The sequence below is a fragment of the Kitasatospora sp. NPDC029312 genome, assembly GCF_055569215.1.
This window is the reverse complement of sequence record NZ_JBVHXY010000007.1, coordinates 169,506-221,938: the sequence shown is the minus strand read 5'-3', so window position 1 is coordinate 221,938 and position 52,433 is coordinate 169,506. Positions and strand designations below refer to the sequence as shown.

The following is a 52,433-nucleotide window of genomic DNA, read 5'->3' as shown; positions in this document are numbered from 1 at the left end:
CCCTCCGGGCGCTTCGTTCTTTCGTGTTCCCAGCTTATCAGATGTTTTCCGCTCCGTTTCCGGCGCTTCGTTCATCCAACTCGCTGGCGTCTTCCGGGGTTTGATGCCCCGTCCGACGTTTCAAACTCTAGCCGATCCCCGCTCCGAAAAGCCAATCGGCCGCAATCCGATAAAACGAACACGCCGAATAAGCACCGAGCCGCACCGCGCAAAGCGAAACGACCGGCACGAACCGGAAGTGGTGTTTCAGAGGATTGGCCGCCCCGGGACCGTCCGCGCGGACGCGTGTCCGGTGCTCCCTGCCGAGCGACTAGGAAACACTACCCCTCTGGGGCGCTTCGCGCAAACCGCTCCCGGGGACCGTCCGGGTGCAGACCGCCCGGCCTGCCTTCACGTACTCACCGTTCGGGTGGTCGTTCCCGTCGACCCATCGGCGTGCGGTGGCCTCGTCACGGCCGCCGTCGAGGTGGCGGCGCAACAACCGTTCCTCGCGGACGGCGTCATCGGCATGGACGTACCAGAGTTCGCGCAGCAGTCGGCGGGCGTCCGGCCAGGGGGTGTCGGCGGAGGCGAGGTAGTTGCCCTCGGTGATGACCAGGCGGGTGTGCGGACGGACGACGTGGCGGGCGGCGACCGGCTCGTCCAGGGTGCGGTCGAAGTCGGGGACGTAGATGTCCTGGAAGCGGTCGGCGGCGATCCGGCGCAGCAGGGCGACGTAGCCGTGGGCGTCGAAGGTGGCCGGAGCACCCTTGCGGTGGGCCAGGCCGACGCGGTCGAGCTGGGCGGCGGAGAGGTGGAAGCCGTCCAACGGGACGTAGGCGGCGGTGCCGGGACCTTCGACGCGTTCGACCTCGGTGACCAGGTGGCGGGCCAGGGTGGACTTGCCGGCGCCGGGCGGGCCGGCAAGTCCGAGGATCGTACGGGCGTTGCTGCCCGGGCCCCGGAGGAATCCGAGGGCGAGAGCGGTGAGGCGGTCCTCGTTCATGGCCGCACCCTACTCACTCGTCACTCGCTCGTTCCGGGCTTCGGAGAACCGCTGAGGACCGGGCCCTGCGGAGGGAGCCGACGAGTCGGAGCCAGCGAGGACGGGCGGCTCAGGTGAGGGCGGGGGATTCCAAGGTGAGGGTGCCGGCATCGGCATCGAGCAGGGCCGGGACGCCGAGCGGCACGGTGAGAGAGGACGGGCAGTGCCCGAAGCCGAGTTCCCAGAGGACGGGAACGCCGAGGCCGCCGAGGCGGTCGAGCATGACGTCCCGGACGCGTTCGGGCCGTCCGCAGCCCTCCCAGGAGCCGAGGGCTATCCCGGCCACGCCGTCGAGGGCGCCCGAGCGCAGGAACTGGGTGAGCAGCCGGTCGAGCTGGTACGGGTGCTCGTTCACGTCCTCGAGGATCAGGATGCCGCCCGTGTACGAGGGGCGGGCGGCGGGTGTGCCGCGCTCGGCGGCGAGCACGTGGACGCACCCGCCGGCGGTGACGCCGCGGGCGCGGCCGGGGACGAGCGCGGTGGCGGTGGGTGAGGTGAGGACGGTGGCGGCGGCGGGATCGAAGAGGGTCCGGCGGAGGTGTTCGGCGGTGGGGCCGTCGTTCACGAAGGAGGCGCTGGAGGCCAGCGGTCCGTAGAGGGTAGCGAGGCCGAGACGCTGGGCGAAGGCCTCGTGCAAGGAGCTGACGTCGCTGAAGCCGATGAAGGGCTTGGGCCGGGCCGCGCGCATCGCGGTCCAGTCGAGCAGTTCGACGATGCGGTGGACGCCGTAGCCGCCGCGGGCGCAGATGACGGCGTCGACGGTGGGGTCCAGCCAGGCGTTCCGGAGGTCGGCGGCGCGGTCGGCGTCGGTGCCGGCGAGGTACCCGAGGGTGGGGTGAGTGTCCAGGACGTGCGGACCGACGGTGACGCGCAGGCCCCAGGAGCGGAGGATCGCGCAGCCTGCGGTGAGGCGCTGGGGGTCGATCGGGCCGCTGGGGGCGACGACGGCGATGTGGTCGCCGGGGCGCAGATGAGGCGGGCGGGTCAGTCCCTGGCCGGGCGAGGTCGGGTTCTGGTCCATGGGCCGGGCCTTTCGGGCGAGGAGGGGCGGTGGGCGGCCTCGAGGCGTGGCCGGGGCCGCCCGGTGACGATATGCCCCTGCGTCAACCGGCCGATGTCCGTGGCGTGGGCGGCCTGATGGCGCTTCAGGCAGCCTGGGCGGTGCTTCGGCTCGGCCGGAGACTCTTCAGACCGCTCCCATCACCTCCCGTACCTCGGCGAGGGTGGCGTCGGCGACGGTGTTGGCCCGCTCGGCGCCGTCGCGCAGGACCTGCCGCAGGTGGCCCCGGTCGGCGGCGAGTTCGGCGCGTCGGGCGCGCAAGGGGCGGAAGTGCTCGTTGACGGACTCGGTGACCGCGCGCTTGAGCGCGGCGGCGCCGCCGTCGCCGATCTCCTCGGCGATCGTTTCGGGGGTGCGGTCCTGGCAGAGCGCGGCGAGCAGGAGCAGGCCGGACACGGCGGGACGGTTCACCGGGTCGTAGCCGATGCGGCGATCGGCGTCGGTCCTGGCGCCGCGGACGATCCGGGCGGTCTCGTCCTCGGTGGCGCCGAGCGGGATGGCGTTGCCTCGGCTCTTGCTCATCTTGCCGCCGTCGGTGCCGAGCAGCATCGGGGCTTCGGAGAGGAGAGCCTCTGGGCGGGGGAAGACGGCGCTGCCGTCGGCGTGCGGGTAGCGCTCGTTGAAACGGCGGGCGACGGTGCGGGCGACCTCGAGGTGGGGCAGCTGGTCCTGGCCGACCGGTACGAGGTCGGCCTTGCAGAACAGGATGTCGGCGGCCTGGTGCACGGGGTAGGTGAACATCAGTCCATTGACGGCGGCCTGGCTGGAGTGGGCGATCTCGTCCTTGACGGTGGGGTTGCGGCTGAGTTCGGCGACGCTGACCAGGCTGAGGAAGGGCAGCAGCAGCTGGTTGAGGGCGGGGACCGCGCTGTGCGCGAAGATCGTGGCGCGCTCGGGGTCGAGGCCCGCCGCGAGGTAGTCGAGGACGAGGTTCTCGGTGTGCTCGGCGAGCCGGTCGGCGAGGTCCCGGTCGGTGATGACCTGGTAGTCGGCGACCAGGATGAACATCTCGACGCCCTGGTTCTGGAGGCGGACGCGGTTCCGCAGGGTGCCGAAGTAGTGGCCGAGGTGGAGCGGGCCGGTGGGGCGGTCACCGGTGAGCACGCGGTGGGCGGTCGGGTCGGACATGACGGCGCGGGCGGGGGCGACGGTCATCGGGGTTCTCCCTCGGTAGGGCGGTGGTGGCGGCCGTCCGGGGCGAGGGGCCCGTCCTGCGGAAGAAACGCAGCAGGGCCGTCCATCCCGGACGGCCCTGGTCAAGCGAGTGGGATGGCCGTCCTAGGACGGCCACCAGCACAGGCCCGAGAAGCGCTTCATGGGCCCAACGATAGCGGGCACTGCCCCCGCTGGTACCGGCTTTTGCCGGTGAGCGCAGGCGACGGCCGCGAGTCGGCTCGGCCGGAATCCCGGTACTGAACTCAAGGGCTCCGCCGCCAGGGGCAGTTGAGCCGACACGAGCGGTAGGAAGCGGAGACGGCCCCGCTGTGGTCGCGCGTACACGCCCGGGAACGACGCTTGGAGCTGGTCGCGCGGTGCGGGAGGATCGTCGGGACCGTCCGCCGAAGGGCCCGCCGATGACCTCGCTCCATCCCGCCGCCACCGACCCGTCCCTGCCCGGCCCGCCCTCGGACGGCGCCGACTCCTCACCGACGGCCGCCGCACCGCCCGCCGTGAACGTCGCGGCCGTCGCAGCCGTTGGGGAAGCCACGGATGTCACCGACATCCCGGCCTCAACCTGCGGACCGGGCGCGGTTTCCGTGCCGGGCTGCTCGATCGCCACGGCGGCCGAAGGCGGCGCGACCGCGTCCGGCGGGGCCCGGCAGGGCCGCCCCTGCCGCCACGACTCGGTGCCGCAACCACGGACCAAGGAGGACTCGGAGGCCTGCCTCGTCGCGGCCGCCGGTCCGGCCCCGGCCCCGGTCGTGAGTCCGGAGCGGGATCCGGCGGTGAGTCCGGAACGGAATCCGGCTGCGGCGGAGGGCGATCCGACGGCGGCGCGACTGCGGGCCGCGTTCGCTGACCGGCTTCGGGCCGCGCGCGCCGAGGGACGCTCGCTGGCCGAACTGGCGGCCGCTTGTCGACGGCCGGTCGAGGAGGTGCGGACGCTGCTCGGCGAACAGCCCGGGCACGACCGCGATGGGGAGGACGTTCCGGTCATCGAGACCGATCCGGGATTCGTCCGGCTGTCGCAGCCCACCGTGCCCGACGCCAACTGGAGTGCTCCGGCGCCGCGTTCAGCGCGGGCCGAGTTGCGGAGCTTCGGCTTCCGGCGGCCGGCTCCCTCGCGCCGGCTGCGCCGGATGCACCCGCAGGCCGGCCGGACCGGGCAGGAGGCGGCCGCACGGGAGACGGCCGCGACCGGCCTGGTGGGAGTCGAGCCGCAGGAGTCGGGACGGTCAGGTGCGGCGACCGGCGTAGCGGGACCGGCGGCTGACCACACCGCCCCGGCCGAGCGAGCGGCACCCGTCTTCGTGGCCTCGTCGGAGGCGGCCTGGTCGGGGGCTTCGACGGGCGCTTCAGCCGTACTCCGCGGTGGGCCGGAGGCGGGGGCCGAAGTGGCCCGGGCCGAACCGCCGCTCGGCGTCCTGATCGGCGGCAGCCCGAGCGAGCCCGAAGCCGTCGGCCGCTCGGAGGAGCGGACGCCGGTCCGGACGACCGCGGAGCCGATCCGGGTCGGACGGGGCACCAGCCTGGTGGTGCTGCCCTCCTGGCGTCCCGCCATCGCCGTCTCGGTGTCGACCGAGCAACTGCTCACCGAGACCGGGCTCACCGTCGAGCAACTGCCCCACGCCCGGCTGACGGTGATGATGAACCCCTGGGCACTCCACGACCGGGAGCTGGACCTGCACGGCTGGACGGCCGGTCCGGCCGGCGGGCGGGGGCGGCGGCGCGGCGGGCACGGGTAGCAGCGTCGGTCCGGTGGGTCGGGTCAGCGCGTCGGGTCAGCGGGCAGTCGGGGCGTTCGGGATGTAGCCGAGGTCGACGGGCACCGGAGGACGCCCGTCGACCGACCAGCCGGCCCGGACCGCCTCCAGCAAGTCCGGGAGCCGGGGCGGCCAGAGCGCGTCGGCGTTCTCGTCGGCGAGGTCGGCCGGAGTCCACCAGCGCCAGTCGAGGATCCGGTCCTCGGCGTGCACCGCGCTCACGTCACCGACCGGACCGCGGTGCGGTCCGTTGGTGAGGTAGATGTGCTCGTGCTGGCGAACCGGGGTGCCGTGCCAGGTGAAGTCGTGCTCCCAGGTGCAGAGCAGCGGGCCGGGTTCGAGGTCGGTCCAACCGGTCTCCTCCCACAGCTCGCGCCGGGCGCCGGCCAACGGACTCTCGCCCTGCTCCACCCCTCCCCCGGGCATGGTCCAGTGCACACCGACCTCGTCGTTGTCCGAGCGGAGCAGGAACACCGAGCCGTTCCCGTCCAGGACCACCGTCCGGGCGGCCTGCCGGGGAACGCGCTTGCGGGATCTCAGCAGATTTCGCACCGGGACACTCTGGCAGCGCCCGGCCGGGGCGTCGAGCGGATTCACGATCCGGCCACTTGCTCGAACCGGTGATCAGCCGAATTGTGAACCACTGAACGGCTGAACGGCTGAACGGCTGAACCGCGCCGAGGGTGCGTGTCTTGGCCCTGCCCGACTCGCTTCTTCGCGCGAGGGGCACGCGGCCGGTTCTCGGCCGTACTCTGGCCGCCATGCCCGTACCCTCGATCATCTTCCCCTCCGATCCGCTCCACCCGGGCCGGCCGGACCCGCACTTCGCCTGGGAGGCCAGGGTGTTGCAGGAGTTGGGCGGCGAACACCACCTGGTGGACCACGACGCGCTGCTCGCGGGGCACGCCGAGGAGGCGGTCCGCCGGGTGCCCCGCGGCAGCGGCCCGCTCTGGTACCGGGGTTGGATGCTCCCCTCCGCCCGTTACGCCGAGTTCGCCGCGGCGCTCACCGCCCGCGGCGGCAATCCGCTGACCAGCGCGCCCGGTTACGCGGCCGCGCACGAACTGCCCGGCTGGTACGCCGCGTTCGAGGGGGCCACGCCGTCCAGCGTGTGGATCCCGTCCGCCGGGGCGGCGGCACCCGGGCCGGCGGAACTGGCGGCGGCCGTGGCCCGGCTCGGCGGGAGCGGGCCCGCGATCGTCAAGGACTACGTGAAGTCGCGCAAGCACGAATGGCTCGAGGCCTGCTACGTACCGGAATTGGCCGACCTGGCGGCGGTCGGGCGGGTGGTCGGGCGGTTCGTCGAGCTGCAGGGCGAGTTCCTGGCCGGCGGGGTGGTGCTGCGGCGGTACGAGGAGTTCGAGCGCGCGGACGGCGAGTCGGACGGTGCGGACCGGCGAGCTGTGGAGGCCCGGGTGTGGTGGCTGGACGGGCGACCGATCCTGGTCGGGCCGCACCCGGACAACCCGCGCCTGCGGGTCGAGCCGGACCTGACCGGTGTCCCCGCGTTGGTGCGCCGGCTCGGCTGCCGCTTCGTCACCACCGACCTCGCCAGCCGGGCCGACGGCTCCGGCTGGCGGGTGGTCGAGGTCGGGGACGGGCAGGTCAGCGACCTGCCGCGCGGGATCGACGCCGCGGGGCTGCTGACTTCGCTGATCACTGCCTGAGGCCGCTGCGGCGGCGCGGACGTCTGACGGCCGTGGGCCTTCTCGGCCGGGTTGTGGGATTCCGGGGGCCCGGCAACGTCGGCCGGCCCCCGGAATCCTGACCGTCTACCCGGCGGTTACCGCCTCGGCCGCCGGGTGACCGTCCGCGATGAACGCCTGCCACAGTCGGGCGTACGCGCCGCCGCGGGCGAGCAGTTCGGTGTGGGTGCCGTCCTCGACCACCCGGCCGTGGTCCAGCACGACCACGCGGTCGGCACGCTCGGCGGTGGTCAGGCGGTGCGCGATGACCAGCGTGGTACGGCCGCCGCTGAGGCGGTCGGCGGCCTGGTTGACCGCCGCTTCGGTGGCCAGGTCGAGGGCCGCGGTGGCCTCGTCCAGCAGCAGGATGTCGGGGTCGACCAGTTCCGCCCGGGCCAGGGCGATCAGCTGGCGCTGGCCCGCTGACAGGTTGCGCCCCCGCCCTGCGACCTCGTGGTCGTAACCGCCGGGCAGCCGGACGATCATGTCGTGTGCGCCGACCGCCCGGGCCGCCGCCTCGACCTCGGCCGCCGAGGCGTCCGGCCGGCCGTACGCGATCGCCTCGCGGACCGTGCCCGCGAACAGGTACGCCTCCTGCGGCACCACGCCCAAGCGGTGACGGTACTGGGCCAGGTCGTACCGGGTAAGGTCCACGCCGTCGACCCGGACGGTGCCGGCCGTCGCGTCGTAGAACCGGGCGACCAGCTTCACCAGCGTCGACTTCCCCGCGCCGGTCTCGCCGACCAGCGCCACCGTCTGACCGGCGGGAATGTGCAGGTCGACGCCGCTCAGCACCTCCGGGGCACCGTCCGCGCCGCCGTTGTAGGCGAAGCCGACGCCCTCGAAGTCGATCTCGCCCCGCAGCCCCTTCGGCACCGGGACCGGATCGGCCTGCTCGGCGGTGGTGGTCGGGGTGCGCAGCAGCTCGCGGATCCGGCCGAGGCCCACCGAGGCCTGCTGGTAGCCGTCGAACACCTGCGACAACTGGTTGACCGGGGCGAAGAACAGGTCGATGTAGAGCAGGTACGCGACCAGCGCGCCGACCGTCAGCGTCCCGGCGTCGACCCGGGCGGCGCCGACGATCAGCACCAGGGCGGCGGCCACGCTGGAGAGGAACTGGACGAAGGGGAAGTAGAGCGAGATGTAGAGCTGCGCGCGGACCCGCGCCTCCCGGTAGGCGATGCCGCGGGCCACGAAGCGGTCGGTGTTGGTGTCCAGGCGGCGGAACGCCTGGACGATCCGCATGCCGGCCACGTTCTCCTGCAGGTCGGCGTTGACCGTGCTGATCAGGTCGCGGGAGCGCTCGTACTGGTCCCGGGACTTCTTGCGGAACACCAGCGTCGCGATCACCAGCAGCGGCAGCACGGCGAAGACCACCAGGGCCAGGCCGGCGTCGATGATCAGCAGGGCGGCGAAGATCCCGGCGAAGGTCAGCAGGCTGACCACGGCGGTGACCATGCCGGTCTGCAGGAAGGACGTCAGCGAGTCCAGGTCGGTGGTCATCCGGGTCATGATCCGGCCGGTCAGCTCGCGCTCGTAGTAGTCCAGGCCGAGCCGGTTGAGGTGGGCGAAGATCTTGAGCCGGAGTGCGTAGAGCACACGCTCGCCGGTGCGGCCGCTGACCCGGTTCTCGGCACCCTGCACCAGCCAGTCCAACAGGACCACGACCAGCGCGGTGATCGAGGCCACGGCTACTCCGGCCATCATGCCCTTGCGGACGCCCTCGTCTATGCCGTGCCGGATCAGCACCGGGAGCACCAGGCCGGCGCCCGCGTCCAGGGCGACCAACAGGAAGGCCAGGGCCAGCGGGGCGCGGAAGGGGCGCAGCATGCGGCCGAGGGTGAAGTCGGGATCGCCGGCCTCGGCCTCGGCGCGGGGGATGCCGGGGGCGTCGGAGGCCGGCGGGAGGGCGGCGACCCTGGCCATCAGGTCGGGGTCGGCGGTGCGGGCCGCCTTGGCGAGGGCGGGGGTGACGGCGGGGGTGACGGCGGGCGCGGGAACGGGGGGCTCTTCGGCCCGGCTGCTCTGGCCGGGCTGCTCGTTCCGGTTGTCCTGCCGGTCGTGGTCGGCGTCAGCGACCTGGGCGGACTGCTCGGCGCGGCCGGGCTGGTCGAGGTGACCCGACTGGTCGGGGTGACCGGACTGGCCGGTGCGGCCGGCGGCGGCGGGCTGGGGCCGGGAGGCCGGGTTGGGGATGCGACCGGCCTCCGGGTCGGTGATCAGCGCCCGGTACTGGGGACATCGGGCTTCGAGTTCCTCGTGGGTCCCGATGTCCAGCAGTCGGCCGCGGTCCAGGACGGCGATCCGGTCGGCGAGCTGGAGGGTCGAGCGGCGGTGGGCGATCAGCAGGGTGGTGCGGCCGGTCATCACCGAGCGCAGCGCGTCGTGGATCTCCGCCTCGACCTGCGGGTCCACCGCCGAGGTGGCGTCGTCCAGCAGCAGGATCCGCGGGTCGGTCAGGATGGCCCGGGCCAGGGCGATGCGCTGGCGCTGGCCGCCGGACAGGGTCAGGCCCTGCTCGCCGACCTTGGTCTCGTAGCCGTCCGGGAGCGCCCGGACGAACTCGTCGGCCTGGGCGGCGGCCGCGGCGGCGAAGACCTGCTCGTCGGTGGCGTCCGGCCGGCCGTAGGCGATGTTGGTGCGGACCGACTCGGAGAAGAGGAAGCTCTCCTCGGGGACGATGCCGATCGCCGCACGGACCGAGTCCAGGGTGAGGTCGCGCAGGTCATGGCCGTAGAGACGGACGGCGCCTGCGGCCGGGTCGTAGAAGCGCGGCACCAGCTGGGCCACCGTCGACTTGCCGGAGCCGGAAGCGCCGACCAGGGCGAGGGTCTCGCCGGGGGCCAGCGTCAGGCTGAGGCCGTGCAGGACGGGGGCCGGGTGTTCCGGGTCGTAGCGGAACTCGACCTGGTCGAACTCCAGGGCGACCTCGCGGGTCCGCGGGCCGACGGCGGTGCCCGTGGGGGTTCCGGCCGGGGTCACGTCCTGTGCGAGGTCGAGGGTGAGCGCGTCCGGGCGCTCCTGGACCAGCGGGCGCTCGTCGATCAACTGCAGGACGCGCTCGACGCCCGCCCGGGCCTGCTGGCCGACCGTGATGACCATGGTCAGCATCCGCACCGGGCCGGTCATCTGGGCGACGTACGTGGAGAAGGCGACGAAGGTGCCGAGCGAGACCTGTCCTTCGACGGCCAGCCAGCCGCCGAAGGCCAGCACGGCGACCTGGGCGAGGGCCGGGATCGCCTGCATCGCCGGGTTGTAGCGGGCGTTGAGGCGAATCGACCGCAGCCGGGCGGCGAACAGGTTGCGGGAGGCCCGCTCCAGCTTGTCCCGTTCCTGCGCCTCCTGGCCGAAGCCCTTGACCACCCGGACACCGCCGATCGCGCCGTCCACCACGCCCGCGACGGCGGCCGCCTCCTGCTGGGCGGCCCAGGTGGCGGGGAACAGGCGCTTGCGGCTGAGCACACTGATCCACCACAGCGCGGGGGCCATGACCAGGGCGATCAGGGTCAGCGGCGGGGACAGCCAGAGCATCACGGCCAGCGACATCACGAACATCAGCAGATAGCCGGTCATCATCGGCAGCATCGAGAGCAGGCCGTTGATCAGCTGGAGGTCCGAAGTCGCGCGCCCGACCACCTGCCCGGTGTCCAAGCGGTCCTGGCGGTGGCCGTCGAGCCGTCCGAGCGAGCGGAACAGGTCGCTGCGCATGTCGTGCTGGACGTCGAGGGCGAGCTGCCCCCCGTAGTAGCGGCGGACCTGGGTGCAACCGAACACGACGACGGCGGCGAGCAGCAGCACCACCGCCCACGGCACCAGCGAGCGGCTGTGGGCGACTATGACGTCATCGATGATCAGCTTGGTGACCAACGGCACCAGCGCGGTGACCGCCATGCCGACGAGCGAAGCGCCGAAGGCGAGCAGCAGGCTGCGCCGGGACCGCCAGCTGTAGCCGACCAGTCGGCGCAGCCAGCCGTCGGCAGCGGCCTGGGCGTCGGGGTGCGGTTCGGGCTGCTGCTCGACGAGCGTGTCCGTGAGCGGCTCGGGGGCCACCGGGCCGCTCGGGGATTGCTCCACCGTGGATCCGTGAGTCTCAGGCATATTTAGGGATGCTAACCATTTCGTCGGATGGTCGCCATGGCATTTCCGGCGGCCGGGGCGGTCGGCGCGGACGCCGAGGCGGCCCGGATCGTCCGGTCCGGCGGACTGGGCAACAGTCTGCGGCCTGCGCTGATTCCCACCCGGGGTGACCGCGCTCCGCGAGTCCGCCACACCTCCAGGGTCACCGACGGGCCGTCGGCCGCCCAGCGGCCTGCGGGCGAGTGGGCGCCGTTCTTTGGTCTTAGGCCCCACCGGCGGGCGCGTGGGCGGTGCGGCAGGGCTCGCGGGCGCGCGAGCGCTCGACCATTCGGGTGTCCGGGCCCGGGGCGCCCGGGCCCGCTCGGACGTCAGGCCCGCTCGGGCGCACTAAGCCCCCTCGGACGTCAGGCCCGCCCGGGCATGTCGGCGGCGACCACCGAATCGGCGGCCGCTGCGAAGGCGCCGTGGGCAAGGGTGTGCAGCAGTGCGGCCATGCCGTCGCGCTGGAGGCCGGTGCGATCGCCCTGGGCCGGGTGGGGGCCGAGGCTGTGCGGGGTCGAGTTGATCAGGCCGAAGACCGCGTGCACGGCGGCCCGGGCCACCGGCTCGGCGGCGGGGTCGGCGAGCGGCGGGTAGGCCTGCCGGACCACGTCCACCCACAGCTCGACGTAGCCGCGCTGCAGCCGCCGGACGGTGCGGCGGTCCTCCTCCTTGAGGTTGAGCAGCTCGCGGTCGTGCAGGGTGATCAGGTCACGGTCGTTCAGGGCGAAGTCGACGTGCCCGCTGATCAGGGCGTCCAGCGCGGTGGAAGCACCGTCGCCGCCACCCGCCCGGCGCCGCCCCTCCTCCAGCAAGCGCTCGCTGATGCCGATCAGCAGATCGGCGAGCATCGCGTCCTTGCCGGCGAAGTGCCGGTAGAGGCCGGGGCCGCTGATGCCGACGGCCTTGCCGATCTCGTCCACGCCCACTCCGAGGAAGCCCCGGGCGGCGAACAGTCGGGCGGCCTCCCGGCGGATCTGGTCGCGGCGTGGGAGCGCGGAGGCTGTGGGGACGTTCGGCATGCTGCCCATCGTAGACAGTCGGGTTATCGGCCGTTAACCTGGGCCCGTAAGTTAACGTTAATTAACACGGGCACGGTGCACCGCACCGGACCCGCTCACCTGCTGCCGAGGGCAAGGGAGCTCTTGGGAATGGTCATCTCAACCAGCGGCGCCCCCTCCGGCGTCCGGTTCAACGCGGCGAACGGCTCGGCGGCGGCACCGGCACCGGCTGCCGTACCGCCGGGAGCCGCCGCCCCGGCTCCCCGGCTCGGCACCTCCGTCGACCCGGGCTCCGCGGCCTACCGGGCCAACACCGAGGCGCACCAGGCGTTGGTCGCCGAACTGCGCGCCAAGCTCGACGCGGCGGCCCTCGGCGGCGGCGCCAAGGCCCGCGCCCGGCACACGTCGCGGGGCAAACTCCTCCCCCGCGACCGGGTGGACACCCTGCTCGACCCGGCCTCGCCCTTCCTGGAGCTGGCCCCGCTGGCCGCCGACGGGATGTACGACGGGGCGGCGCCCGCCGCCGGGGTGATCGCCGGCATCGGCCGGGTTGCCGGCCGCGAGGTGGTGGTGGTCGCCAACGACGCCACCGTCAAGGGCGGCACCTACTACCCGATGACGGTCAAGAAGCACCTGCGCGCCCAGGAGGTCGCGCTGGAGAACCGGCTGCCCTGCGTCTACCTGGTCGATTCCGGCGGCGCCTTCCTCCCCATGCAGGACGAGGTGTTCCCGGACCGCGACCACTTCGGCCGGATCTTCTACAACCAGGCCCGGCTGTCCGCGGCGGGCATCCCGCAGATCGCGGCCGTGCTCGGCTCGTGCACCGCAGGCGGCGCGTACGTCCCGGCGATGAGCGACCAGGCCGTGATCGTCCGCAACCAGGGCACGATCTTCCTGGGCGGGCCGCCGCTGGTGAAGGCCGCCACCGGCGAGGTGGTCACGGCCGAGGAGCTGGGCGGCGGCGACCTCCACTCCCGCACCTCGGGCGTGACGGACCACCTGGCCGAGGACGACACCCACGCGCTCTCCATCGTCCGCACCATCGTGTCCGGGCTCGGGCCGCGCGCGGCGAAGCCGTGGCCGCTCGCCCCGGTCGAGCCGCCGGCCGTCGACCCGGCCGGCCTGTACGGGGCCGTCCCGGTCGACCCGCGCACGCCTTACGACGTGCGCGAGGTGATCGCTCGACTGGTCGACGGCAGCCGCTTCGCCGAGTTCAAGGCCGAGTACGGCGCGACCCTCGTCACCGGCTTCGCCCGGATCCACGGCCACCCCGTCGGCATCGTCGCCAACAACGGCGTGCTGTTCTCCGAGTCGGCCCTCAAGGGCGCCCACTTCATCGAGTTGTGCGACCAGCGCGGCATCCCCCTCCTCTTCCTGCAGAACATCACCGGGTTCATGGTCGGCCGGCAGTACGAGGCGGGCGGCATCGCCAAGCACGGCGCCAAGATGGTCAACGCCGTGGCCTGCACCCGCGTCCCGAAGCTGACCGTGGTGATCGGCGGCTCGTACGGGGCCGGCAACTATTCGATGTGCGGCAGGGCCTACTCACCTCGCTTCCTGTGGATGTGGCCGGGCGCCAAGATCTCCGTGATGGGCGGCGAGCAGGCGGCCTCCGTCCTCGCCACCGTCCGCCGCGACCAGCTGGAGGCGCACGGCGAGGAGTGGCCGGCCGAGACGGAGGAGGAGTTCAAGCGGCCTGTCCGCGAGCAGTACGAGCGGCAGGGCAACGCCTACTACGCCACCGCCCGGCTTTGGGACGACGGTGTGATCGACCCGATGGACACCCGCACCGTCGTCGGCCTCGCCCTCACCGCCTGCGCCAACGCCCCACTGGCGCCGCCCGCGCCGTACGGCGTCTTCCGCATGTGACGCCTCCTGTGCGGCCGTCGCGAGGCGGTGCCTCGCGCCGCGCTCTCCGTGGTGTGACCCTCATGATGGACCCCCTGATCTGTCCTCGCTTGATGTGACCCCGCTCTTTTGGGTGCGACTCCCGCGGCGCCGGCCCCCATTGCGGGTCGGCGCCCCGACCGCCCACCGCCACCTCCTTCGTACGGCTCCCCTCGACCCGGAGGAACGCCTCCCATGTTCGACACAGTTCTGGTCGCCAACCGCGGCGAGATCGCCCTGCGGGTGATCCGCACCCTGCGGCGGCTGGGCGTCCGCTCGGTCGCCGTGTTCAGCGACGCGGACGCGGACGCCCCGCACGTCCGCGAGGCCGACGTCGCGGTCCGCCTCGGGCCGGCCGACCGCAGCGACAGCTCGGCCGCCGAGACCTATCTGCGCACCGACCGGATCCTCGCCGCCGCCCGCCGCACCGGCGCCCAGGCCGTCCACCCCGGCTACGGCTTCCTCGCCGAGAACCCCGGCTTCGCCCGCGCCTGCGCCGACGCGGGCCTCGTCTTCATCGGACCACCTCCCGGTGCCGTCGAGCTGATGGGTGACAAGATCAACGCCAAGGAGGCCGTACGGGCCGCCGGCGTCCCGGTGGTCCCCGGCAGCCAGGCCACCGCGCCCACCGATGAGGACCTCGTCGCCGCCGCCGACGAGATCGGCTACCCGGTGCTGCTCAAGCCCTCGGCCGGCGGCGGCGGCAAGGGCATGCGCCTGGTGCGGGACCGCGCCGACCTGCCCACCGAGATCGCCGCAGCCCGCCGCGTCGCCCGCACCGCCTTCGGCGACGACACGCTGCTGCTGGAACGCTGGATCGACCGGCCGCGCCACATCGAGGTGCAGGTGCTGGCCGACGCCCACGGCACCACCGTCCACCTCGGCGAGCGCGAGTGCAGTCTGCAGCGCCGTCACCAGAAGTTGATCGAAGAGGCTCCCTCCGTTCTCCTCAATGCCGAGACCCGCGCCGCGATGGGCGCCGCGGCCGTCCGCGCCGCGGAGTCCTGCGGCTACACCGGGGCCGGCACCGTGGAGTTCATCGTTCCCGGCATCGACCCGGACGCCCCCGCCTCCGCCGCCGAGGGGGTGCGGGACTTCTTCTTCATGGAGATGAACACCCGTCTCCAGGTGGAACACCCCGTCACCGAACTCGCCGTCGCCGTCGGCCCGGACTCAGCCCGACTCGACCTGGTCGAGTGGCAGTTGCGCGTCGCCGCCGGCGAACCGCTCACCTTCTCCCAGTCCGACATCTCCTTCCTGGGCCACGCCATCGAGGCCCGCATCTGCGCCGAGGACCCGGAACGCGACTTCCTGCCCACCGGCGGCCGCATCCTCGCCCTGGACGAGCCCCGGGGCGAAGGCATCCGCGTCGACTCCGGTGTCGCCCCCGGAACCGTCGTCACCAGCGCCTACGACCCCATGCTCGCCAAGGTCATCGCGTACGGGCCCGACCGCCCGACCGCGCTGCGCCGGCTGCGCGCCGCGCTGGCCGACACCCGGATCCTGGGTGTCACCACCAACACCGGCTTCCTGCGCCGACTGCTCGCCCACCCCGAGGTCGTCGCCGGACGGCTGGACACCGGCCTGGTGGAGCAGACGGCCCAGCAGCAGCCGGCCCTGCTCGCGACGCCGTACTCCCCGTCGAACGCGGCTGCCACGGCCGGGACCCTGGACGCCGCCGGCTCTGCCGACTCCGCAGGCGCCGCCGACTCCGCGAGCCCTGCGGACACTGCGGACTCCGCGAACGGAACCGCAACCCCGGCGACCCAACCGCCGCCACCCGTTCACCTCCTCTACTACGCGGCCGCACTCGCCCGGCACCTGGCGCTCACCCCGGCCGCCGACCCCGGCGGCTGGACCGATCCGTTCTCCCTTCCCTCCGGCTGGCGCCTGGGCGGCACCCCCGCCTGGACCACCCACCGACTCCGAGCCCCCGGCCAGGACCCGGTGTCGGTGCGCGTCCGTCCGATCACTGCGGGCAACGTAACCGACGCCACTGACAATCCCGCCAGCCCCACCCGCGAGGTGGAGCTCCGGCTCGGCGCCGGACCCGTCCACCGCGCCCGCGCCACCCTGGCGGGCGACCGGCTGCACCTGACCGTCGACGGCCTGCAGACCGCCTTCGCGCTGGCCACCGAGACCTCTCCGGGCCTGGTGGCCGGGCCGGTGACCTGGCTCGGCATCGAGGGCGACGCCTGGCCGCTGCACTCCTACGACCCGGCCGTCGAGAGCGCCGCCGGGGCCGGCGCGCACCACGGCGCCCTGACCGCCCCGATGCCCGGCACCGTCACCGTCGTGAAGACCACGGCGGGCGAGACCGTCCGCAAGGGCCAGCCCCTGCTCGTGCTGGAGGCCATGAAGATGGAACACGTGATCGCCGCCCCGCACGACGGCGTGGTGGCCGACCTGCGGGCAGCCGCCGGCGCCACCGTCGCGATGGAGGACCTGCTGGTCGTGGTCACCCCGGCCGAGGAGGCCGCCGAGCCCGCGGAGGTGCGGTCGTGACCGCCCAGGAGCCCGTCCCCCACGACCCCGACGCCCTCGACCTGGGCCTGCCCGACCCGGTCCGCGCCCCGGGCCTGCCCGAGGAGGTGCGGATCCACGAGGTCGGTCCGCGCGACGGTCTGCAGAACGAGGGCTCGTTGGTGCCCGTCGAGGTCAAGGCGGAGTTCATCACCCGGCTCGCGGCCGCCGGGCTGCGGACCGTCGAGGCCACCAGCTTCGTTCACCCGAAATGGGTACCCCAGCTCGCCGACGCCGAGGAGCTGATGCCCCGGCTCGCCGGTCTTCCGGAGCGTCACCCCGGCCTCCGGCTGCCGGTGCTGGTGCCCAACGAGCGCGGCCTCGACCGCGCGCTCGCCCATCGCGCCACCGACATCGCGGTCTTCGCCAGCGCCACCGAGACCTTCGCCCGGCGCAACCTGAACCGCTCGGCGGACGAGGCCATGGCGATGTTCCGCCCGGTCGTGATCCGGGCCGCCGAGGCCGGAGTCACGGTCCGCGGCTACCTCTCGATGTGCTTCGGCGACCCCTGGGAGGGCCCCGTCCCGGTCGAGCAGGTGGTGCGGTACGGCGTGCAGCTGCTGGAGATGGGCTGCGCGGAGCTGAGCCTCGGCGACACCATCGGCGTGGCCACCCCCGGCCAGGTCGGCGCCCTGCTGACCGGTTTCGCGCAGGCCGGCGTGGCGGCCGACCGGCTCGCCGTGCACTTCCACGACACCTACGGCCAGGCGCTCAGCAACACCCTGGCGGCCCTGCACGAGGGCGTCACCACGGTGGACGCCTCGGCGGGCGGGCTGGGCGGCTGCCCGTACGCGAAGAGCGCCACCGGCAACCTGGCCACCGAGGACCTGGTGTGGATGCTGCACGGGCTCGGCATCCGGACCGGCGTCGACCTGCGCGCGCTGGTCGCGACCAGCGGCTGGATGGCCGAGCGCCTCGGCCGCCCGAGCCCGTCCCGCACCGTCCAGGCGCTGCTCGGCGCCGCCCGGGGCTGACCGGCCCCGGCCCGACTCCCCGGCGCCGGCCGCCCGTTCGCTCCGGCCGGCGCCCCCCGGCACCGCGTTCATCCCTCAATCACACCGTGCGACCGTCCCACCGTCAGACGGACGGCGGCCATCCCGTTGACGCCCGCGGCCACCCCGGCCGGGCACCAGGAGGATCAGATGCTCGACCACCGGCTCAGCAGCGAGTACGAGGAACTGCGGCGCACCGTCGCCGAGTTCGCCCAGGACGTGGTGGCGCCGAAGATCGGCGAGTTCTACGAGCGGGAGGAGTTCCCCTACGAGATCGTCCGGGAGATGGGGCGGATGGGCCTGTTCGGCCTGCCCTTCCCGGAGGAGTACGGCGGCATGGGCGGCGACTACTTCGCGCTCGGCCTCGTGCTGGAGGAACTCGCCCGTGTCGACTCCTCGGTCGCGATCACCCTGGAGGCCGCGGTCTCGCTCGGCGCGATGCCGATCCACCTGTTCGGCACCGAGGAGCAGAAGCGCGAGTGGCTGCCCCGGCTGACCTCCGGCGAACTCCTCGGCGCCTTCGGCCTCACCGAGCCGGAGGGCGGATCGGACGCCGGCGCCACCCGCACGACCGCCCGGTACGACGAGACCACCGACGAGTGGATCATCAACGGGACGAAGTGCTTCATCACCAACTCCGGCACCGACATCACGGGACTGGTCACCGTCACCGCGCTCACCGAGCCGATCGCTCGTTCGAGTGAAGAGGGCGAATTCCGCTCGCCTGTGCGGGAGATCTCCTCCATCATCGTGCCCACCGGGACCCCGGGGTTCCAGGTCTCGAAGAAGTACTCGAAGGTCGGGTGGAGCGCGTCCGACACCCGCGAATTGTCCTTTACCGACTGCCGCGTTCCCGCGGCCAACCTGCTGGGCGAGCGTGGCCGAGGCTACGCCCAGTTCCTGCGGATCCTCGACGAGGGCCGCATCGCGATCGCGGCCCTGGCCACCGGCCTGGCCCAGGGGTGCGTGGACGAATCCGTCAAGTACGCCGGCGAGCGCCGGGCCTTCGGCCGGCCGATCGGCGCCAACCAGGCCATCCAGTTCAAGCTTGCCGACATGGAGCTGCGCGCCCACACCTCCCGCCTGGCCTGGCGGGACGCCGCTTCCCGGCTGCTGCACGGCGAACCGTTCAAGAAGGAGGCCGCGATCGCGAAGCTGTACTCGTCCGAGGCCGCCGTCGACAACGCCCGCGAGGCGACCCAGATCCACGGCGGGTACGGCTTCATGAACGAGTTCCCGGTCGCCCGCTTCTGGCGCGACTGCAAGATCCTCGAGATCGGAGAGGGCACGTCTGAGGTTCAGCGCATGCTCATCGCCCGGGAGCTCGGCATCACGTCGTGACGATCATCCGCTGATGGTCACCCCCTGAGCCGAGTCCACCGGGCAACACACCACTCCACAACGGGTGTTGAGGAGCGACCGACGGTGGAGGAGGCATCAGGGGGTAGCAGGAGCAGCACCACGTCCAGGGGCGTCCAGGGGCCGCGAGGCTGTCCGCGGGGCGTTTGCGGAGTCCCAAGCCGACCCGAGGGGCTCCGCAGGTCCCGCGGAGCCCGGGAGGTCCTCAAGGGATCACGATCACCGGGCGGTTGGCCCGCCGCGCCAGTCGTCCGGAGACCGAGCCGAAGAGCTTGCCGAGTAGGCCGTGCGTCGTGCCCACCACGATCGCGTCGGCGGCGTACTCCCGGCCGACCTCCTCGATCTCGTGGCAGATGTCGCCGCCGCGTTCGATCAGGACCCACGGCACCCCGGCGAGGAAGTCCGCGCAGGCGAGTTCCAGACCGAGGACCTCGGTCCGGTGGTCGGGCAGGTCGACGAAGACGGGGGGCTCGCAGCCCGCCCAGACCGTGGCCGGCAGCCGGTTGGCGACGTGGACGATCACCAGACCGCACTGCGATCGGCGGGCCATGCCGACCGCGTAGGCGAGTGCTCGCTCGCTCGACAGCGAGCCGTCGAAGCCGACCACGACGCCGTGCTGGAACACCGGGTCGAGGGAGTGCCCGGGAGCATCCTGCGCCGACGGACCGGTCGAGCCGCCGAGGGCGCCGGGCACCACCTCGGGGCGCTCGGCGTCGGGACCAGGGCGGCCCGTCACCGGGGCCTCCGCAGGGCCTGACGGCGGCGCGCCGCGCCGCTGCCGGGGCCCTCCTGGGCGGTCGCGCCGGGCGAGGGCGCCACGGCGGGCGAGGCTGCGCAGCGCGCCGACGAGGTTCGCGCGGGCGCCGTCGTTCTCGGGCCCTGCCCCCGTGCTGCGGGGCGCGTCCGGGTCGACCGGTCGAGAAGGCTCAAACACAGCCATGGCTCACGGCTCTTCGAGGGAGAGGGGCCGACAGGAGAGGACAACGCTGCCCGGGCGGCAGGCCCGCCCACGGGATGACGTCGGTCTACACCGAGCAGCACCGTATGTGACCTGTTCCTTTCAGAGTACGACGGGCACGGGGACCAGCCCAGCGGCGAAGCCCCGGAGCGATGTTGTTCCCGCGAAAGAGGGATGCGCACGCCGAAACAGTGCGCCCTGCCCGCAGGCGATCGCGCCCCTACGAAAAGGGTTCCCTGGAGCTTGACTGAGCGGGCCGGAAGGCGCAACAGGCCCACCGGACACCGTGACCGGACTGTCATGGATCGGCGACGATCCGTTGCCGGATGTCGCGAACCGTTACGCCCCGCGAGCCCCGGCCCGCGCCGTCAGCCCCACCCGAACCCGCCGGACACCATCCGTCGAGTGCCGGCCCGGACCCGTTTCAGCCACTTCGTACGGCTTCACGACGCGCTCTGGCATTTGCCACGTGCATAGGCGCGAGCGCTGGCACCATGCTCGGCATGCCCCTGCTCCTGTTCGACCTCGACAACACGCTGCTGCCCCGGGACGCTGCCTTCCGGGCCTGGGCGCAGGACTTCCTGTCCGAACACCACCTCCCGCCGGGCGACCTCGACTGGTTCGTCACCCTCGACGGCGGCGGGTACGTGCCGCGCAGCACCGTACTGTCCGCCGTCCGGCGCCGCTACGGGCTGGACGCCTCCGTCGAGTTCCTGCTCGCGCACTTCCGACGCGGCATCAACTCGCACATCCACTGCCCGCCCCGCCACGTCGAGGCGCTGCGGGCCGCACGGGCAGCGGGGTGGACGCTCGGGATCGTCTCCAACGGCGGCACCAGACCGCAGTTGGACAAGATCAGGCGGACCGGACTGGGACCGCTGGTCGACGGCTGGGTGATCTCGGAGGAGGCCGACTGCGTCAAGCCGGACCCGCTGATCTTCGAGATAGCCGCCCAGCGGTGCGGCGTCCGGCCGACCGGGGACTGGACGGCGCACACCTGGATGGTCGGGGACCACGCGCCCGCCGACATCGCCGGAGCCGAACTGGCCGGGCTGCGCAGCGTCTGGTTGCACCACGGTCGGCCGTGGGCGGAGAGCGGGTACCGGCCGACGCTGAAGGCGGCCGGTCTGCCGGAGGCCGTCGGCTTGGTGCTGGCCGCCCGCAACGCGCCCTCGGCCCGGTCGGTTGTCCGGGCCGGCGTCCGGCTGGGCGTCCGGGCGAATGGGCCGGTGCGTCGGCAGGCGGCCGGGGCGGCCGCCTGGGGGCCGGTCCGCGCGACGGCGCCGCTCGGCGCACGGCCCGGCGCACGCCCGCCGGGTACCGCCCCGGAGGGCCCGAGTGCACCCGTTCCCGTGAGCGCCGGGACGGTCGGTGCCCCGGCCTCGGGGACGGGGCCCGATGTCCGAAACCGATCAGGCGAGTTTGCCGTGATCGCCGACGGCCGCCAGGGCGCTGGGGTGCCCATGGAACCGGGGCTGAGGGCCGATACCGGGGGCGGTCCCGGGGCGGTCCCCGGGGTGCAGCCGGGGGCGGGCGACGGCCGGGTGATCGCACTGGCGCGCCCAACCCCCGTACGCACCAAGGCGGATGGCGGCGAACCCGCCCATGCCGCGTTTGCCGCGCCGCATCTGGCGACGCCGATCACGACCACGACCACGGCGGCCACCCGGTAGCCCGGAGCCGGCTCCGGGCGCGCCGGGGGCCCCGCCCAGAACCGGACACCCGCCGTCGCCGCATGCGCCGCCGCCCCACCCGGCACCCGGACGCTCGTCACCCCATGCCCCTCTGGCCGGGCGCCCTGTGTCCGCGCCCTGCGTCCGGCCCACCGGAAACGGCTGGTCAGCCGCCCGCCGAGGTGCGGGTCCACCAGCGGGTGCGGGCCTGTTCGGCGAACCCGAGGGTGCGGTAGAGCGGTTCGCCGAGCGAGGTGGCGACCAGGGTGGCCGGGCGGTCCGGGTGGGCATGGGCCAGGGCGGTCCGCAGCAGGGCGCGGGCGGCTCCCCGGCCGCGCTGGTCGGGCAGGGTGGCGACCCAGTACACCCCGGTGGCCCGGCCGTCGTCGTAGGTGAGACAGGCGGCCGCCGGGGCGCCGTCGACCCGGCCCAGCCAGGCCCGGCAGTCGGGTCGGCCCAGCAGCTGCTCGGGGAGCGCTTCGTTGCGGGTCCAGGGCTGCCGGGCGGGCAGCGGGAATCCCTCCACGATGGTCCGCTCGACCTGGGCGAAGCCGTCGCCGTCCGTCGCCTCATCGACCGTCAGGACACCGCCGTCGCGCGCTCCGAAGTCGGCGGGGAGCTCAGTGGTACCGCCCTCGACCGGGCCCGGCTCCCGGGCCATCACCGGCATGACCGGCATCCGGGTGGCCCCGAAGCGGGACAGGTCGAGCCTGTCGTACGGGTCCTCCAGGGTGAAGCGGATGGTCTCCCAGTCCTCCAGGATCTCCGCCAACTCATTTTCCAGCGTGCCCGGTTCGCCCGGGGCGCGGGTGACCACGAAGCGGTGGGCGTCGTCCGGGGTGCGCGCGCAGCGGACCGCCGTCAGCCCCGGCTGGACCCGGGACTGCCAGCCGTGCGCATGGGCTTGGGCGAGCCAGAAGGCGGCGGCGTTGTCGTTGGCCAGTTCGAGCCGGCTGTTGCTGTTCACGGCAGGACCGTAGCCCGCCTCCCCGCGCCCCTGCTCAGCCGCCCCGACGCTGGCCGGATGAAGCCTGGGAGGCGCACGACCTGCGCCCGTGCGCCCTCACGTGCACCGCCGATTTTCAGTCAATTTCGCCGCGTGCTCTCCCCCTTGGGCAAACCCGCAGCCCAGACCCGACTCCCGGGCGCCCGGAAGCCGAACGCCCCAGGAACCGTCCCGCGACAACCAGCCACCGTGGCACCGGCCCTCTTCCCAGAAGGGTCGACGGGTGCCACGCTTCGTGATCGAATGCATCACGCCAAATTGCCATGTCGACATAGCGTCGGATGGTGAACTTGTCACAACGGCAATGGTCGACCCGATAGATTTCGATCTTGGCCAGCAGTGCCGCACCACCCACACCACACCACCGAGGGGGCTTGAGCGCCTTGAGCAGGGTGAGCAGGAGCGACGCGGGTCCTGACAGCGGCCAGGCGCCGGCCGGCACCGCGGGTCGGCCCGCGAGAAGCACCGGCACCTCCGGCAGCTCCGCGACCGCCGCCACCACCCGCACCTCCGGCACCCCGAGCACCTCGGGCTCCGCCCCGCACTCCTCCTATCCCCCGGTGCCGTCCGCGGCCGCCACCGGTCCCACCCCGGCCGAGCACGGCGCTCCGGCTTACGGCGCGCCGGGGCCCGGCGGTCCGGGGCACGGCAGGCCCGCACCGTACGGGACGCAACCGCCCCAGGGCGGGTTCCCGAACCAGGGCGGCCATCCGAACCAAGGCCATCCGAACCAAGGCGGCCACCCCACCCCGGGCGGCCACCCGAACTACGCCGGTCAGCCCGGCAGCCGAGGCCCCGTCAACCCGGCCCAGCCGTACGGCGCCGCAGCCCCCGCCTTCACCGGTGAGTACTCCGGCTACAACGGCCACCCGCCCTACCCCGGCGTCGGCGCGGCCCCGGGAGTGAACGGCACCGGCGGCTCGCTCGGCGGCCTCTCGCTGGGCACCGCCCCGGGCCACGGCCAGTTGGGCGCGGGCCAACCGGGCCAGGGCCAGCTGGGCCACGGCGGCGGGCCCGGCGCCAACGGCGCCCCGACGAGCCCCTCGCCGTCCGGTGCCCCGCGCAAGCTGTCCGGCCGGCGGCGCCGGGAGACCGTCGCGGTGCTGATCTTCGGCGGCGCCCCGATCTTCGAGAGCTCCATCCCGCTGTCCGTCTTCGGCGTGGACCGCCAGGACGCCGGGGTCCCCCGCTACCGGCTGCTGGTCTGTGCCGGGGAGGAGGGCCCGCTGGCCACCACCGGCGGCCTGACCCTCTCCGCGCCCTACGGCCTGGAGGCCCTGGCGCGGGCGGGCACCATCGTCGTCCCGGCCTGGCGCTCGATCTCCCAGCCTCCACCGGTCGAGGCGATCACCGCCCTGCGCAAGGCCCACCACGAGGGCGCCCGGATCATCGGGCTCTGCACCGGCGCCTTCGTGCTCGCCGCCGCCGGCCTGTTGGACGGGCGTCCGGCAACGACCCACTGGATGTACGCGCCGACCCTGGCCAAGCGCTACCCCCGGGTGCACGTCGACCCCCGCGAGCTCTTCGTGGACGACGGCGACGTGCTCACCTCGGCCGGCACCGCCGCCGGGATCGACCTGTGCCTGCACGTGGTCCGCAGCGACCACGGCGCCGAGGCGGCCAACGCGCTGGCCCGCCGACTGGTGGTGCCGAGCCGCCGCGGCGGCGGAGGACAGGCCCAGTACATCGACCAGTCTTTACCTGAGGAGATCGGTAACGACCCGTTGGCCGAGGTGGTCACCTGGGCCCTGGAGAACCTGAACCAGCAGTTCGACGTCGAGGTGCTGGCCGCCCGCGCCTACATGAGCCGCCGTACCTTCGACCGACGGTTCCGCACGCTCACCGGCAGTGCGCCGCTGCAGTGGCTGATCACCCAGCGGGTGCTGCAGGCGCAGCGGCTGCTGGAGACCTCGGAGCTGTCGGTGGACGACGTCGCGCGCCGGTGCGGCTTCCGCTCGCCGGTGGCGCTGCGCGGGCACTTCCGCCGTCAGCTCGGGGTCTCCCCGGCCGCGTACCGGACCAGTTACCGGGCCCGTCGGCCCGGACAGCAGCCGCCCGGCCCGGCCGGGACGCACGGCGGCGACCTGCGGCTGCCCGGCGCGCTGCCGCACCCGGCGTCCGCTGGCGCCACGGCCGCCTCGGCGGGTGGAGCGCCGTTCGGCGCGGCGGCGCACGCCGCGCAGCCGGCTCACCCGTTCCCGGCCGGGGGCGGGGCGCAGGCGCCGGGTGGCCAGGCGGGTCAGCAGGGCCAGCCGGTCGGACCCGGGCAGCCGGCGCCGCACGGCCAGGCCGGTCCGTACGGGCCGGGGCAGGCCGGGACGCCGGTCGCCCAGGGCTTCCACGCCCGCACGGGGCAGCCGTATCCGCACCAGCAGGCCTCGCAGCAGCCGCACCCCGGGCAGCAGGGTGCGGCGCGCGGTCCGGTGCGGCCGCCGCTGGTGCCGCCGCAGGTGGGGCCGGGAGCGGGGCGTCCGCCGCGGACCGCCGAGCACGCGGCGGCCGAGGACGGCCACTCGCAGCCGGGGGCGCGCGGTCAGGGCCAGGGCCACCGCACTGCGGTGGAGCGGCCCGGGGACGAACCGGGTGGGGCCGGGCGACCACACGCTGCGCCGGGCGGCCGGGTGCCGACCACCCCCGCCGGGCAGCCGGCGGCCGGGGCGGGCGAGCTCCGGGGCCGGCCGGCCCGGGCGCCGCAAGTGCGTCCCCAGGGCGGCCGGACCGCGGCGGCGGACGGCGGCCGGACACCCCGCGAGGGGCGTCCCGGGCGGGACGGTCATGCGGGCCGCAGCGCCCGGGAGGGCGAGCACCCGGACGGCCGCGGCCCGCACGGCGAGGCGGAGGAGCACCAGGCCGAGGGCCTCGCTCCGGCGCCCCGCTCGGCTCCACCGGTGCCCGCGGCGCGTGATCGCGCCGTAGGGTGAGTTGCGTGAATGACCGTTTGGTATGGATCGACTGTGAAATGACGGGCCTCGACCTCGACCGGGACGCCCTGGTCGAGGTCGCGGTGCTGGTGACGGACTCCGAGCTGAACATCCTCGGCGAGGGTGTGGACGTCATCATCCGCCCGCCGGCGGAGGCGCTGGCGAACATGCCCGAGGTGGTGCGCGAGATGCACACCTCCTCGGGTCTGCTGGAGGAGCTGGAGCAGGGCGTGACCCTGGCCGAGGCCGAGGAGCGCGTCCTCGCGTACGTGCGCGAGCACGTGCCGGAGGCCGGGAGGACGCCGCTGTGCGGCAACTCGGTGGCCACCGACCGCGGCTTCCTGGCCCGGGACATGCCGGCCCTGGAGAAGCACCTGCACTACCGGATCGTGGACGTCTCCTCGATCAAGGAGCTCGCCCGCCGCTGGTACCCGAAGGCGTACTACAACAGCCCGCGCAAGGGCGGGAACCACCGCGCGCTCGCCGACATCCGCGAGAGCATCGACGAACTGCGCTACTACCGCGAGGCGGTGTTCGTGCCGCAGCCCGGTCCGGACGCCGACACCGCGCGCGGCATCGCCGAGAAGTACCAGGCCCCGGCCGGCTGACCCGGCTGCCGCGGCCGGCCGCGCTCATGCGGCGAGGCCGACCCGCTGGCCCGGTCGACTGCCCAACGGTCGGGTCGGCGGGACTGGGGCGACCGCTGCGGTCGGGTCGTCCGGAGGGCCCTGGAGGGTCCTGGAGGGTCCTGGAGGGTCCTGGAGGGTTGAAGGGGGTGCCCGCGTCCGCCGGAGCGAAACCCTGGCGCGAGCACCCTCTCGGATCCTGTAGAGTTCTTCCTGTCGGAACGGGAACGCGAGAGCGGGAACGGACCGGACAGATGGTGGGTGTAGCTCAGTTGGTAGAGCACCTGGTTGTGGTCCAGGTGGCCGCGGGTTCGAGTCCCGTCACTCACCCCAGAGCCCGAGGGGCCGATCTCTTCAAGAGGTCGGCCCCTCGGGCGTTTTCGCATTGCCTCAGTTGTGCGCGGTGGTCCGGGATTTCCGGCCGCCCCCTGCCGCAAGAAGCTACCGGCTAGTAACATCGTCGCCATGACCACTCCTTCGATCGGCCAGATGCTCGACGCCACCGTGCCGATGGCGCACACCCTGAAGCTCGAGTACCTGGAGACCACCCCGGAGCGCGCCGTGCTCCGGCTGCCCGACCAGCCCGCTTACCACAACCACGTCGGCGGCCCGCACGCCGGCGCGATGTTCACGCTCGCCGAGTCCGCCAGCGGCTGCATCGTGCTCGCCGCCTTCGGGGACCAGCTGTCCCGGGCCGTTCCGCTCGCCGTGAACGCCGAGATCGCCTACAAGAAGCTGGCCATGGGCGAGGTCACCGCCACCGCCGTGCTCGGCCGTCCGGCCGCCGAGGTCGTCGCCGAGCTGGACGCCGGCGGCCGCCCCGAGTTCCCGGTCACTGTCGAGATCACCCGCGCCGACGGCGCCGTCACCGGTGTGATGACGGTCACCTGGACCCTGCGTCCCAACTCCTGACCACCACGCGGTCGGTGGAGGCCCCGGGCGGACCGGCCCGGGGCCACCCGCGCGATGACTGTCCGTGACGGCGGGCGTGACTTCGGCGCCCTCCCGCTCGTTCTCAACTCACATGCGAGCCAATCACGCGACGAAGCCCCTGGACCCCGCCCCCCGCGGCACCGCCGAAGCGCGGCGGGCGATCTCCCGGTGGCTGCCCCGCCCGCGCACCCTCGCCGCCGGAGGGGCCCTGCTCGCACAACTCTGGGGCGTGGGAACGCCGGGCGCGTACGCGGCCCCGACGGAACCGCCACGCGGACAGACCCCGCCCGCCGTCCGCCGCGCCCTGCACGGCGGCCCGGTGCCCGACGGCCGGTCAGCCGCCCGGCCCCCGGCACCGGCGCAGGCTCCGGCGCCCGGCTCCCCCGGGCTCGTCGGGGAACTGACCGGCGTGGCACCGGTCGACGGAGCCGCCGACGGGATCGGCGGCGTCCTCCAGCAGCGCATCCGGGCCGGCGGGCTCCCCCTGCCCGGACAGCGCGCCGCCGTGCCCGACGCCTTCGCGCTCGCCTCCGGGCTGCTCGGCAGCGCCCCCGCCCAGGACCGACCGGCCGAGAACCGAGCCTCCCGTGCGGGCGAGCCCGCCGAACCGCCCACCGCCGCGCAGCCGCACGACCGGCGGGCCGTGCCCCAGCCCCGGTCCGGGACGGCGGGCGCTCCGCCGGTCCAGGAGGCGGCGGTCCGCGAGGAGCAGGACGCGGTGGAACCCGCCGACGCGGCAGGCGCTTCAACCTCCACCGCCTCCTCCACCGAACCGGTCACCCCGGCTGACGGCGGGGCGCCCGAGGCGCTCGCCCTCGCCGACACGGCGACCGCCACGGCCGTCGGCGACGGCTCCGCGACGGCCACCGCGGTGCTCGCCCCCATCGCCGCCGGGCTGCTGCTCACCGGCGCCGCCATGTTCAAGCACCGCGGACTGCCGCGCGGGCACTGAACGACTGAGCAGCCCACGGCCCGGACGTCCTCAGGACCAGGTGCAGCAGGCGGAGTTCGCACCCGAGGATCGAGCCGGGCGGCGTGCACCCGCCGGGCCGATGCACGTCGCACCCATCACCGGGCGAGACGGCTCGGCGTGCCGGGGGCGGCGCCGGCGGCGGGGCGGCGGCCGGGAGGCCGGTGAGCGGTTCGGCCTCAGCCGGACGGGCGGGTCGGCTGTGCAACGAGCGCCCTCGGGTCTGCAGCCGGGCGGCAGGGCCGAGGTCCGGCGCGACTCGGTCGGCCGCCAACGGTCCGCGGTCCCGAGGCGGGCCCGGGAGCCGGCCCGAGGCCGTCAGCCACCGTCAGCGGCGCAGCGGCCCTCAGCGGCGCAACGGCCGTCAGCCGCCCTCAGCGGAAGACGCCCGGCGGTGGGGCCGGGGACGGCGCGGCGGTGGCGTCCGTGGCCGGAACGGCACCGGCGGTGAAGTCACTGAGCGCGCGCCCGTGTTCGACCCGCCCGTGGGAGGAGTCGGAGGCGACGCGACGGGTGAGGTCCGCGACGGGGAGCGGGGCGTGGGCCGCGGCGAGGATCAGGTTGCCGAAGCGCTTGCCGCGCAGCACGGCGGGGTCGGCGACCAGGCAGAGTTCGGGGAAGACCGCGGCGAGGGTGGCGACCTGGGAGCGGGCGAAGGCCAGGGCGGCCCCGTCGGCGATGTTGGCGGTGTACCAGCCGCCGGGAGCGAGGGCGCGGGCCGCCAGGGTGGTGAACTCGACGGTGGTGCAGTGCGCCGGGGTGCGGGCGCCGGAGAAGACGTCGGTGATGACCAGGTCGACGCCGGCCTCGGGGGTGCGTTCCAGCACGCTGCGGGCGTCGGCGCCGCGCACCTTGATCTGCCAGCCGCGCTCCAGGGGGAGTTCGGCGCGGACGAGTTCGGTGAGAGCGGTGTCGATCTCGGCGACCTGTTGGCGCGAGCGCGGCCGGGTGGCGGCCACGTAACGGGCCAGGGTGAGCGCGCCGCCGCCCAGGTGCAGGACGGTCAGCGGGCGGCCGGGCGGGGCGGCGAGGTCGATCAGGTGGCCGAGCCTGCGCTGGTACTCGAAGCCGAGGTGGGTCGGGTCGGCGAGGTCGACCATGGACTGCGGGGCGCCGTCGATGAGCAGCGTCCAGGCGGCGGAACGGTCGCGGTCGGGGCGCAGCTCGGCCGAGCCGGAGCCGACCGGACGGGAGAGCGGGCCCTGGGCGTGGGTGCGGCCGCCCGGCCCGGTGGTGGCCGCCGGTTCCGGGTCGCGCGCGGCCCTGCTGCTTCGTCCCATGACGGCCATTATCGCCGCCCCGCGGGCTCGCCCACAGGTCAGGGGCGTGCCGCAGGGGTCCGGCCGGGGAGGTACGGGCCCGGCGGGATCCTCGCGGCACGCCCGTCAGAACGGGCCGAGACCGCCCGCGGTGAGCGTGCAGGCGGCCTCGCAGAGGGCGGAGCGGAGCACCCAGGCGTCGGTGGGACGGACGGCGCGGCCGGCGCCCGTGGGCGGGATCACCCAGCAGGGGTCGGTGGGGGCGGGCACCAGCGCGCCGGCCGTACAGGAGCTGCCGGGCAGGTGCCATGTCTCCCAGGTGCCGGCCGGGACGAGGAAGGAGACGGCGCTGCCGTCGCGGCTCTGTAGGACGGCTCCGCAGGCGCGGCGGAGCCGCAGGATGTCGACCGCCTCCAGCCCGTGCCGGAGGGCGACCGTCACGGTGTCGCAGGTGGTGACCAGCGCGGCCTCCTCGGGGGCGGCGCCGTCCCTGCGGCGGCCGCCCCAGGGGCCGCAGCCGCCGCCGACCTGGCTCCGGCCCGGGAAGCGGTCGTCGGCGGGGTCGGGGAGCAGCGCGGGGGCGGCGCCGGCGAGCACGCCCCCGGGGACGGGTCGGTACTGCGGCAGTCCGGTGGCCATCACGGGCCCTCCTGTACCTCGTCGGGGTCGGAAGCGCGGCCGCCGGTGGTGGGACGCCGGGGCGGGGACGGGCCGGGGGGCGGCCTGGGCTTCCACGTATCAGGACAACGCGGCGATGGCACTGGAGGCCACGGGGCGCCTTACAGCAAGGCATGGCATTTCATGGCAGATATCCCGCAACCACGCCCGTTTTGCAGGGTATTGAGGGCTTATGTCCCACAAACCGCCTGTGGCCGCTCGGTAACTCCGAGTACTCTCGGCGCCATGGCAGCCACCCCACCGGCCGAGCCGAACCGACCGTCCCCCAACACCGTGATGCGCGCACTGCGCGGCGACCGCTCACCCGGCGAGTTCGCCATGGCCGTGCGTCGGGCAGCCCGCGAGATCGGCGAGCACGTGTCCTGCGACGCCCGCTACATCGGGCGGGTCGAGTCCGGTGAGATCCGCTGCCCGAACTACGCCTACGAGCGGGTCTTCCGGCACATGTGGCCGGACCGCACGCTCACCGACCTCGGCTTCGCCCCCCGCACCGCCGTCCGCCGCCGCTCAGCGGACGGCGGTGGGGCGGCCGGGGCCGCCGAGGCGCCCCCGCTCCAGTCCGTGCTCCATCCACCGTTCCCGTCCCTGCCCGCCCCGCGCTCACCGCTCTCCACCCAACTCCCTTACGCTGCCTCGCCGTACACGGATCCAGCCGCTCCGGACGGTCCCCCGTGGCCGAGGGCCGGCGCGGTGCCCAGGGGGCCCGACGGACCGCCCTATCTCGACGAGGAGAACGACGACGTGCGTCGCCGTACGTTCCTGGCCGGCGGCTCGGCCGCGCTGGCCACCGTGATCGGCATCGACCGACCGGCCGCGGCCGGTCCCGTGACCGGCACCGGTTTCCGCCCGGCCGGCAGCCGGGGCGCCGTCGCAGGTGCCCTCCCCGGTGCGGAGGTCACCGCGCCCAGGCTGCTCGGGCTGGATCCGGTGGTGCCCGGCCGCCCCGGGCCGGTGCCACCGCCCCGCAAGGTCGGCGCCGCCGAAGTGCTCGGTGTCGAACGGGCCATCCGGGACATCAGACTGGCCGACGACGCCCACGGCGCCGACGCCCTGTACGACCTGGCCGGGCAGTCGCTGCGGACCGCCTACGTCCTGCTCAACGAGGGCGAGTACAGCGCCGAGACGGAGCGCAGGCTCCAGGCGGGGGCCGGTGAACTGGCCATCTCGGTGGGCTGGTTGGCACACGACTCGAACCGGCTCGCGGACGCCCGCTCGTTCTACGCGGAGGCGCTCGCCACCGCCCGGATGGCCGGGGACTCCGCCCTGGAGGCGCACGTCTTCTGCAACAGTGCCTTCCTCGCCCGGGACGCCGGGCGCCCGCGCGAGGCACTGCGTGCCGCGCAGGCCGGGCAGTCCGCCGCGCGGTACCTGGACTCCGACCGGCTGCTCGCCCTGCTGGCGATGCGCGAGGCCGGCGCCTGGGCCCTGCTGCGGGACCGCTCCGCCTGCGAACGCGCGCTCAGCCGGGCGTACACGTTGTTCGACCGGGGGCCCTGCGAGGCCGACCCGGAGTGGATGTCCTTCTTCGGCGAGGCGGAGATCGCCGGCCTCCAGTCGCAGTGCTGGTCCGCGCTCGGCGACTGGGACCGTGCCAGTGAGCAGGCCGCGCTGGCCATAGCGCTTCAGGAGCCGCACTTCGTCCGCAACCGGGTGCTGTACACCGCCGAGCTGGCCCACGACCGGCTCGGCCGGGGGGACTTGGCGGGTGCGGCGCACCACGGCTCGGCCGCCGTCGCGCTGTTCGGCGAGGTCCGCTCGGCCCGGATCCGCAGCATGCTGGCGGACACGGCGGGACGGTTGCGCCCGCACGCCGCGGTCCCCGAGGTCCGCCGCTTCCTGGCCGGCTACGACCGGGCCGCGGCGGCCTGAGCGGTCGGTCTGACGGTCCCCAAGGCCTCAGCCGGCCCGGCCGGCCCAGTGGACTCGGTGGACTCGGTGCACTCAGTGGCCCGGGTTGAGCCCGAGCCCTTCCAGGTGGGACAGGTCGTTCCACACCTCGACCGCCGGGGCGCCGTACTCCCAGGACAGCACGCACAGCGCCGCCGTTCCGAGCTTGAACCGCTGGGCGAACTCGGGCGGCAGGCCCAGCCAGCGGGCGGTCAGGATGCGCAGCAGGTGGCCGTGCGCGAACAGGACGACGTCCTGGTCGGCGCAGTGCATCACGGTGGTGTCCGACTGCGGGACGCCGTGCTCGTCGTTGAGGCCGGCGAGGAAGGAGTCCACCCGGGCGGCCACCTCGGAGAGCTTCTCGCCGCCGGGCACGCCGTCGCGCCAGATCAGCCAGCCGGGGTGGTCGGTGGCCCGGATGTCCGCGCCGGTGCGGCCCTCGTACTGGCCGTAGTCCCACTCCAACAGCTCGGGGCGGGCCACTGCGCGGTCGCCGAAACCGGCCAGTGCGCAGGTCTCCTCGGCCCGGCCGAGCGGGCTGGTGTAGACGAGCGCGTCCGGCAGCCCGTTCCAGGGCGCCTTGGCGAGTCGGGCGCCGAGCGCCCGGGCCATCGCGCGGCCCGCCTCGGTCAGCGGGATGTCGGTGCGGCCGGTGTGGCGGCCGGTGGCCGACCACTCGGTCTCACCGTGGCGGACCAGGACGATTCGGGCGGGCATGGGAGGACTCCTCGCAACGGGGCGGTCAACGGTCGGTCTCACCCTTGAGCACCGGGCTCCATGATCCCCCACCCGGGCGGCGGCCACGAGGGCGACCCCGGTGACCGGCGGTGCCGCGTCCGGTCGAGCCGGTCGTCACCCGGGGCCTCGGCCCGTCCGGAGCCTCGGGCGGGTGCCCGTGACCCGGGCGGGTGCCGCTGCGGGCGCCGATCTGTCCGGCCGACCGCTCAGGCTTCGATGTTCTCCAGGTCGTCGAGCAGGCTCGGCCGCGTCGGCTCCCAGCCGAGCGCGCGGCGGGTGTGAGTGCTGGACGCGGGCTGGTCGGTCGCGAAGATCGGGCCCAGGGGGCCGAAACCCTCCTGCGGAACCGACGTGGCCGGGAGGCCGAGCCGCCGCCCGATGACCGCGGCGATGTCGCGGACGGCATCACCCTCGTCGGCGACGGCGTGCCACGACGTTCCGGCCGGAGCCTTCTCCAGCGCGAGGCGGAAGAGGAGGGCGGCGTCGAGCGCGTGGACGGCGGGCCAGCGCTGTGCGCCGTCCCCGGGGTAGCCGGCGACGCCGGTGCGGCGGGCGATGTCGGCGAGCAGCCCGGCGAAGCCGCCCTGGCCCTGGTTGTGGACGGTGCGCGGGAGCCGTACCGCCGAGCTGCGCACACCCTGCGAGGCGAGCGCGAGTGCGCGGTTGACCGACGTGCTGCGTCCGCCGACGGGCCCCTGGGCGGGCAGCGGGTCTTCCTCGGTCGATGCGCGCCCCGGCACGTGGGGGGTGCCGGACACGGTGACGAGCGGCCGATCCGTGCCGACGAGGGCGTCGCCGAGCGCCGCGAGCGCAGCGCCCTCTTCGGCGACTCCGCGCGCGAGCGCCTCGGGCGAGCTGAAGTCGTTGCTGAAGGCGAGGTGGATGACGCCGTCGGCCTGTTCCGCGCCGGTTCGCAGTACGTCGAGGTCGGTGAGACCGCCGCGGAGCACGCCGGCGCCCGCGGCCTCGGCGCGTGCCGCAGAGGCGTCGGAACGAGCGAGGGCGGTGACGGAATGGCCTGCGGCGAGCAATTCGGCGACGACGGCGGAGCCGATCAGGCCCGTTCCGCCGGTGATGAAGACGCGCATGGCGAGCTCCAAGGAGTGATGCGACTGGTGTCCCATCACGGTACACCGCGATGGGACGGATGTCGCGTCGCCTACCATGGTCGTATGCCGAGATGGAAACCGGATGCCAGGCAGCGCCTGGTCGTGGCCGCACTCAGCCTGTTCGCCGAGCAGGGCTACGACGACACGACGGTCACTCAGATCGCCGAGCGGGCGGGGCTCACCCGGAGCACCTTCTTCCGCCACTTCTCCGACAAGCGGGAGATCCTCACCGCGGGACAGACGACGCTCAGCCGCCTGCTGGCCGAAGGCATCGAAACCGCCCCCGTGGACGCGACACCGCTGGCGGCCGTCGCAGCCGGCCTGGAGCGCGCGTCGGGCGAGATGACGTCGTTCAACCGCGAGCTCAGCCCGCTGCTCCACGCGGCGATCGAGGCGAACGAGGAACTGCAGCGGCGCGATGCGCTGAAGAGCATCGGCATGGCCGCGGCGATGGTCGACGCGTTGCGGAGACGGGGCGTCCCGGAATCCACCGCGCAGGTGGCCGCCGGACTCGGCGTCCTCGCGTTCAAGCTCGGATACACCCGGTGGGTCGACCCCAGCCGCGACGAGGCCCCGGGTGAGCTGGTGACCCTCACCCGAGCCGCGTTCGACGAACTCCGCGCGGCGGCTGCGGAGCTTCGCTAGCGGCACCCGGCGAACCGGCGTCCGCCGACCGCCCCGGCCGTCCCGACCATCCCGGGCATCCGCCGACCGCCCCGGCCGTCCCGACCGGTCACCGTTCCGGCCGGAACGGGCCGGTGCGCACCGCGTTGTCGGACCCGGATGCGACACTGGGCCGCACCATGAACGTCTCGACGAACGTCCCGCTCAGCGGGCCCGCTGAGCCGCTCGCCCAGCGGCTCGCCGAGCTGCGCGGACCGGCCCCGCAGCGCAGTCTGAACGCCCGCGCCCTCGCCGCGCTCGCCGCGAACCCGGGCTGTCACCGCCGTGCGGTGCTGGACGCGGCCGGGGTGGACAAGTCGGCGCTGGCCGCCCGGCTCGGCCGACCCGCGCCCTTCGGCCAGTCCCCCTTCGCGATCGCCCGAGGCGTGATCTTCGAGTCCCGGCTGAAGGCGGACGACTACTCGGCGCTGCTGGAGCCGCTGCGCGCGCACCTCGGCCTCCCGGTCGACGACCGCGCCCCGCTGCTGGTGCCGGACCTGCTGCGCCGCTCCGGCCCGGCCGTCCGCGCCGACCGGACGGCCGATGCGCTGGCCGCGGCCGCCGCCGAGCCGGAGGCCTGGACGCTGCTGGACCACCCGCTGCTGCGCCTGGAGGTGGCGGGCGGCACCGCCTACCTGGAGCCGGACGCCCTGGTGGTGCACGGCGGGCGCTGCACGGTGGTCGAGATCAAGTCCTTCCCGGTGCTCGACGGCGGCGCCGACCCGGCGAAGGTCGGCGCCGCCGCCCGCCAGGCCGCGGTGTACGTGCTGGCGCTCCAGCGAGCCGCCGCCGCGGCCGCCGGGCAGGCGCCGGCCGACGACCCGTACACCGAGCAGCGGCTGCCCGGGAGCCCCCGCACCACCGTGCTGCTGGTCTGCCCGAAGGACTTCGGCAACCGGCCGACGGCCGTCGCCGTCGACGTCCGCCGCGAGCTGGCCGTCACCCGCCGCCAGCTGAGCCGGATGACCGGCATCGAGCGGCTGCTGGACACCCTGCCGCCGGGCGCCGACTTCGACCTGACCGTCGCCGAGGACGGCGCCCCGGCCCGCAGCGCCGAGCAGCTGACCGCCGCCGTGGAGGCCGTCCCCGCCGCGTACAGCCCGGACTGCCTCTCCACCTGCGAACTCGGATTCCACTGCCGCGCCCGGGCCCGCTGCGACGACCGGGTCGAGCAGCTCGGCCCGGGTGTGCGCGGCGAGCTGGGCAGCATCCGTACGGTCAGCGAGGCGCTCGCCGCCGCCTCCGGCGCGGGCAGCGGTGCTACGGCCGGCGACGACACCGCAGAGGAGTACGACGCGGCCCAGCACGACGCAACCGAGTACGACGCCGCCGAGCGCCTCGCCTACGCGGCCGCCCTGCGCGCGGAAGCGCTCGGTGGCCCGGCATGAGCCTCCTCACCACCCTCGCCCGGCTGGAGGCCGTCCGCAGCGGACGGGCCGAGCCGCTGGCCACCGTCCGGCACCGGCACCTGTCGGAGCGCCCGATGGTGCTGATCCCGTTGACCGCCGCCGGTGAGTCCGGGGCGCCGCTGGCCGTGATGCTGGGCACCGACCGGGCCGCGCCCCGGCTGCACTTCGTCCCGCAGCCGCTCAACCGCACCCTGCGGTTCGACTTCCTCGCCAAGCTGGCCGCCGACCTGCTCCCGTACCTGGAGTCCTTCGCCGACGACGTCGAGCAGATCGAGGGCTCCGAGAAGGACCCGGAGACCGGCGAGAAGACCCAGGTGTTCCGCGAGCTGTGCAGCGACGCCCCGCAGCTGATCGTCCCCAACGGCGCGGGCGTGCACCACCTCGCGCTGATCGGCCGCTCCACCCGGTTCCGCCGCACCGCCGAGGACGCCGATCCGGGCCCGTACCCGGCGCCGCTGCGGGTGCCGCTGCTCGGCCGCTGGCTGACCCACCTCACCGACCGTGCCCAGGTGCCCGGCTCCAGTCTGCTGCTGCCGATGACCGGCCTGCTCGCCCGGCACTGGGCCACCGGCCAGAGCCACCTGGAGGACCAGCACCTGGCCGCCCGGCTGGCCTGGCACGACCCGCCGCCGGGTCTGACCGGCGCGCAGGCGGCCGAGCTGGCCGAGTCCGGCCGGGACGAGCAGGGCCAGCTGCTGCACCCGCCGGCCGGCCCGAGCACCGACCCGCGCTTCGACGAGTTCGTGCTCGCCCCGGCGATCGCCCACTACGACGCGGCCGTCAGCGCCCTGCAGCACAGCGGGGAGCAGCAGGACGAGGCGGGCGCGGAGCGTGCCCGGGCGGCCGTCCGCTCGGCCGTCGACCAGCTGCGGGAGGTGCTGACCGCCGTCCTGCTGCCCACCTGGCGGGACGTCTGGCGGGGCCTGGACCTGCTGCGCACCCTGCCGCCGGCCGGCCACCTGGAGGAGCGCTGGACCGGCGACCGCTGGTCCTACACCGGCCACCGGGACCGCCTGGCGGCCGGCGAGCCCCCGCAGCCCCGGCAGGACGACGCCGTCACCGCCGCCCGCAAACTCGCCCAGCGCGAGCGCGAGCAGGCGCGGCTCGACGTCCAGGAGGCGCTGGACGACCCGCTGGCGATGGCCGAGCACCGGCTCGCCGGTGAGGCGTTCAGCGGGGTGGTGACGGAGGTGGTGCCGGACTGGGACACCACCGGGCGCTCCCCCAAGCCCCGCCCGCTGGTCACCCTGCGCACCGCCGACCGCCCGCACGCCGACCCCGGGCGAGAGGTGCACCGGGTGCACGGGCCGTCCGCGCAGAAGGCCGAGATCGTCGCGGTCGAGCCCACCGAGGGCACCATCACCCTGCGGGTGCTGTCCGGCATGGGCCGCAAGAAGGAGCCCGAACCGGGCAGCCTGCCCGAGCCGGGCGAGCCGGTCACCTTCACCCTGTTCGAGTTGACGGTCCGCCAGTCCGCGCCGCTGCCCGAGCCGGACGACACGCCGTGGACCCACGGCGGCCCGCCCGGCGGCACACCCGCAGCCGCACCCGCAACCGCCCTGTCCGTCTCCGAGGAGTGGGAGTGATGGCCGTGCCGGCCCCCGACCAGGCCGCGAACCCGGCTGACGCCCAGGCCGCGAACCCGGTCCCCGCCCCGGGCGTCGCCGCCGACGCCGCCGTGGCCCGGATCCTGGCGGCGACCGTCCACCCGACGGTCGGCGCCCCGCGCGGCGTGGTGGTGGACTCGCCGCCCGGAGCCGGGAAGTCCACGCTGGTCGTGCGGGCCGCCCGCGAGCTGGTGGCGGCCGGGGAGCGGCTGATGATCGTCGCCCAGACCAACGGCCAGGTGGACGACCTGGTCGGCCGGTTGGCCGAGAAGGCGCCGGACCTGACGATCGGCCGGCTGCACGCGGCGGACTCCAGGCCCGGCCCGGAGGTGTTGAGGCATGCCAATGTCACGCCCTCCGACAAGGTCGCCGACCTGGCCGAGCAGGACGTGGTGATCTCCACCTCCGCCAAGTGGCAGTGGGTCCGGACCGAGGCGCCGTGGCGGCACGCGATCGTCGACGAGGCGTACCAGATGCGCTCGGACGCCCTGCTCGCGGTGGCCCGGCTGTTCGAGCGGGCGCTGTTCGTCGGCGACCCGGGCCAACTGGACCCGTTCACCGTGGTCGGCACCGAGCAGTGGGCGGGCCTGTCCTACGACCCGTCCAGCAGCGCCGTGGTCACCCTGCTGGCGCACAACCCGCAGATCGAGCCGCACCGGCTGCCGGTCTCCTGGCGGCTGCCCGCGAGCGCCGCCCCGCTGATCTCGCGGGCGTTCTACCCGTACACGCCGTTCCGCTCCGGAACCGGCCCGGACGAGCGGCGGCTGACCGCCGCCGTCCGCCCCGACGGCTCGGCGCTGGACGCCGCGATCGACCGGGCGGCCGAGCACGGCTGGGCCCTGCTGGAGCTGCCCGCCCGGCACACCGTACGGACCGACCCGCAGGCGGTGGCGGCCGTCGCGGCCACCGTCCGGCGGCTGCTGGAGCGCGGGTTGACGGCCCACTCCGAGCAGGGCCGGGCCCCCCTCACCGCGGACCGGGTCGCGGTCGGCACGGCGCACCGGGACCAGGCGGCGGCCGTCCGGGCGGCCCTGCTCAAGGCGGGCGTCCCGGTGGACGCCGCGGCCGGCCCGGCCGTGACCGTGGACACCGCCAACCGGCTGCAGGGCCGGGAGTACGACGTCACGGTGGTGCTGCACCCGCTCTCCGGGCGCCCGGACGCGACCGCCTTCCATCTGGAGACCGGCCGGCTCTGCGTGCTCGCCTCCCGGCACCGGCACGCCTGCATCGTGGTGGCCAGGGCCGGGATCGCCGAGCTGCTGGACGAGCACCCGTCCACCGAGCCGGTCCAGTTGGGCGTCCCGGTGGCCTTCCCGGACGGCTGGGAGGCCAACCACCAGGTGCTCGAGCACCTCGGCGGCCACCGGGTCCGCCTGCGGTAGCGGCGGTCAGTCCTCGGTCTCGCACACCGCGAAGGCCACCACCGAGCCGTGCGCGGCCTGGGCGCTCCAGCCGGTCGCGTCGGCGGTCGGGCCGTTGGCGCGCACCGGGCCGTCCGCGTCGGGCTGGAGCCGGTAGCCGCCGCCGGTGAGGTGGGTGCCGGCCGGGCAGGTCGCGGTCGAGGTGCCGCCGGGGGCGCTGGCCGGGCCGGTGACCACCTTCGCCGTCTCGGCGGCGAAGGCCGACGCCGCCGGCAGCACCGGAATGACCGGGACGAGTGGGGCGAGTGCCCCGAGGACGGCGGCGGCGAGCCGGGCGCGGGCGGACGGGGTCTTGGGTACGTGCACAGGGGTCCTCCGGGATCCGATGGCGTGATGGGCGTGATGGCCGTGGTGAGCCTGGGGAGCGTGGTGACTCCTCCAGCGGACCAACCGGTTCGCATGCGATTCGGATGCGAAGCGGATGCGGGGCGCCCGTGGCGTGCGCCCGGCGCGCGCCGGGGAATAGCGCCCGCGCGCGCACCGTTCCGTTACCGGCCGCCGCCGCGAGACAATGGACGACGGCCACAACCGGGCGGTGCGGCCCGGAGCAGTCCGCCCGCCCTCCCTCACCGAAACCCCGGAGGTGTCCGTCCATGCCCGACTCCCCCGCCGAGGCGCCCGAGCCCACCCGGCGACTGCGCCCCGCGCAGCTGCTGTTCGAGCCGCAGTCCGCCGAGCCGGAGCCGGAACGATTCTTCGACCTGGAGTCCATCGACGACCCCGGGGAGCTGCTGCGCCGCTCCACCGAGCTGGCCCTGGCCTTCCGGACGGCCGCCGAGCGGGCCACCGACTTCCAGGCGGTCGCCGCCGCACAGCTGGCCGACCCGCGCCGGTTCGACGCGCTGTCGGACGCCGAGATCGCCGAGCGGGCGGACTGGACCCCCGACTACGCCGCCAAGATGATCGAGTACGGCCGCGGACTGCTCCAGCCGCGCCTCCAGGAGGGCTGACCGTCACCCCCTGGCATATGCCAGCGGGGAAGGGTACGCCGTACCCCGTCGGCCTGTCCGGCGAACGGCGCTTTCGGTCACACCGGGGGCGCGCACGGCGCAGGCTGCTGGGCGTGGACATCTGGACGCATCAGTCGGTGGAGTACGTCAGCGTGGCCGGAGAGGCCTGGCTCGCCTCCGCCAGCGAGTACCCGCGCAGCATGCGCGCCCTCTGGGACTCCCGCCCGTGGGCGCCCTCGGTGCTGCCCTGCGGGCGCGCCTTCGACGTGATCAGCATGCCGTCGCTGTTCGGGCGCCGGGTGCTGGACGAGCTGTGGGCGTCCGGCCCGGGCTGCGGGCCGGTCGCGGGCTACCGGGGGCGCACCCTGCTGTTCGTCCAGCCCGGCGCGGCGCCCCGGCTGCGCCGGCTGCTGGCCTGGGAGGAGTGGGCCCGCGACGTACCGCCGCTGCTGTGCCACGGCAAGGGCGACGCGGTGACGGTGCCGCCGCTCCAGCGGATGGTGCACGGCCCCGAGTCCCCCAGCAGGGGTTCGGGCCGCTGGATCGTCGCCCCGGAGGAGCGGGAGCCCTGGCTGCCCGGCGCCTCGGTGGTGCTCTGGGCCTGCGTACGGGCGGCGCGCGAGCCCGGCGCGCCAGCCCCGACGGAGCCGGTCCTGGTGACCGGGGGGTGAACGGGGAGCGGCCGGTATTCGATTTTGGCGAGGCCGCGGGCCGCTGCTACAGTTTTCCGTGTCAGCAGGCGCCGCTAGCTCAGTTGGTTAGAGCAGCTGACTCTTAATCAGCGGGTCCGGGGTTCGAGTCCCTGGCGGCGCACAGACAGCCGAGAGGCCCTTCGCGGAAGCGGAGGGCCTCTCGGCGTTCGGCACCCGTGGCGGCGCCGGAGGTCCGGGCCGCCCGCCGGAGCGGACGGCCCGGCCGGGGTTCAGCGGCCGCGCAGTTCGCGGTAGCGGGCGACCAGCGCCGCAGTGGAGCTGTCCAGCTGCTCGCCGCCCTCACCGGTCAGCAGCACCGGCTCGATCCGCTTGGCGAGCACCTTGCCCAGCTCGACGCCCCACTGGTCGAAGGAGTCGATGTTCCAGACCGCGCCCTGAACGAACACCTTGTGCTCGTACAGCGCGACCAGCTGGCCGAGCACCGAGGGGGTCAGCTCCCCGGCCAGGATCGTGGTGGTCGGGTGGTTGCCCTGGAAGGTCTTGTGCGGGACCAGCTCGGCCGGCACCCCCTCGGCCGCGACCTCCTCCGGGGTCTTGCCGAAGGCCAGCGCCTGGGTCTGGGCGAAGAAGTTGGCCAGCAGCAGGTCGTGCTGGGCGACCAGGCCCGGCAGCAGGTCGGCGACCGGCCTGGCGAAGCCGATGAAGTCGGCCGGGATCAGCTTGGTGCCCTGGTGGAGCAGCTGGTAGTAGGCGTGCTGGCCGTTGGTGCCGGGGGTGCCCCACACCACCGGGCCGGTCTGCCAGTTGACCGGCGTGCCGTCGCGGGTCACCGACTTGCCGTTGGACTCCATGTCCAGCTGCTGCAGGTAGGCGGTGAACTTGGACAGGTAGTGCGAGTACGGCAGCACCGCATGCGCCTGGGCGTCGAAGAAGGCGCCGTACCAGACGCCGAGCAGGCCGAGCAGCAGCGGGACGTTCCGCTCCGCCGGGGCGGTGCGGAAGTGCTCGTCGACCAGGTGGAAGCCGTCCAGCATCTCGCGGAAGGCGTCCGGGCCGATGGCGATCATCAGCGACAGGCCGATCGCCGAGTCGTAGGAGTAGCGGCCGCCGACCCAGTCCCAGAACTCGAACATGTTGGCGGTGTCGATGCCGAAGTCCTGCACGCCCTGGGCGTTGGTGGACAGCGCGACGAAGTGCTTGGCCACCGCCTCGGTGCCGGCGCCCAGGCCGCCGAGCAGCCAGTCGCGGGCGGAGACCGCGTTGGTGATGGTCTCGATGGTGGTGAAGGTCTTGGAGGCCACGATGAACAGCGTCTCGGCCGGGTCGAGGTCGCGGACCGCCTCGTGCAGGTCGGCGCCGTCCACGTTGGAGACGAAGCGGACGGCCAGGTCGCGCTTGGTGTAGGAGCGGAGCACCTCGTAGGCCATCGCGGGGCCGAGGTCGGAGCCGCCGATGCCGATGTTGACGACGGTGCGGATCGGCTTGCCGGTGTGGCCCTTCCACTCGCCGTTGCGGACCCGCTCGGCGAAGCCGGCCATCTTGTCGAGGACGGCGTGCACGGCGGGCACCACGTTCTCGCCGTCGACCTCGATCACGGCTCCGCGCGGGGCCCGCAGCGCGGTGTGCAGGACGGCGCGGTGCTCGGTGTTGTTGATCTTCTCGCCGCGGAACATCGCGTCCCGCAGCTCGGCGACGCCGGTGGCGGCGGCGAGCTCGCGCAGCAGCTCCAGCGTCTCGTCGGTGACCAGGTGCTTGGCGTAGTCCACGTGCAGGTCGCCGACCTGCAGGGTGTAGCGGCTGCCGCGCTCGGGATCGGCGGCGAACAGCTCGCGCAGGTGCGTCCCGCCCAGCTGCTCCCGGTGCTTGGCCAGGGCGGCCCACTGCGGGGTGCGGTCGAGCGGGGTGCGGGCGTCGGCGCGGGTCTCCGACATCGGTGGGTCCTCGATTCATCTGGGTGCAGAAACCGGCAGGGCCAGGCGGTGAGCCCCGGACGTGAGGGGCCCCGTGCGAGGTCGTGCGGGTACGGGTGGTGCGCCGACTCCGTTGACGGCCTGCCCGGGATCAGCCTATGCAACCCCGGGGGCGGTCGCGCACATTCCGCCCGGTGGGCCCGGACTGCCCGTCACTTCCGTTCCGTGCGCAGGTCCAGCCCGCGCAGCACCTGGTCGACCAGCTCCGGGTCGGCCCCCAGCTCGCTGCGGGCGACGAGCATCTCGCGCCGGGAGGCGGCGATCATCTCCTGTTCGACGTCCCGGGCGACCCGCCACTGGGCGAGGCGCTGCTTGGCCTCGGCGGCGTCCTCCTCGGCGTACTTCTCGGGGCAGAGCCGGGCCAGCCGGTCGTGCTGACGGTCCCGCAGGCGGTCGGCGACCTCGGCGGGCAGCCGGTCCTGCTCCTCCAGTTCGCCGAGCCGGGCCAGGCCGGCCTTGGCGGCCCGCCACCAGAGCTGACGGACGGCCTGCTCGTGCTTGTCCTGGTCGATGTCCAGCTCCAGCCGCTTGGCCAGCCAGGGCAGGCTCAGGCCCTGGACCAGCAGGGTGAACAGCACCACGCTGAACGCGATGAAGACCAGCCGGCCGCGTTCGGGGAAGTCCGCGCCGGAGTGCAGGGCGAGCGGGATGGCGAGGGCCAGCGCGACGGTCGCCACGCCGCGCATGCCGGACCACCAGAGGATCACGCTCTCCCGCCAGCTGAACGGGGTGTCCTCGTCGTCACCGCGGCGCAGCCTGCGCGACAGCCAGCCGGCCGGCAGCATCCAGAACAGCCGGACTCCCACCACGACCGCGATGACGACGGCAGCGTCGCCGATGAATCCGGTCCAGCCCTTGCCGGCCTCCTTGAGCACGGTGGCCAGCTCCAGACCGATCAGGCCGAAGGCCACGCCGGTGATCAGGATCTCGACCACCTCCCAGAAGGCGTTGCCCACCAGGCGGTAGGAGACGGCGTCGGCGTCGGCGGCCCGCTCGGCGAGGTAGAGGGCGCAGATGACGACGGCGAGCACACCGGAGCCGTGGATCTCCTCGGCGAGGGTGTAGGCGGCGAAGGGCACCAGCAGGTTGAGCGCGACCTGCTGGGTCGGGTCGTCCAGGAGCCCGGCCAGCTTGGCGTTCATCCAGCCGAGGGCCACGCCGACGACCACGGCGAGCACGGCGGACAGGACGAAGCGCAGCACCGCGTCGCCGACCGAGAAGTCGCCGCTGACCATGGCCTCGATGGCCAGCGAGTAGATGACGATCGCGGTGACGTCGTTGAACAGGCCCTCGCTCTCCAGGATCGCCACCAGGCGCCGGGGCAGCCCGATGCTGCCGGCCACCGCGACGGCGGCGACCGGGTCCGGCGGGGAGACCACCGCGCCGACCGCGATGGCGGCGGCCAGCGGCAGGGCGGGCAGCAGCCAGTGCACCGTACCGGCGACGGCGATGGTGGTGACCACCACCAGGGCGACGGCCAGCAGCAGGATCGAGCGGATGTTGGCCTTGAAGTAGCGGACCGAGGAACGCCGGGCGACCGCGAAGATCAGCGGCGGCAGGACCAGCGGGAGGATCAGGTCGGGGTCGAGGGAGACGTCCGGGATCTGGGGGATGAGCGCCATGGCGATGCCGAGGAGGGTCATCAGGACCGGTTGCGGCACCGCCGTCCTGCGGGCGAGCGGCATGGTCACCACGGAGGCGAGCAGCACCAGGAAGAACAGCGGCAGCTGGCCCACGGGGAGGTTCCTCTCGACGGCGGACGGCTGAGCGCCGCCCAGGATAAATCTGACAATGCGCCCATCAGTGAAGACGCGCCGAACGGCGGCTTGACCTCCAGCGGACTTCAGGTCCGGGGAGCAGACACGAGGGCGGTCACCGTGACGGGGCCGATTGGGTGTTTCAGCCGCTGACCAGGTAATGTTCTCCGCGTCAGCAGGCGCCGCTAGCTCAGTTGGTTAGAGCAGCTGACTCTTAATCAGCGGGTCCGGGGTTCGAGTCCCTGGCGGCGCACAGACAGCCGGAAGGCCCTACGCGAGAGCGGAGGGCCTTCCGGCGTTTCGGCTATCCGACCTTCCGGCGTTTCGGCTATCCGACCTTCCGGCGTTTCGGCGTACAGGCCAATACCGGCCGCGCCGTCGGTGGTGGCAGGAAAGGTGGGAAACAGGTCATTGCTGCCATCCCGGCCCGCTGACAGGCTGGCCGCATGAGAGCGCGCAGCGTGGTCATCGTCCTCCACGAGGGCGTGCAGAGCCTCGACGTGACCGGCCCCCTGGAGGTGTTCGCGGGAGCGGGCACGGCCTGCGGGCAGCCGGGCGCGTACCGGGTGACCACGGCCTCGCTCGGCGGCGGGCCGGTGCGCAGTTGCAGCGGGCTGCGGCTGCTGCCGGACGAGGACCTCGCCGAGGTCGCGTCGGCGCACACCCTGCTGGTCCCCGGCGGGCGGGGCACCGGGCACCCGGACGACGCGCTGGTGGCGCGGATCCGGGAGCTGGCCGGTCGGGCCGAGCGGGTGGTGTCGGTGTGCACCGGGGCCTTCCTGCTCGCCGAGGCCGGGCTGCTGTCCGGGCGCCGGGCGACCACCCACTGGGCGTACTGCGAGGCACTGGCCCGGCGGTTCCCCGACGTCGAGGTGGACCCTGACCCGATCCACGTCCGGGACGGCCACGTCGCCACCTCGGCCGGGGTCACCGCCGGGATCGACCTCGCCCTGGCGCTGGTCGAGGAGGACCTCGGCCGGGACGCCGCGCTGCTGGTCGCCCGCCACCTGGTGGTCTTCCTGCGCCGGCCCGGCAACCAGGCCCAGTTCAGCACCCAGCTGGCCGCCCAGGTGGCGGCCCGGCAGCCGCTGCGCGAGGTGCAGCGGTGGATCGCCGAGCACCCGGAGGCCGACCTCTCGGTCGAGGCACTGGCCCGCCGCTCGGCGCTGTCGCCGCGGCACTTCGCCCGCGCCTTCGCCGCCGAGGTGGGGGTGACCCCGGGCCGGTACGTCGACGGCGTGCGGCTGGAGGCCGCCCGGCGGCTGCTGGAGGACACCGACGACGGCGTCGAGGAGATCGCCCGCTCTTGCGGCTACGGCACCCCGGAGGCGATGCGGCGCGCCTTCGTCCGGACCCTGGCCGCCCCGCCCGCCGAATACCGACGCCGCTTCCGACCCCGTCCCGATGGAGGACACTGATGCGCATCGCCGTCCTGGTGTACGACCACTTCACCGCCCTCGACGCCGTGGGCCCGTGCGAGGTGCTGTCCCGGATCCCCGGCGCCGAGGTGGTGTTCACCGCGGCCCGGCGCGGGCCGGTCCGCACCGACATGGCGGGCCTGGCACTCACCGCGGAAGCCACCCTGGACGAGGTGGACGCGGCCGACCTGCTGCTGGTGCCCGGTGGGCCCGGGACGGCGGCGCAGCTGACCGACCCGGCCGTGGTCGAGTGGGTGTGCGCGATCGACGCGACCACCACCTGGACCACCTCCGTCTGCTCCGGCTCGCTGCTGCTGGGCGCCGCCGGACTGCTCCGGGGCCGCCGGGCCACCTCGCACTGGATCTGCCTGGACCAGCTGGCCGGCTTCGGGGCGGAACCCACCGGGACGGAGCGGATCGTGGTCGACGGCAAGTACGCGACCGCGGCCGGCGTCTCGGCCGGGATCGACCTCGCGCTGACGCTGACCGGCCTGATCGCCGGGGACGCGACCGCGCAGGCGCTCCAGTTGCTGATCGAGTACGACCCGCAGCCGCCGTACGCCTCGGGCTCCCTCGCGAAGGCGTCCCCCGAGGTGGTCGAGGAAGCGAAACGGCTGCTGCGGAGCTAACCGCGCGTCGCCGGGAAGCCGTGGCGGCGGGCGGCCAGGGTCACCGCCAGGACGGGCAGCAGCAGCGCGAGCACCGTCCAGGGCAGGGCGCCGGTGCCGAGGCGGCCGAGCACCAGGCCGCCGAGGACCCCGCCGCCCGCTGCCGCAGGCGGCGGTGGATGTGGACGCCGACGAGCCAGACGCTCGCCAGGGAGGCCAGTCCGAAGACCAGCAGCACGGAGTCGGCGGACCCGCCGAGGCCGGCCCGGTCGAGGAAAGGCGCGATGTAGGTGAACAGGATGGTGTGGGCGAGCACGAAGAGCACTTGCGGGGTACCGGGGTTGTGAGCTGGGTGGTCGCCATGGGGCCATGCGCGGACCTCACACGGGTGTCAGGTTCAAGCACGGCCCCGCGCTGGTCGGATCACCGGCCGAAGTAGCCGTCGAAGTTCTTGGAGAACTCCTGGCCGCCGAACCGGTCCCAGTTGATCGACCAGGTCATCAGCCCGCGCAGGTTCGGCTGGGCGCCCGAACGCGGCACGTACGTCCCGCAGGCGGTCAGCTTGGTGAGGCAGTCCAGCGCCTTGTCGACCTCCGCGGGGGCGACGTACCCGTTGCCCGCGTTGGTGGTGGCCGGCATGCCGATCGCGACCTTCGAGGCCGGCAGCGGCGGGAACACGTTCGCGGTGTTGCCCGCCACCGGGAAGCCCTTGAGCAGCATGTCCGTCATCGCGACGTGGAAGTCGGCGCCGCCCATCGAGTGGTACTGGTTGTCCAGGCCCATGATGGAGCCGGAGTTGTAGTCCTGGACGTGCAGCAGGGTGAGGTCGTCGCGCAGCGCGTGGATGACCGGCAGGTACGCCCCGGCGCGCGGGTCCTGGCCGCCCCAGGGGCCGGATCCATAGTACTGGTAGCCGAGTTGGACGAAGAAGGTCTCGGGCGCCATGGTCAGCACGAAGCCCGGGCCGTACTTGGCCTTGAGGGTCTTCAGCGCCGAGATCAGGTTGACGATCACCGCACTGGTGGGGTTCTTGAAGTCGGTGTCGCCGGTGTCGAGGGAGAGCGAATGGCCCTCGAAGTCGATGTCCAGGCCGTCCAGGCCCCACTTGTCGATGATCGCCGAGACCGAGCTGACGAAGGCGTCCCGGGCGGCGGTGGTGGTCAGCTGGACCTGGCCGTTCTGGCCGCCGATCGAGATCAGCACCTTCTTGCCCTGGGCGCGCTTGGCGGCGATGGCGGCCTTGAAGTCGGCGTCGGACTCGGCGGTCGGGCAGTCGGTGGTCGGGCAGCGGTTGAAGCGGATGTCGCCGGAGGTCGGGGAGGTGGGCTCGCCGAAGGACAGGTCGATGATGTCCCAGGAGGCGGGGACGTCGGCCATCCGGGTGTAGCCGGCGCCGTTGGCGAAGCTGGCGTGCAGGTAGCCGACCAGGGCGTGGCCGCCGGCGGGGGTCCCGGTCGGGGTGCCGGTGGGCGTGCCCGTCGGGGTCGGGGTGGGCGTGCCGGTGGGCGCGGGCGTCGGGGACCCGGTGTACGTGGGCGTCGGGGTCGGAGTGGAGGTCGGCGTCGGGGTGGGAGCGCCCGGGCCGTCCAGCGAGACGTCGTCCGCGTAGTAGGTGCCCTGCCCGTACCAGCCGTGGGTGTACACGGTGGCGCTGGTCTGGTTGGCGCCGGCGGTGAAGCCGAGGCTGAGCTTCTGGTAGCCGCCGCCGGTGCCGGGCGTCCAGGTGCTGGGGCCGCCGCCGTCGACGCCCAGGTAGACGTACGAGCCGTTGACGTAGGCGCTGAGCGTATAGGTGGTGTTGGGCGCGACGGCGACGGTCTGGGCGCACTGGGCGGTGTCGCCCGTGGTGGCCGCGGCGGCGAGTGCGTAGCGGCCGCCGTGCACCGGGGCGGTGACGACGCTGCCGGTGTTCCCGGAGCAGGTCCAGGGGCCGAGCGCGCCGGTTTCGAAGCCGCCGTTGGCCAGGAACTCGCCGGCCGAGGCGGCCGGCGCCAGGCCCAGGGTGACGCCGGCCAGGGTGGCCGCGGCGACGGCGGAGGCGGTGCCGGCGGCGAGGGCGGCGCGACGGCCCTCGCCCGGTGTTCTGCCGGACGTGGTTCCGCGGGGCGAGTTACTGCCGGAGGCGGTCCTGCGGGACGTGGTTCTGCGCATGCGGGTGCTCCTGCGATGGCGCGGTCGTGGGGGGACGTCCGAGGGCACGCCGGAGCACGCGCCAGTGGGGGGAACGGCCCGGCCTGGCACCCAAGTTGGACTAGACCACTGAAGTGGATCCGCCGGCGCGCTGTCAATGGTCCATACCGGTGCAGACCGGTCCGGACGTGCCGGCGCGGGCACCCGGCGGACCGCCCCGGTTGCCGGGGGTGACACCCCGTCGAAGGATGGAGGGGTGACCCCGCCCGGCTACCTCCGCCACCCCCACCTGCACGGCGGCCTGCTCACCTTCACCGCCGAGGACGACGTCTGGATCGCCCCGCTGGACGGCGACGGCCACGGCACGGGCACCGGCACCGGCCGGGCCTGGCGGGTCAGCTGCGACCGAACCCGGGTCAGCCACCCCCGCTTCTCCCCCGACGGCACCACCCTCGCCTGGACCAGCTGGCTCGACCTGACCCCCGAGGTGTGGACCGCGCCGGTCGAGGGCGGCGAGGCCAGCCGGCTCAGCTTCTGGGGCAGCCAGGACACCCGGGTGCGCGGCTGGCTGCCGGACGGCGAGGTGCTCGCCGTCACCTCCTTCCACGAGCCCTTCGGCCACTACACCTGGGCGCACGCCCTCCCGCCGGACGGCTCCCCCGGCCGCCGGATGCCCTGGGGGCCGGTCGGCGACGCCCAGATGAGCCGTGGACGGACCGTGCTGCTCACCGGCTCCGCCCCGCACGAACCCGCCGCCTGGAAGCGCTACCGCGGCGGCGCGACCGGGCGGCTCTGGGTGGACGGCGAGCTGATCCTGCCCGGCCACCCCGGCCACCTCGCCTCCCCGATGCCGATCGGCGAACCCCCCGACGACCGGATCGCCTTCCTCTCCGACCACGAGGGCATCGGCAACGTCTACTCCTGCCGTCCCGACGGCAGCGACCTGCGCCGGCACACCGACCACGCCTCCTACTACGCCCGCGAAGCCGCCACCGACGGCACCCGGATCGTCTACCAGCACGCCGGCGACCTCTGGCTGCTGGACGGCCTGGACGCCCCCGCCCCGCGCCGGCTGACCGTCCCGCTCGGCGGCGCCCGGGCCGGCCGCCGCCCGTACCGGGTCAACGCCGCCACCCAGGTCAAGGACCTCGCCTGCGACCAGACCGGGCGGGCCGGGCTGGTCACCGTGCGCGGCAGCCAGTACTGGCTCACCCACAAGGACGGCCCGGCCCGCGCGCTCGCCGACACCCCGGGGGTGCGGACCCGGCTGCCGGTCGTGCTCGGGCACACCGGGGAGGCCGCTTGGATCACCGACGCCCAGGGCGCCGACGCGATCGAGGTGATGCCGCTGCCCGGCCACGAGGACCCCGCCGAATCGGCGAGCGGGCAGCGGCACCGCCACCGGGTGCTCGCCGCCGGACGGCTCGGCCGGGTCCTGGAGCTCACCGCCTCCCCCGACGGCACCCACCTGGCCGCCGCCACCTCGGACGGCCGGCTGCTGCTGGTCTCCGCCGCCGACGGCGCGGTGCGCGAGCTGGCCGCCTCCGAGTACGGTCCGGTCTCCAGCGCCCGCTTCGCCCCCGACTCGCACTGGCTCGCCTGGTCCCAGCCGGCCGCCGGGCGCTCACTGCGCCGGATCCGCCTCACCCGCACCGACGCGCCCGCGCCCGTCATCGACGTCACCGACGGGCGGTTCGAGGACGAGCAGCCGGTGTTCACCCGGGACGGCCGCTACCTCGCCTTCCTCTCCTGGCGCGGCTTCGACCCCGTGCACGACGTGCACACCGGGGACCTCTCCTTCCCGGTCGGCTGCCGCCCGTACCTCGTCCCGCTCACCGCCGACACGCCCTCCCCGTTCGCCGCGCCCGCCGAGGACGGCGCCCCGCGCGGGAACGGCGGCGGCGACGGCACCGTCCGGGTCGACCCCCTGGGCATCGGCGACCGGCTGCTGCAGTTCCCGGTGATCGCCTCGAAGTACTCGGCCACCGACGCGGTGCGCGGCGGCCTGGTCTGGCTGCGCTGGCCGATCTCCGGCACCCTCGGACAGACCTTCGCCAGCCCCGACGACACCTCCGGGCGCCCCTCCCTGGAGCACTTCGACCTGGCCCGCGGCACCCGCACCACGCTGGTCGACAACCTGGACGGCTACGCCGTCTCCGGCGACGGCGGCTCGATCGCGATCTACTCGGCCGGCACGCTGCGGGTCGTCCAGGTCGCCGCGCCCTCCCTCGGGACCACCGTCGACCTGCGCCGGATCACCCACACCGTGCACCCGGCCGCCGAGTGGCGCCAGGCGTACCACGAGGCGGCCCGGATCGTCCGGGACCAGTTCTGGGACGAGCGGATGTCCGGCCTGGACTGGCCCGCGCTCGTCACCCAGTACGAGCCGCTGCTGGAACGGATCTGCTCACCCGACGACTTCGCCGACCTGCTGCGCGAACTCCTCGGCGAACTCGGCACCTCCCACGCCTACGTCACCCCCTCCCGGCGCGCCGAGGGCCCCACGCTCGCCCAGCAGCCGCTCGGCCTGCTCGGCGCCAACGCCCACCGCTCCCCCGACGGCCGCTGGCTGGTCGACCGGGTGCTGCCCGGCGAATCCTCCGATCCGCGCGCCCGCGCCCCGCTGGCCGCCCAGGGCGTCCGGGACGGCGACGAACTGCTGGAGATCGGCGGCCGCCCGGTGGACCCGCTGCGCGGCCCGCTCCCGCAGCTGGCCGGCACCGGCGGCACCACCGTCGAACTCACCCTGCGCGGCGGCCCGGACGGCCCGGTGCGGCGGATCACCGTCACCCCGCTGACCGACGAGCGGGCCATCCGCTACCAGGACTGGGTGGCCAAACGCCGCTCCCTGGTACGGGAGTACAGCGACGGCCGGTGCGGCTACCTGCACATCCCGGACCTCGGCGGCTCCGGCTGGGCGCAGTTCAACCGCGACCTGCGGCGCGAACTGGACAAGCCCGCGCTGGTGCTCGACGTGCGCGGCAACGCCGGCGGCAACGTCTCCGAACTGGTGCTGGAGAAGCTCACCCGGCAGGTCCTCGCCTGGGACTTCACCCGGGACCGCCGGCCGGTCCGCTGGCCCCGGCACGCCCTGCGCGGCCCGCTGGTGGCCCTCGCCGACGAGGCGACCAGCTCGGACGGGGACGTGATCATCGCGGCCATCAAGCTGATCGGCCTCGGCCCGGTGATCGGCAACCGCACCTGGGGCGGGGTGGTCGGGATGACCGGGCGGCACACCCTGGGCGACGGCACCCAGATCTCGGTGCCGAAGAACGCTTCCTGGTTCAGCGGCGGGCTCGGCTGGTCCGTCGAGAACCAGGGCGTCGAGCCGGACGTGCACGTGCTGCGCACCCCGCGGGACTGGGCGCGCGGTCGCCACCCGGAACTGGTCACCGCCGTCCAGCTGGCCCTGGACCTGCTGGAGGACGCCCCCGCCGCGGCGCCCCCGCCGGAGTCCACCCCCCGACCGGACCTGCGGCGCCCACCGCTGCCGCCGCGCTGACCGGCACGCTGACCGGACGGAACCCGTTCAGTCCCAGGGGTCGCCCTCGGCGGTCATGTTCTCGGCGGCGCGCCGGTCGGCCTCCTCCTGGGCGAAGCGCTCCCGGGCCAGCCGGTCCTGCGCCTCGCGGGACCGCTCGACCTCGTCACCGAACGCGTCGACGGCCTCGTCGTGGGCGAGGGCGGCCCGCTGGGAGGCGTCCCCGCCGGCGGCCTCCTGCGGCTTGTGGCGGAACCTGTCGAAGATGCCCATGACTCCTCCTCCTGTCTGCGGACGGAACGACGGAATTCCGGGCTGCCCCCACTCTCACACCGGGTCCGGACCGACGCACCTTGAGCCTTTGGTCCCGGCGGACCGCGTCGAAGGGCCGTAGCCGCAGGCGTGCCACGGGCGGAAGGTGGCGGTGTGAGGAACCCGATCGAGGAACTGCACAACGGCCCGCGCCGGCGGGTCGGACCGCTGGCCGCACTGGCCGGGCGACTGCCCGAGGCGCACGACCTGCTGCTGATGCAGCGCCCGAGCTCGCTGCGGCCGCCCGCCGGCGGCGAACTGCCACCGTGGGCGCGCACGGTGCTGCGCGCCCACCCGTGGGTGACGGTCGGCCGGGCACCCACGGTGGTCGGCGACCCGCCGGGGCCACCTGACCCGCCACGACCACAGCGCTGCACCCGGGACGAAGAGGCCGCACCCGAACACTGGATCCCGGTCACCGTACGCGGCCCCCGCCCGGGGCAGCGACTGGACGCCCTGGCGCCCTGGGCAGCGGTGGCCCGGACGCTGCGACCCGAGCAACTGGCCGAGCGGACGGCCCGACTCGCCCCCGAACGGGCCGCCACGATCCCGGCACTCGCCCTCCTACCCGAGGCCGGCCGGACGCTCGCGGACCACCGGCTCACCTGGGGCCCGATCGGCGCCGTCGGCTACGAACTGGGCACCGGCCTAGCGGTAACCGGCCCACTCAGCCCCCTCCGCCTGGTGCTGCGCACCCCCCACCCGATCAGCCGCCGCGACGCCCT

General features: G+C 74.3%; 38 protein-coding genes, 3 tRNA genes and 2 pseudogenes (1 of these 43 only partly in view). 25 read left to right on the top strand and 18 right to left on the bottom strand.

Features of this window, described 5'->3' with window-relative positions:
• Window positions 1-310: 310 nt before the first annotated feature.
• The 3 genes from ACZ4WV_RS09215 to trpS form a co-directional block, all read right to left on the bottom strand.
• Window positions 311-985, bottom strand: coding sequence for a nucleoside/nucleotide kinase family protein (locus ACZ4WV_RS09215; protein WP_465744385.1), 675 nt, complete (start codon window positions 983-985; stop codon window positions 311-313).
• A 109-nt stretch (window positions 986-1,094) separates the two neighbouring features.
• Window positions 1,095-2,045 carry a S66 peptidase family protein gene (locus ACZ4WV_RS09210; protein WP_465744383.1) on the bottom strand — a complete coding sequence of 317 codons (951 nt, stop codon included), beginning with the start codon at window positions 2,043-2,045 and terminating at the stop codon, window positions 1,095-1,097.
• Window positions 2,046-2,210: 165 nt separating this feature from the next.
• Window positions 2,211-3,239 (bottom strand): tryptophan--tRNA ligase, encoded by a 1,029-nt coding sequence (gene trpS, locus ACZ4WV_RS09205; RefSeq protein WP_465744381.1) that lies wholly within the window; start codon window positions 3,237-3,239, stop codon window positions 2,211-2,213.
• A gap of 419 nt (window positions 3,240-3,658) precedes the next feature.
• Between trpS and ACZ4WV_RS09200 the strand changes: the two genes are divergently transcribed.
• Entirely contained in the window at window positions 3,659-4,990 is a 1,332-nt protein-coding gene (locus ACZ4WV_RS09200; RefSeq protein WP_465744380.1) for a hypothetical protein, read from the top strand.
• Between the two features lie 36 nt (window positions 4,991-5,026).
• Here the strand turns inward: ACZ4WV_RS09200 and ACZ4WV_RS09195 are convergent, their stop codons facing one another.
• Window positions 5,027-5,560, bottom strand: coding sequence for an NUDIX hydrolase (locus tag ACZ4WV_RS09195; RefSeq protein WP_465744378.1), 534 nt, complete (start codon window positions 5,558-5,560; stop codon window positions 5,027-5,029).
• Window positions 5,561-5,769: 209 nt separating this feature from the next.
• Between ACZ4WV_RS09195 and ACZ4WV_RS09190 the strand changes: the two genes are divergently transcribed.
• Entirely contained in the window at window positions 5,770-6,675 is a 906-nt protein-coding gene (locus ACZ4WV_RS09190; RefSeq protein WP_465744376.1) for an ATP-grasp domain-containing protein, read from the top strand.
• 105 nt (window positions 6,676-6,780) lie between these two features.
• Here ACZ4WV_RS09190 and ACZ4WV_RS09185 read toward each other — a convergent pair whose 3' ends face one another.
• Window positions 6,781-10,791, bottom strand: coding sequence for an ABC transporter ATP-binding protein (locus ACZ4WV_RS09185; protein ID WP_465744374.1), 4,011 nt, complete (start codon window positions 10,789-10,791; stop codon window positions 6,781-6,783).
• A gap of 383 nt (window positions 10,792-11,174) precedes the next feature.
• A complete protein-coding gene (locus tag ACZ4WV_RS09180) occupies window positions 11,175-11,831 on the bottom strand; it encodes a TetR/AcrR family transcriptional regulator (RefSeq protein WP_465744372.1) in 657 nt (218 codons plus the stop codon).
• A 129-nt stretch (window positions 11,832-11,960) separates the two neighbouring features.
• Here ACZ4WV_RS09180 and ACZ4WV_RS09175 point away from each other — a divergent pair, with 129 nt between their 5' ends.
• The 4 genes from ACZ4WV_RS09175 (at window position 11,961) to ACZ4WV_RS09160 (ending at window position 18,553) form a co-directional block, all read left to right on the top strand.
• On the top strand, window positions 11,961-13,679 hold the full coding sequence (locus ACZ4WV_RS09175) for a carboxyl transferase domain-containing protein (RefSeq protein ID WP_465744370.1): 1,719 nt from the start codon (window positions 11,961-11,963) through the stop codon (window positions 13,677-13,679).
• Window positions 13,680-13,892: 213 nt separating this feature from the next.
• Window positions 13,893-16,202, top strand: a complete 2,310-nt coding sequence (locus tag ACZ4WV_RS09170; RefSeq protein ID WP_465744368.1) for an acetyl/propionyl/methylcrotonyl-CoA carboxylase subunit alpha — start codon at window positions 13,893-13,895, stop codon at window positions 16,200-16,202.
• Window positions 16,199-17,194 carry a hydroxymethylglutaryl-CoA lyase gene (locus tag ACZ4WV_RS09165; RefSeq protein ID WP_465744366.1) on the top strand — a complete coding sequence of 332 codons (996 nt, stop codon included), beginning with the start codon at window positions 16,199-16,201 and terminating at the stop codon, window positions 17,192-17,194. Before ACZ4WV_RS09170 ends, ACZ4WV_RS09165 begins: the two co-directional genes overlap by 4 nt.
• Before the next feature lie 168 nt (window positions 17,195-17,362).
• Window positions 17,363-18,553: an acyl-CoA dehydrogenase family protein gene (locus tag ACZ4WV_RS09160; RefSeq protein WP_465744364.1), complete on the top strand. Its 1,191-nt coding sequence runs from the start codon at window positions 17,363-17,365 to the stop codon at window positions 18,551-18,553.
• 223 nt (window positions 18,554-18,776) lie between these two features.
• Here ACZ4WV_RS09160 and ACZ4WV_RS09155 read toward each other — a convergent pair whose 3' ends face one another.
• Window positions 18,777-19,268, bottom strand: coding sequence for a universal stress protein (locus ACZ4WV_RS09155; protein ID WP_465744407.1), 492 nt, complete (start codon window positions 19,266-19,268; stop codon window positions 18,777-18,779).
• A 764-nt stretch (window positions 19,269-20,032) separates the two neighbouring features.
• Between ACZ4WV_RS09155 and ACZ4WV_RS09150 the strand changes: the two genes are divergently transcribed.
• On the top strand, window positions 20,033-21,202 hold the full coding sequence (locus tag ACZ4WV_RS09150) for an HAD family hydrolase (protein ID WP_465744362.1): 1,170 nt from the start codon (window positions 20,033-20,035) through the stop codon (window positions 21,200-21,202).
• 166 nt (window positions 21,203-21,368) lie between these two features.
• On the opposite strand, the gene ACZ4WV_RS09145 is transcribed toward ACZ4WV_RS09150, so the two are convergent.
• Complete coding sequence (locus tag ACZ4WV_RS09145; RefSeq protein WP_465744360.1) at window positions 21,369-22,169, bottom strand: GNAT family N-acetyltransferase; 801 nt, start codon at window positions 22,167-22,169, stop codon at window positions 21,369-21,371.
• 1,106 nt (window positions 22,170-23,275) lie between these two features.
• On the opposite strand from ACZ4WV_RS09145, the pseudogene ACZ4WV_RS09140 reads away from it, so the two are divergent.
• The 5 genes and pseudogenes from ACZ4WV_RS09140 to ACZ4WV_RS09120 all read left to right on the top strand — a co-directional run.
• A pseudogene (locus ACZ4WV_RS09140) lies at window positions 23,276-24,263 on the top strand (helix-turn-helix domain-containing protein); the annotation flags it as partial.
• Window positions 24,264-25,134: 871 nt separating this feature from the next.
• Window positions 25,135-25,737 carry an oligoribonuclease gene (orn, locus tag ACZ4WV_RS09135; protein ID WP_465744358.1) on the top strand — a complete coding sequence of 201 codons (603 nt, stop codon included), beginning with the start codon at window positions 25,135-25,137 and terminating at the stop codon, window positions 25,735-25,737.
• A gap of 275 nt (window positions 25,738-26,012) precedes the next feature.
• Window positions 26,013-26,088 (top strand) — tRNA-His (locus tag ACZ4WV_RS09130).
• Between the two features lie 132 nt (window positions 26,089-26,220).
• Window positions 26,221-26,667, top strand: coding sequence for a DUF4442 domain-containing protein (locus ACZ4WV_RS09125; RefSeq protein WP_270146831.1), 447 nt, complete (start codon window positions 26,221-26,223; stop codon window positions 26,665-26,667).
• A 112-nt stretch (window positions 26,668-26,779) separates the two neighbouring features.
• A complete protein-coding gene (locus ACZ4WV_RS09120; protein ID WP_465744357.1) occupies window positions 26,780-27,640 on the top strand; it encodes a hypothetical protein in 861 nt (286 codons plus the stop codon).
• A gap of 392 nt (window positions 27,641-28,032) precedes the next feature.
• On the opposite strand, the gene ACZ4WV_RS09115 is transcribed toward ACZ4WV_RS09120, so the two are convergent.
• Window positions 28,033-28,938 carry a spermidine synthase gene (locus tag ACZ4WV_RS09115; RefSeq protein ID WP_465744355.1) on the bottom strand — a complete coding sequence of 302 codons (906 nt, stop codon included), beginning with the start codon at window positions 28,936-28,938 and terminating at the stop codon, window positions 28,033-28,035.
• Window positions 28,939-29,043: 105 nt separating this feature from the next.
• Window positions 29,044-29,556, bottom strand: a complete 513-nt coding sequence (locus ACZ4WV_RS09110) for a hypothetical protein (RefSeq protein ID WP_465744353.1) — start codon at window positions 29,554-29,556, stop codon at window positions 29,044-29,046.
• 264 nt (window positions 29,557-29,820) lie between these two features.
• Here ACZ4WV_RS09110 and ACZ4WV_RS09105 point away from each other — a divergent pair, with 264 nt between their 5' ends.
• Complete coding sequence (locus tag ACZ4WV_RS09105) at window positions 29,821-31,464, top strand: tetratricopeptide repeat protein (protein ID WP_465744351.1); 1,644 nt, start codon at window positions 29,821-29,823, stop codon at window positions 31,462-31,464.
• A gap of 72 nt (window positions 31,465-31,536) precedes the next feature.
• Here the strand turns inward: ACZ4WV_RS09105 and ACZ4WV_RS09100 are convergent, their stop codons facing one another.
• On the bottom strand, window positions 31,537-32,199 hold the full coding sequence (locus ACZ4WV_RS09100; RefSeq protein ID WP_465744349.1) for a histidine phosphatase family protein: 663 nt from the start codon (window positions 32,197-32,199) through the stop codon (window positions 31,537-31,539).
• A gap of 227 nt (window positions 32,200-32,426) precedes the next feature.
• The gene (locus ACZ4WV_RS09095; RefSeq protein WP_465744347.1) at window positions 32,427-33,308 is read right to left on the bottom strand and encodes an SDR family oxidoreductase; all 882 of its coding nucleotides are present in this window, start codon (window positions 33,306-33,308) and stop codon (window positions 32,427-32,429) included.
• Between the two features lie 84 nt (window positions 33,309-33,392).
• Here ACZ4WV_RS09095 and ACZ4WV_RS09090 point away from each other — a divergent pair, with 84 nt between their 5' ends.
• From ACZ4WV_RS09090 to ACZ4WV_RS09075, 4 genes are all read left to right on the top strand, one after another.
• Complete coding sequence (locus ACZ4WV_RS09090) at window positions 33,393-33,974, top strand: TetR/AcrR family transcriptional regulator (protein ID WP_465744345.1); 582 nt, start codon at window positions 33,393-33,395, stop codon at window positions 33,972-33,974.
• 158 nt (window positions 33,975-34,132) lie between these two features.
• The gene (locus ACZ4WV_RS09085; RefSeq protein ID WP_465744343.1) at window positions 34,133-35,380 is read left to right on the top strand and encodes a hypothetical protein; all 1,248 of its coding nucleotides are present in this window, start codon (window positions 34,133-34,135) and stop codon (window positions 35,378-35,380) included.
• Entirely contained in the window at window positions 35,377-36,987 is a 1,611-nt protein-coding gene (locus ACZ4WV_RS09080; protein WP_465744341.1) for a hypothetical protein, read from the top strand. Before ACZ4WV_RS09085 ends, ACZ4WV_RS09080 begins: the two co-directional genes overlap by 4 nt.
• A complete protein-coding gene (locus ACZ4WV_RS09075; RefSeq protein ID WP_465744339.1) occupies window positions 36,987-38,390 on the top strand; it encodes an AAA family ATPase in 1,404 nt (467 codons plus the stop codon). The genes ACZ4WV_RS09080 and ACZ4WV_RS09075 overlap by 1 nt, the downstream gene beginning before the upstream one ends.
• A 6-nt stretch (window positions 38,391-38,396) precedes the next feature.
• Here the strand turns inward: ACZ4WV_RS09075 and ACZ4WV_RS09070 are convergent, their stop codons facing one another.
• Window positions 38,397-38,735: a hypothetical protein gene (locus ACZ4WV_RS09070; protein WP_465744338.1), complete on the bottom strand. Its 339-nt coding sequence runs from the start codon at window positions 38,733-38,735 to the stop codon at window positions 38,397-38,399.
• A 287-nt stretch (window positions 38,736-39,022) separates the two neighbouring features.
• Here ACZ4WV_RS09070 and ACZ4WV_RS09065 point away from each other — a divergent pair, with 287 nt between their 5' ends.
• From ACZ4WV_RS09065 to ACZ4WV_RS09055, 3 genes are all read left to right on the top strand, one after another.
• A complete protein-coding gene (locus ACZ4WV_RS09065; RefSeq protein ID WP_465744336.1) occupies window positions 39,023-39,379 on the top strand; it encodes a hypothetical protein in 357 nt (118 codons plus the stop codon).
• Window positions 39,380-39,492: 113 nt separating this feature from the next.
• Window positions 39,493-40,050: a bifunctional DNA primase/polymerase gene (locus ACZ4WV_RS09060; protein ID WP_465744334.1), complete on the top strand. Its 558-nt coding sequence runs from the start codon at window positions 39,493-39,495 to the stop codon at window positions 40,048-40,050.
• A gap of 68 nt (window positions 40,051-40,118) precedes the next feature.
• Window positions 40,119-40,192, top strand: a tRNA-Lys gene (locus tag ACZ4WV_RS09055).
• A 109-nt stretch (window positions 40,193-40,301) separates the two neighbouring features.
• Here the strand turns inward: ACZ4WV_RS09055 and pgi are convergent.
• Both pgi and ACZ4WV_RS09045 read right to left on the bottom strand, forming a co-directional pair.
• A complete protein-coding gene (gene pgi, locus ACZ4WV_RS09050; protein ID WP_465744332.1) occupies window positions 40,302-41,963 on the bottom strand; it encodes a glucose-6-phosphate isomerase in 1,662 nt (553 codons plus the stop codon).
• 191 nt (window positions 41,964-42,154) lie between these two features.
• Window positions 42,155-43,738 carry a Na+/H+ antiporter gene (locus tag ACZ4WV_RS09045; protein WP_465744330.1) on the bottom strand — a complete coding sequence of 528 codons (1,584 nt, stop codon included), beginning with the start codon at window positions 43,736-43,738 and terminating at the stop codon, window positions 42,155-42,157.
• Window positions 43,739-43,938: 200 nt separating this feature from the next.
• Between ACZ4WV_RS09045 and ACZ4WV_RS09040 the strand changes: the two genes are divergently transcribed.
• The 3 genes from ACZ4WV_RS09040 to ACZ4WV_RS09030 all read left to right on the top strand — a co-directional run bounded on the left by ACZ4WV_RS09040 (window position 43,939) and on the right by ACZ4WV_RS09030 (window position 45,806).
• Window positions 43,939-44,012: transfer RNA gene (locus ACZ4WV_RS09040), tRNA-Lys, on the top strand.
• A gap of 193 nt (window positions 44,013-44,205) precedes the next feature.
• Entirely contained in the window at window positions 44,206-45,177 is a 972-nt protein-coding gene (locus ACZ4WV_RS09035; protein ID WP_465744328.1) for a GlxA family transcriptional regulator, read from the top strand.
• On the top strand, window positions 45,177-45,806 hold the full coding sequence (locus ACZ4WV_RS09030; RefSeq protein WP_465744327.1) for a DJ-1/PfpI family protein: 630 nt from the start codon (window positions 45,177-45,179) through the stop codon (window positions 45,804-45,806). Before ACZ4WV_RS09035 ends, ACZ4WV_RS09030 begins: the two co-directional genes overlap by 1 nt.
• Here the strand turns inward: ACZ4WV_RS09030 and ACZ4WV_RS09025 are convergent.
• Both ACZ4WV_RS09025 and ACZ4WV_RS09020 read right to left on the bottom strand, forming a co-directional pair.
• A pseudogene (locus tag ACZ4WV_RS09025) lies at window positions 45,803-46,125 on the bottom strand (hypothetical protein); the annotation flags it as partial. The gene ACZ4WV_RS09030 and the pseudogene ACZ4WV_RS09025 overlap by 4 nt on opposite strands.
• A gap of 83 nt (window positions 46,126-46,208) precedes the next feature.
• Entirely contained in the window at window positions 46,209-47,936 is a 1,728-nt protein-coding gene (locus ACZ4WV_RS09020) for a chitinase (RefSeq protein WP_465744325.1), read from the bottom strand.
• 235 nt (window positions 47,937-48,171) lie between these two features.
• Between ACZ4WV_RS09020 and ACZ4WV_RS09015 the strand changes: the two genes are divergently transcribed.
• Window positions 48,172-51,417, top strand: a complete 3,246-nt coding sequence (locus tag ACZ4WV_RS09015; RefSeq protein WP_465744323.1) for a S41 family peptidase — start codon at window positions 48,172-48,174, stop codon at window positions 51,415-51,417.
• A gap of 27 nt (window positions 51,418-51,444) precedes the next feature.
• Here ACZ4WV_RS09015 and ACZ4WV_RS09010 read toward each other — a convergent pair whose 3' ends face one another.
• Window positions 51,445-51,669 (bottom strand): hypothetical protein, encoded by a 225-nt coding sequence (locus ACZ4WV_RS09010; protein ID WP_465744321.1) that lies wholly within the window; start codon window positions 51,667-51,669, stop codon window positions 51,445-51,447.
• 153 nt (window positions 51,670-51,822) lie between these two features.
• On the opposite strand from ACZ4WV_RS09010, the gene ACZ4WV_RS09005 reads away from it, so the two are divergent.
• On the top strand, window positions 51,823-52,433 hold the 5' portion of the coding sequence (locus ACZ4WV_RS09005; protein WP_465744319.1) for a phosphoribosyl-dephospho-CoA transferase MdcG domain-containing protein. It continues 178 nt past the right edge of the window; 611 of the gene's 789 nt are visible here — the first part of the coding sequence; it begins with the start codon at window positions 51,823-51,825; its stop codon lies beyond the right edge, outside the window.

Excerpts from the sequence above, each read along its gene's own strand:
- ACZ4WV_RS09215 (WP_465744385.1), bottom strand. The coding sequence starts at position 985 with ATGAACGAGGACCGCCTCACCGCTCTCGCCCTCGGATTCCTCCGGGGC.
- ACZ4WV_RS09210 (WP_465744383.1), bottom strand. The coding sequence starts at position 2,045 with ATGGACCAGAACCCGACCTCGCCCGGCCAGGGACTGACCCGCCCGCCT.
- trpS (WP_465744381.1), bottom strand. The coding sequence starts at position 3,239 with ATGACCGTCGCCCCCGCCCGCGCCGTCATGTCCGACCCGACCGCCCAC.
- ACZ4WV_RS09200 (WP_465744380.1), top strand. The coding sequence starts at position 3,659 with ATGACCTCGCTCCATCCCGCCGCCACCGACCCGTCCCTGCCCGGCCCG.
- ACZ4WV_RS09190 (WP_465744376.1), top strand. The coding sequence starts at position 5,770 with ATGCCCGTACCCTCGATCATCTTCCCCTCCGATCCGCTCCACCCGGGC.
- ACZ4WV_RS09185 (WP_465744374.1), bottom strand. The coding sequence starts at position 10,791 with ATGCCTGAGACTCACGGATCCACGGTGGAGCAATCCCCGAGCGGCCCG.
- ACZ4WV_RS09180 (WP_465744372.1), bottom strand. The coding sequence starts at position 11,831 with ATGCCGAACGTCCCCACAGCCTCCGCGCTCCCACGCCGCGACCAGATC.
- ACZ4WV_RS09175 (WP_465744370.1), top strand. The coding sequence starts at position 11,961 with ATGGTCATCTCAACCAGCGGCGCCCCCTCCGGCGTCCGGTTCAACGCG.
- ACZ4WV_RS09170 (WP_465744368.1), top strand. The coding sequence starts at position 13,893 with ATGTTCGACACAGTTCTGGTCGCCAACCGCGGCGAGATCGCCCTGCGG.
- ACZ4WV_RS09160 (WP_465744364.1), top strand. The coding sequence starts at position 17,363 with ATGCTCGACCACCGGCTCAGCAGCGAGTACGAGGAACTGCGGCGCACC.
- ACZ4WV_RS09150 (WP_465744362.1), top strand. The coding sequence starts at position 20,033 with ATGCCCCTGCTCCTGTTCGACCTCGACAACACGCTGCTGCCCCGGGAC.
- ACZ4WV_RS09125 (WP_270146831.1), top strand. The coding sequence starts at position 26,221 with ATGACCACTCCTTCGATCGGCCAGATGCTCGACGCCACCGTGCCGATG.
- ACZ4WV_RS09120 (WP_465744357.1), top strand. The coding sequence starts at position 26,780 with ATGCGAGCCAATCACGCGACGAAGCCCCTGGACCCCGCCCCCCGCGGC.
- ACZ4WV_RS09115 (WP_465744355.1), bottom strand. The coding sequence starts at position 28,938 with ATGGGACGAAGCAGCAGGGCCGCGCGCGACCCGGAACCGGCGGCCACC.
- ACZ4WV_RS09110 (WP_465744353.1), bottom strand. The coding sequence starts at position 29,556 with ATGGCCACCGGACTGCCGCAGTACCGACCCGTCCCCGGGGGCGTGCTC.
- ACZ4WV_RS09105 (WP_465744351.1), top strand. The coding sequence starts at position 29,821 with ATGGCAGCCACCCCACCGGCCGAGCCGAACCGACCGTCCCCCAACACC.
- ACZ4WV_RS09100 (WP_465744349.1), bottom strand. The coding sequence starts at position 32,199 with ATGCCCGCCCGAATCGTCCTGGTCCGCCACGGTGAGACCGAGTGGTCG.
- ACZ4WV_RS09095 (WP_465744347.1), bottom strand. The coding sequence starts at position 33,308 with ATGCGCGTCTTCATCACCGGCGGAACGGGCCTGATCGGCTCCGCCGTC.
- ACZ4WV_RS09090 (WP_465744345.1), top strand. The coding sequence starts at position 33,393 with ATGCCGAGATGGAAACCGGATGCCAGGCAGCGCCTGGTCGTGGCCGCA.
- ACZ4WV_RS09085 (WP_465744343.1), top strand. The coding sequence starts at position 34,133 with ATGAACGTCTCGACGAACGTCCCGCTCAGCGGGCCCGCTGAGCCGCTC.
- ACZ4WV_RS09080 (WP_465744341.1), top strand. The coding sequence starts at position 35,377 with ATGAGCCTCCTCACCACCCTCGCCCGGCTGGAGGCCGTCCGCAGCGGA.
- ACZ4WV_RS09075 (WP_465744339.1), top strand. The coding sequence starts at position 36,987 with ATGGCCGTGCCGGCCCCCGACCAGGCCGCGAACCCGGCTGACGCCCAG.
- ACZ4WV_RS09065 (WP_465744336.1), top strand. The coding sequence starts at position 39,023 with ATGCCCGACTCCCCCGCCGAGGCGCCCGAGCCCACCCGGCGACTGCGC.
- pgi (WP_465744332.1), bottom strand. The coding sequence starts at position 41,963 with ATGTCGGAGACCCGCGCCGACGCCCGCACCCCGCTCGACCGCACCCCG.
- ACZ4WV_RS09035 (WP_465744328.1), top strand. The coding sequence starts at position 44,206 with ATGAGAGCGCGCAGCGTGGTCATCGTCCTCCACGAGGGCGTGCAGAGC.
- ACZ4WV_RS09030 (WP_465744327.1), top strand. The coding sequence starts at position 45,177 with ATGCGCATCGCCGTCCTGGTGTACGACCACTTCACCGCCCTCGACGCC.
- ACZ4WV_RS09020 (WP_465744325.1), bottom strand. The coding sequence starts at position 47,936 with ATGCGCAGAACCACGTCCCGCAGGACCGCCTCCGGCAGTAACTCGCCC.
- ACZ4WV_RS09010 (WP_465744321.1), bottom strand. The coding sequence starts at position 51,669 with ATGGGCATCTTCGACAGGTTCCGCCACAAGCCGCAGGAGGCCGCCGGC.